44 protein-coding genes and 4 pseudogenes (1 of these 48 only partly in view) are annotated in these 49,386 nt (G+C 54.8%); 36 read left to right on the top strand and 12 right to left on the bottom strand.

Annotated elements, in window-relative coordinates; genetic code table 11:
• Both EQW76_RS17530 and EQW76_RS29825 read right to left on the bottom strand, forming a co-directional pair.
• Positions 1-862, bottom strand: an 862-nt coding sequence (locus EQW76_RS17530) for a mannose-1-phosphate guanylyltransferase/mannose-6-phosphate isomerase (RefSeq protein WP_143123036.1), incomplete at its 3' end; no start/stop codon positions are given.
• A gap of 258 nt (positions 863-1,120) precedes the next feature.
• Positions 1,121-1,314, bottom strand: a pseudogene (locus EQW76_RS29825) (transposase); the annotation flags it as partial.
• 496 nt (positions 1,315-1,810) lie between these two features.
• Between EQW76_RS29825 and EQW76_RS17525 the strand changes: the two are divergent.
• The 24 genes and pseudogenes from EQW76_RS17525 to EQW76_RS17410 all read left to right on the top strand — a co-directional run bounded on the left by EQW76_RS17525 (position 1,811) and on the right by EQW76_RS17410 (position 28,411).
• Positions 1,811-2,941, top strand: a complete 1,131-nt coding sequence (locus EQW76_RS17525) for a glycosyltransferase (RefSeq protein WP_143123035.1) — start codon at positions 1,811-1,813, stop codon at positions 2,939-2,941.
• A 518-nt stretch (positions 2,942-3,459) separates the two neighbouring features.
• The gene (locus EQW76_RS17520) at positions 3,460-4,392 is read left to right on the top strand and encodes a glycosyltransferase family 2 protein (RefSeq protein WP_143123034.1); all 933 of its coding nucleotides are present in this window, start codon (positions 3,460-3,462) and stop codon (positions 4,390-4,392) included.
• Between the two features lie 106 nt (positions 4,393-4,498).
• On the top strand, positions 4,499-5,278 hold the full coding sequence (locus EQW76_RS17515) for a methyltransferase domain-containing protein (RefSeq protein WP_143123033.1): 780 nt from the start codon (positions 4,499-4,501) through the stop codon (positions 5,276-5,278).
• A gap of 516 nt (positions 5,279-5,794) precedes the next feature.
• The gene (locus tag EQW76_RS17510; RefSeq protein ID WP_143123032.1) at positions 5,795-6,223 is read left to right on the top strand and encodes a GtrA family protein; all 429 of its coding nucleotides are present in this window, start codon (positions 5,795-5,797) and stop codon (positions 6,221-6,223) included.
• Complete coding sequence (locus EQW76_RS17505) at positions 6,216-7,178, top strand: NAD-dependent epimerase/dehydratase family protein (RefSeq protein ID WP_143123031.1); 963 nt, start codon at positions 6,216-6,218, stop codon at positions 7,176-7,178. Before EQW76_RS17510 ends, EQW76_RS17505 begins: the two co-directional genes overlap by 8 nt.
• Position 7,179: 1 nt before the next feature.
• Positions 7,180-8,472 carry a nucleotide sugar dehydrogenase gene (locus tag EQW76_RS17500; RefSeq protein ID WP_143123030.1) on the top strand — a complete coding sequence of 431 codons (1,293 nt, stop codon included), beginning with the start codon at positions 7,180-7,182 and terminating at the stop codon, positions 8,470-8,472.
• Positions 8,473-8,485: 13 nt separating this feature from the next.
• Complete coding sequence (locus EQW76_RS17495; protein WP_143123029.1) at positions 8,486-9,361, top strand: SDR family oxidoreductase; 876 nt, start codon at positions 8,486-8,488, stop codon at positions 9,359-9,361.
• 147 nt (positions 9,362-9,508) lie between these two features.
• The gene (locus tag EQW76_RS17490) at positions 9,509-10,513 is read left to right on the top strand and encodes a Gfo/Idh/MocA family oxidoreductase (protein WP_143123028.1); all 1,005 of its coding nucleotides are present in this window, start codon (positions 9,509-9,511) and stop codon (positions 10,511-10,513) included.
• Complete coding sequence (locus EQW76_RS17485) at positions 10,497-11,480, top strand: galactokinase (RefSeq protein WP_143123027.1); 984 nt, start codon at positions 10,497-10,499, stop codon at positions 11,478-11,480. Before EQW76_RS17490 ends, EQW76_RS17485 begins: the two co-directional genes overlap by 17 nt.
• Complete coding sequence (locus EQW76_RS17480; RefSeq protein ID WP_202617240.1) at positions 11,477-12,178, top strand: nucleotidyltransferase family protein; 702 nt, start codon at positions 11,477-11,479, stop codon at positions 12,176-12,178. The genes EQW76_RS17485 and EQW76_RS17480 overlap by 4 nt, the downstream gene beginning before the upstream one ends.
• The gene (locus EQW76_RS17475; protein ID WP_143123026.1) at positions 12,178-12,777 is read left to right on the top strand and encodes an SIS domain-containing protein; all 600 of its coding nucleotides are present in this window, start codon (positions 12,178-12,180) and stop codon (positions 12,775-12,777) included. The genes EQW76_RS17480 and EQW76_RS17475 overlap by 1 nt, the downstream gene beginning before the upstream one ends.
• Positions 12,778-13,308 carry an HAD family hydrolase gene (locus EQW76_RS17470; protein WP_143123025.1) on the top strand — a complete coding sequence of 177 codons (531 nt, stop codon included), beginning with the start codon at positions 12,778-12,780 and terminating at the stop codon, positions 13,306-13,308. It abuts the gene before it with no gap.
• Positions 13,305-14,021 (top strand): transaldolase, encoded by a 717-nt coding sequence (locus EQW76_RS17465; protein ID WP_143123024.1) that lies wholly within the window; start codon positions 13,305-13,307, stop codon positions 14,019-14,021. Before EQW76_RS17470 ends, EQW76_RS17465 begins: the two co-directional genes overlap by 4 nt.
• A 229-nt stretch (positions 14,022-14,250) precedes the next feature.
• Entirely contained in the window at positions 14,251-16,161 is a 1,911-nt protein-coding gene (locus EQW76_RS17460) for a hypothetical protein (RefSeq protein ID WP_143123023.1), read from the top strand.
• Positions 16,162-16,380: 219 nt separating this feature from the next.
• On the top strand, positions 16,381-17,367 hold the full coding sequence (locus tag EQW76_RS17455; protein WP_143123022.1) for a GDP-mannose 4,6-dehydratase: 987 nt from the start codon (positions 16,381-16,383) through the stop codon (positions 17,365-17,367).
• Positions 17,368-17,379: 12 nt separating this feature from the next.
• Positions 17,380-18,333 carry a GDP-mannose 4,6-dehydratase gene (locus EQW76_RS17450; protein WP_143123021.1) on the top strand — a complete coding sequence of 318 codons (954 nt, stop codon included), beginning with the start codon at positions 17,380-17,382 and terminating at the stop codon, positions 18,331-18,333.
• A 21-nt stretch (positions 18,334-18,354) separates the two neighbouring features.
• The gene (locus tag EQW76_RS17445; RefSeq protein WP_143123020.1) at positions 18,355-19,140 is read left to right on the top strand and encodes an ABC transporter permease; all 786 of its coding nucleotides are present in this window, start codon (positions 18,355-18,357) and stop codon (positions 19,138-19,140) included.
• A complete protein-coding gene (locus EQW76_RS17440) occupies positions 19,140-20,381 on the top strand; it encodes an ABC transporter ATP-binding protein (protein WP_143123019.1) in 1,242 nt (413 codons plus the stop codon). Before EQW76_RS17445 ends, EQW76_RS17440 begins: the two co-directional genes overlap by 1 nt.
• Positions 20,381-21,733: an FkbM family methyltransferase gene (locus EQW76_RS17435; protein WP_143123018.1), complete on the top strand. Its 1,353-nt coding sequence runs from the start codon at positions 20,381-20,383 to the stop codon at positions 21,731-21,733. The genes EQW76_RS17440 and EQW76_RS17435 overlap by 1 nt, the downstream gene beginning before the upstream one ends.
• 11 nt (positions 21,734-21,744) lie before the next feature.
• Positions 21,745-24,651 carry a glycosyltransferase gene (locus EQW76_RS17430; protein ID WP_143123017.1) on the top strand — a complete coding sequence of 969 codons (2,907 nt, stop codon included), beginning with the start codon at positions 21,745-21,747 and terminating at the stop codon, positions 24,649-24,651.
• Positions 24,652-24,677: 26 nt separating this feature from the next.
• Complete coding sequence (locus tag EQW76_RS17425; protein ID WP_280176911.1) at positions 24,678-25,754, top strand: glycosyltransferase family 1 protein; 1,077 nt, start codon at positions 24,678-24,680, stop codon at positions 25,752-25,754.
• A gap of 146 nt (positions 25,755-25,900) precedes the next feature.
• Positions 25,901-27,058 (top strand): annotated as a pseudogene (locus EQW76_RS17420) (IS3 family transposase).
• Between the two features lie 37 nt (positions 27,059-27,095).
• Positions 27,096-27,389: a hypothetical protein gene (locus EQW76_RS17415; RefSeq protein WP_143123015.1), complete on the top strand. Its 294-nt coding sequence runs from the start codon at positions 27,096-27,098 to the stop codon at positions 27,387-27,389.
• 71 nt (positions 27,390-27,460) lie between these two features.
• Positions 27,461-28,411, top strand: coding sequence for an acyltransferase (locus EQW76_RS17410; RefSeq protein ID WP_161991081.1), 951 nt, complete (start codon positions 27,461-27,463; stop codon positions 28,409-28,411).
• A 359-nt stretch (positions 28,412-28,770) separates the two neighbouring features.
• Here EQW76_RS17410 and dinB read toward each other — a convergent pair whose 3' ends face one another.
• Positions 28,771-29,859: a DNA polymerase IV gene (gene dinB, locus EQW76_RS17405; protein WP_143123013.1), complete on the bottom strand. Its 1,089-nt coding sequence runs from the start codon at positions 29,857-29,859 to the stop codon at positions 28,771-28,773.
• 153 nt (positions 29,860-30,012) lie between these two features.
• Here dinB and EQW76_RS17400 point away from each other — a divergent pair, with 153 nt between their 5' ends.
• The 7 genes and pseudogenes from EQW76_RS17400 (at position 30,013) to paoC (ending at position 40,183) form a co-directional block, all read left to right on the top strand.
• Positions 30,013-30,321 (top strand): hypothetical protein, encoded by a 309-nt coding sequence (locus EQW76_RS17400; protein ID WP_142831029.1) that lies wholly within the window; start codon positions 30,013-30,015, stop codon positions 30,319-30,321.
• A 360-nt stretch (positions 30,322-30,681) separates the two neighbouring features.
• Complete coding sequence (locus EQW76_RS17395) at positions 30,682-31,437, top strand: ImuA family protein (RefSeq protein ID WP_143123012.1); 756 nt, start codon at positions 30,682-30,684, stop codon at positions 31,435-31,437.
• Complete coding sequence (locus EQW76_RS17390; protein WP_143123011.1) at positions 31,355-32,869, top strand: DNA polymerase Y family protein; 1,515 nt, start codon at positions 31,355-31,357, stop codon at positions 32,867-32,869. Before EQW76_RS17395 ends, EQW76_RS17390 begins: the two co-directional genes overlap by 83 nt.
• On the top strand, positions 32,866-36,165 hold the full coding sequence (locus EQW76_RS17385; protein WP_143123010.1) for an error-prone DNA polymerase: 3,300 nt from the start codon (positions 32,866-32,868) through the stop codon (positions 36,163-36,165). Before EQW76_RS17390 ends, EQW76_RS17385 begins: the two co-directional genes overlap by 4 nt.
• A gap of 228 nt (positions 36,166-36,393) precedes the next feature.
• A complete protein-coding gene (paoA, locus tag EQW76_RS17380) occupies positions 36,394-37,032 on the top strand; it encodes an aldehyde dehydrogenase iron-sulfur subunit PaoA (RefSeq protein WP_143123009.1) in 639 nt (212 codons plus the stop codon).
• On the top strand, positions 37,029-37,979 hold the full coding sequence (locus tag EQW76_RS17375; RefSeq protein ID WP_143123008.1) for a xanthine dehydrogenase family protein subunit M: 951 nt from the start codon (positions 37,029-37,031) through the stop codon (positions 37,977-37,979). The genes paoA and EQW76_RS17375 overlap by 4 nt, the downstream gene beginning before the upstream one ends.
• A gap of 3 nt (positions 37,980-37,982) precedes the next feature.
• Positions 37,983-40,183, top strand: a pseudogene (gene paoC, locus EQW76_RS17370) (aldehyde oxidoreductase molybdenum-binding subunit PaoC).
• Positions 40,184-40,657: 474 nt separating this feature from the next.
• Here paoC and EQW76_RS17365 read toward each other — a convergent pair.
• Together EQW76_RS17365 and EQW76_RS17360 are read right to left on the bottom strand one after the other, a co-directional pair.
• Positions 40,658-41,023: a hypothetical protein gene (locus tag EQW76_RS17365; protein WP_143123007.1), complete on the bottom strand. Its 366-nt coding sequence runs from the start codon at positions 41,021-41,023 to the stop codon at positions 40,658-40,660.
• A gap of 711 nt (positions 41,024-41,734) precedes the next feature.
• Entirely contained in the window at positions 41,735-42,256 is a 522-nt protein-coding gene (locus EQW76_RS17360) for a hypothetical protein (protein WP_143123006.1), read from the bottom strand.
• 234 nt (positions 42,257-42,490) lie between these two features.
• On the opposite strand from EQW76_RS17360, the gene EQW76_RS29425 reads away from it, so the two are divergent.
• The 3 genes from EQW76_RS29425 to EQW76_RS17350 all read left to right on the top strand — a co-directional run bounded on the left by EQW76_RS29425 (position 42,491) and on the right by EQW76_RS17350 (position 43,662).
• Positions 42,491-42,640 (top strand): hypothetical protein, encoded by a 150-nt coding sequence (locus EQW76_RS29425; protein WP_153816514.1) that lies wholly within the window; start codon positions 42,491-42,493, stop codon positions 42,638-42,640.
• Positions 42,641-42,646: 6 nt separating this feature from the next.
• A complete protein-coding gene (locus tag EQW76_RS17355; RefSeq protein ID WP_143123005.1) occupies positions 42,647-43,063 on the top strand; it encodes a hypothetical protein in 417 nt (138 codons plus the stop codon).
• A gap of 296 nt (positions 43,064-43,359) precedes the next feature.
• Positions 43,360-43,662, top strand: a complete 303-nt coding sequence (locus EQW76_RS17350) for a hypothetical protein (RefSeq protein WP_143123004.1) — start codon at positions 43,360-43,362, stop codon at positions 43,660-43,662.
• A gap of 43 nt (positions 43,663-43,705) precedes the next feature.
• Here the strand turns inward: EQW76_RS17350 and EQW76_RS17345 are convergent, their stop codons facing one another.
• The 7 genes and pseudogenes from EQW76_RS17345 to EQW76_RS17320 form a co-directional block, all read right to left on the bottom strand.
• Positions 43,706-44,032: a hypothetical protein gene (locus EQW76_RS17345; RefSeq protein WP_142831040.1), complete on the bottom strand. Its 327-nt coding sequence runs from the start codon at positions 44,030-44,032 to the stop codon at positions 43,706-43,708.
• Positions 44,033-44,746 carry an SOS response-associated peptidase gene (locus EQW76_RS17340; RefSeq protein ID WP_142831041.1) on the bottom strand — a complete coding sequence of 238 codons (714 nt, stop codon included), beginning with the start codon at positions 44,744-44,746 and terminating at the stop codon, positions 44,033-44,035.
• A 309-nt stretch (positions 44,747-45,055) separates the two neighbouring features.
• Positions 45,056-45,232, bottom strand: coding sequence for a hypothetical protein (locus EQW76_RS29420; RefSeq protein ID WP_162854776.1), 177 nt, complete (start codon positions 45,230-45,232; stop codon positions 45,056-45,058).
• Positions 45,233-45,562: 330 nt separating this feature from the next.
• Positions 45,563-46,192: a recombinase family protein gene (locus EQW76_RS17335; protein WP_142831042.1), complete on the bottom strand. Its 630-nt coding sequence runs from the start codon at positions 46,190-46,192 to the stop codon at positions 45,563-45,565.
• Between the two features lie 237 nt (positions 46,193-46,429).
• A complete protein-coding gene (locus EQW76_RS17330; RefSeq protein ID WP_244615401.1) occupies positions 46,430-47,197 on the bottom strand; it encodes a hypothetical protein in 768 nt (255 codons plus the stop codon).
• 241 nt (positions 47,198-47,438) lie between these two features.
• Positions 47,439-47,716, bottom strand: a pseudogene (locus EQW76_RS17325) (IS21 family transposase); the annotation flags it as partial.
• Positions 47,717-47,826: 110 nt separating this feature from the next.
• The gene (locus EQW76_RS17320; RefSeq protein WP_244616977.1) at positions 47,827-48,843 is read right to left on the bottom strand and encodes a 2-keto-3-deoxygluconate permease; all 1,017 of its coding nucleotides are present in this window, start codon (positions 48,841-48,843) and stop codon (positions 47,827-47,829) included.
• Between EQW76_RS17320 and EQW76_RS29820 the strand changes: the two genes are divergently transcribed.
• Positions 48,763-48,930 carry a hypothetical protein gene (locus EQW76_RS29820; protein WP_244616979.1) on the top strand — a complete coding sequence of 56 codons (168 nt, stop codon included), beginning with the start codon at positions 48,763-48,765 and terminating at the stop codon, positions 48,928-48,930. The two genes, EQW76_RS17320 and EQW76_RS29820, sit on opposite strands and share 81 nt — an antisense overlap.
• A gap of 433 nt (positions 48,931-49,363) precedes the next feature.
• On the top strand, positions 49,364-49,386 hold the beginning of the coding sequence (locus EQW76_RS17315) for a DUF427 domain-containing protein (RefSeq protein ID WP_143123003.1). It continues 364 nt past the right edge of the window; the window shows 23 of its 387 coding nt (coding positions 1-23); it begins with the start codon at positions 49,364-49,366; the stop codon falls past the right edge of the window.

Raw genomic sequence — 49,386 nt, 5'->3', positions numbered from 1 at the left:
CCTGCTTGCCGACCTTCCAAACCGAATCCCAGCTGCCGAGGTCCGACCACAGGAAGGACGAGGGGACAACGGCGGCATTCGACGTTTTTTCCATAACGGCATAGTCGATGGATATGTCGGGGCTCTTGGAAAAGGCCTCGCTGTCGAGACGGGTGAAGTCGAGATCGCGAACGCCCTTGGCAAGGGCTTCCTTGGCTGCCTTGACCACGGCCGGTGCAAATTCGTTCAGCTCCGCCAGCAGTGGCGTCACCGGGAAAACGAAGATGCCGGAGTTCCAGTAGAAGCCGCCGGCAGCGAGCATCGCCTCGGCCTTGTCGACGGGTGGCTTCTCGATGAAGCGTTTGACCGCATGGGCGCCAGAGGCCAGCGACTTTCCGACTTCGATATAACCGTAGCCGGTGGCAGGCTCGGTCGGGGTGATGCCGAAGGTGACCAGCTTGCCTTCCGCCGCCGTGGCACGGGCGATGCGGATGCAATCGAAATAGGTGGCGTCTGCCGTGATCTCGTGGTCGGAGGCCAGAACCTGGATGATGGTGTCCTTGCCGAAAAGATCGTTGGCGAGCGTTGCGGCGGCGGCGACGGCGGGGGCCGTGTTGCGGGCAACCGGCTCGAGCAGCACGGCTGCAAGTTCGATGCCGAGCTCGCGGGCTTGCTCGGCCACGAGGAAACGGAACTCCTCATTGGTGACGACGATGGCCGCTTCGTAAAGATCCCTGTCGGAAACGCGCGACAGGGTGTTCTGAAACAGTGTCTGGTCTCCCACGAACTGGATAAACTGCTTTGGCGCCGTGGCGCGCGACAGCGGCCACAATCGACTTCCCTTGCCACCGGCCATGATGACCGGGACGATTTTTGCTGCCATGAATTCGATCCTCGTGTCTTTAATTGTGTACTTCGCGATCGTTTAGCGACGGATTGCGCTCCGTCAGCTAGATGTGAAGGGCAATGCATCTAGCATTTCAGGCTCTTAATTCCTAGCTCACAACCTCTCCAGCTATACCGAAAAGAGGAAAAAAGCTTGATTGAGTTGAGGGGTGCAACGGAGGTCGCAGCTCCCACCATCAAAACGAGTGCGGCTTTGCAGACGCGTCGCTGAAACAATTGATCAGGCCTGTTGTTTCAGCCGCATATTGAGCGTACGGTCGCCATAGCCGTTGCGCCGGCTCTCCCCGCGCTCATAACGTACAGCTCCGATCAGGCCATCGACTTCAGCCTCTATAATCAGTTCAGTACGCTTTCGGCAATAGCGGGAAGAAAATCGGAATCTCCACTCTTCGCGGCAAGCTCGGTAAGGGGTAATCCATCCTCGGTCATCGGGTACTCCGTTCGGTCAGGTTGAAGCTTCGCAACCCCACCTTCTCTGACGTGCCCGGTGCTCACCAAACTCCCGTGAATACCAGCGTGTATTTCCACCGCGATTATCACTCTAAGCACCTCCGAATTTATACCATCCCAGCGGACAGTATCTATTCTAACACTAATCTTGAGCTATGTTGTGTTTCGCGCTGATGCGTCTGACAGAAGTGTTTTTGGGGGTCGAAACCCATGCCTCCATGGCAGCTTTACCAAAACTTCAGGGCAAAGGCCCGGCGCAGTTGCTCCGTTTTGCGAGCGTTTCCGATAGAGGAGGGGGAACGCGTTAAATTTGAATTGATCAGATGAGGCTAGTGGTCTGCAGGCGGAAGCTTACCTTGACAGGGACGACGTTGGTCGTGTTTCAGAAGTGTTGGATAGGGCTAAGGCCCGATATACACGCCGCGCTATCGCGCAAGCCCACATCGGGGCATTATAATTATTAGGGGCCCTGTGAATGCGTATTCTTCATTTCTTCAAGACCTATTATCCGGATTCGTTCGGAGGAGTGGAGCGAACCATCCACGCCATCGCGAAAGGCGCGCTAGCGCAAGGCATACAGTCGGATGTGCTATCGCTTAGCCGCAACCCGCTCGCAAATGCGGTGGAATTCGACGGTCACACAGCGCACAAGGCAAAACTAGATTTCGAGTTCGCCTCTACCGGCTTTTCGCTAGATGTAATTTCGAAGTTCAGAGAACTCTCCGCGAAGGCCGATGTAGTGCACTACCATTTCCCTTGGCCGTTTATGGACCTCGTCCATGTGCTGACTCCGCCGGCAAAAGCGACGATCGTCACCTACCATTCCGATATTGTGAAGCAGAAGTCACTGTTGCAGCTCTACAAGCCGCTAATGCACCGCTTTTTGACGGGTGTCGATCGTATCGTGGCAACCTCTCCCAATTATCTGCAAAGCAGCGAGGTGTTGCAGAGATACCGCAACAAAGTTGAGGTAATTCCCATCGGTCTGGACAATGTTGATTGTCCACGCGCATCCGCGAAAGTGAAAGGCGACTGGAAAAATAGGTTTCCCAGGCCGTTTTTTCTGTTCGTGGGCGTACTTCGCTACTATAAGGGAATACATACTTTGATCGAGGCGGCGAAAGATGTCGACGCCGATATTTTGGTCGCTGGCGATGGACCTATGGACAGAGAGCTGAAAGCCCAGGCGACGCGTGCTGGCTTGTCCAATGTACATTTCCTTGGTCAGATAGGGGATATTGACAAAGCCGCACTTCTGGAGCTGTGCACGGCCTTCGTGTTTCCATCTCATCTGCGTTCAGAAGCCTATGGACTATCACTTGTCGAGGCGGCGATGTTCGGCAAACCTATGATCAGTTGCGAGATTGGTACCGGCACGAGTTTTGTAAATAAAGACGGCGAGACTGGGTTCGTGGTGCCGCCCGCCGATGCGGCGGCACTGGCGCAGGCGATGCGTGCATACCTCCAAAATCCCGATCTTGTCGTGTCTCATGCATTGGGAGCGCTAACGCATTATCGAAATGAACTGGGCTCGAAGAGCATGGTTCAACGTTACTGCAGCTCGTACGAAGATCTAATAGCTTCTTTTCAGGGGCGTCTAAAATAAAGGGCCCAGCGAATTGAAACATTGCCAGACTGCTGGCGGCTAGTTTTTTGCACAACTGGAGCGGACGCTGCCATTGTCGGACAGATAAAAGACTAGCAGTCGCGAAATAACGGTAGCGTTCTGATGTTCAGTTATTCAAAATTTTTCGGTGGCTCCCAGCACTTCTCCACTGTAGTATGGATCGTTCAGATAGCCTGCACCCCAGGATTGTGGTAGAACACTGGAAGAGCGGTGGTCTCGAGCTAATCAAAAGTGTGAGCGTATACCAAGGTTAATGCGCGTCGAAGTCCTTCGACTCGCACTTCGAGAGATAGAAACGCGTGGGCGTTCCGTAATCGACAACAACAATTAAGGTAATGGCCTGACGCCTGTGACCTTGGCTAACTCCATCCGCCGATATTCCGCGGCATGAGACCTTGAGCAATCGCACCAGACAGCTTATCCCAGCTTTGATGACTGCATACTTGATTTCAGATCCTTCTTAGGTCAAACAGGCGTGACTTCATTCGGGGGTATCTATGGCGCCGCACATATCGTTGGTCGTTCCTGTTTATAAAGAGGAGGGGAATATTCGCCCCTTCCTGGCTCGCGCAGAAGCCGTTTTTGAACGGATGGGCAAAACCTATGAGATAATTTTTGCGCTTGATCCTTCTCCCGATCGGACTGAAGAAGTGATTTTAGGCGAAATCGATCGCAACCCAAGAGTGAAATTATTAGTCTTTTCACGGCGCTTCGGTCAGCCTGCGGCTACCATGGCAGGCATATTGAGTAGCTGTGGTGAAACCTGTGCGGTTATCGACGTTGATCTGCAGGATCAGCCGGAATTGATCGAACAAATGTACAACAAGCTATCCGAGGGTTACGAGGTGATATATGCCACCAGACGCAGCCGTCGGGGAGAAACCTGGTTCAAACGATTGATATCCCACTTTGGGTATACAGTTATAAATAAGCTCAGCGATGTGAAAATCCCCCGTAACACAGGCGATTTCCGTATAATGACACGTCGTGTGATCGAGGAGCTTCGGAGCCTTAATGAAACTCATGGCTTTCTGCGCGGTCTCGTGGCTTACGTTGGCTTCAAACAGGGTTTTATCGAATACGACCGGGATGAGCGGTTTGCTGGGCAGGGCAACTACAACCGCTTGACAGGATCTCTCAAAATTGGCCTGAATGGCCTTATCAGCTTTAGCTCCCGTCCCCTTTTCATGATGTCGATTGCAGGGTTTTTCCTTGCTGGGCTTAGCTTTTTGCTTGGTGCATGGTATGTCATGCAGAAAATCATCGGCGTCGAACTCACGCCAGGCCTATCGACTACTATACTGGTCATCAGTTTCTTCTCCGGCACCCAACTTCTTGGTCTGGGATTGATCGGGGAGTACGTCGGCCGCATTTATGATGAAGTGAAGCGTCGCCCGATGTATATCGTTGATCGCAAAACCAACTTTTAGAGGTCACATCGTGTTCCCATTTACACTACCCATCCCTCGGGGACACTCTGCAGAGCCGGTCTGGAACGGTTCTGGGTTTACAATCGGGTCTGAATCGGTGCCCGTTTTGGAGTATAGTGAAAATTTTGAGGGCTGGTCTGACGATTTGACCCAGCTGCACGAAGAGGCCGCCGGTGATCAACATCCAATTGATGTTGCATCTCGTAACCACGCGTTAACCCAGATCGAAACGCACATGCCGAAGTCTGGCGCGGTTATCATGGACATTGGCTGCTCATCGGGATTCCTTCTCAAGGATTTGAGAAACCGATCCGGACAAAATTTTTTAATCGGTGCCGATGTAGTTAAAGCACCACTTCTCAAGCTAGCGGGGGAATTGAAAAGCATTCCGCTAATACGTTTCGACCTTCTGCAATGCCCCCTGCCAGCCCGGTCTGTCGATGCCATCGTAATGTTAAACGTTTTTGAGCATATTGGCGACGACGAATTGGCTATGCAGAAGGCCTTTGAACTTCTTGCACCCGGCGGCGTGTTGGTTGTTGAGGTGCCAGCTGGTCCTTCGCTGTTCGGACCTTACGATGTTCAGCTCAATCATTTTCGCCGTTATACAAGTGCCGAACTCGAGAGCAAATTGAAGGCCGCGGGTTTTGGTATCGTCAGCAAGTCACATCTCGGCTTTATCATCTTTCCAGCATTCGCGTTGGTAAAGCTCAAGGATAAGTTCTTTGCTGCGAGGGCAAAGCCACAAGTTGTGGCCGAGCAGGCCTCCTCTACAAAAAACAGCTGGCTGATGTCCAAATTGATGCGAATTGAGACAAAATACCTCTCACGTCGTTCTTTGCCGTTCGGTATCCGCGTAACCATGACCGCGATGAAGCCAGTGTAGCGGGGCGTGGATGACAGCTGGGAGATGCGGGGGGCGCCGGTTGACTTGCTCTTTTAGTTCGACACCTAGGCGAGGTTGACAGAGCTGGCATCTAAATGCGCGTTTGACTTAATTTGGCGTCATAATATACGGGGTTTGTTTGAGGTACCAATTTCAACACGTGTTGACGAGCGATCAGCTCTAAAAAATTGTAGCGACAGCCTCGCAACCGGTTGACCATGTTGAGAGAAATACATTTTCATAAAATTATCGAGATGAGTGGTATGCAAGACTGGGGGGCAGCGGTACGCGGACGGTCCGGTAATTGCGCTCAAGCTTCTCAATCGTACGTGTCCGAGTGGTGTCACCCGCTAACCGCTGACTGGTTATGTTCAATAAGGAATAAGCCCGGTTGCGCTCCTAATAAAATTTTTATTTAACGCCCACAATTTGAGATCTGAAAACTCTCGACATATTTTACGGTTAAGCTAGAGGTGCATACCGTGAATATGTGCACGTCGGGCTGTCAGCTCCAACATGGTATTGGTTAAAGAGAAGCGGCAATTGAGATTATTTTCTAATGAGCTGGCGCGGTATGTCATTGTTGGTGGCACCACCGCGATGATTTATTTCGGGCTCGTACTCTTACTGGTAGAAGTTTTCGGGCTTGATGGGGTTTTGCCTGTTAGCATTTCTTATATTGCATCGGTGACGTTTCATTTTTTTTCGAGCAAACTTTTTACATTTCGAGTAGCCAATGGAAACATATCGGGGCAGCTGATCAAATACCTAATAATGGTGGCTATAAATTACCTGGTGACAGCCGTTACTGTATTTTTGCTGGTCGACTACCTCCGATATCCTACCTATATTGGAGCAGGATTTGCGGTTGCAATGACGCTGGTCATTGGCTACGCATTGACGAAATTCTGGGTTTTCAAACTAGGCAGGGTTCACGGTGGCTAAGACATACGTTGTAACGGGTTGCGCTGGCTTTATTGGCAGCAATTTGGTTGACCGCCTCTTGCGCGATGGCAACATGGTGATTGGCGTCGATAATTTTTCGACAGGCCAGCGCCGCTTTATTGAGGGCGCGCTTACCAATACTAATTTTAAACTTGCAGAAATAGACCTGCTCGACACCAACGAATTGAATTTGGCGTTCAGAGGCGGCGAGGCGGTATTTCATCTAGCCGCAAATGCTGACGTTCGGTTCGGCACCCAGCACCCGCGCAAGGATTTAGAGCAAAACACCATCGCCACCTACAATGTGCTGGAGGCGATGCGTGCCAACAGTATCCGCAAGATTGCGTTTTCGTCGACGGGTTCGGTTTATGGTGAGGCACCAGTCGTACCAACGCCGGAAGATGGGCCGTTTCCTGTTCAAACCTCGCTTTATGGAGCCTCCAAAGCCGCTGGTGAAGGGCTAATCTCCGCATATTGTGAGGGCTTCAATTTTACGGCATGTATTTTCCGTTTTGTGTCGATCCTTGGCGAACGATATACGCATGGTCATGTGTTTGATTTCTATCAGAAATTGATGGCTGACCCGCAGCGGCTGCCTGTTCTTGGGAATGGTAAGCAACGCAAGTCCTACTTACATGTGCATGACTGCATCGATGCGATGCTTTTGGCGATGGACAGGGCAGATGGCAAGGTCAACATCTTCAATCTTGGCATCGACGGATATTGCGAAGTGAATGATTCAATCGGCTGGATTTGCGAAAGCCTCGGCTTGGATCCAGTACTTGAATATACGGGTGGCGATCGCGGTTGGATCGGCGACAACCCCTTCATATTCCTCGAAACCAAACGCATTCAAGCTTTGGGTTGGAAACCGAAATATTCAATCCGAGAGGGGGTCCTTAAGACGGTAGAATTCCTTAAATCAAACGAATGGGTATTCGAGGCGAGGGACTGACATGCGTATTACGGTGCAAGGTCTTTGGCATCTGGGATCCGTGACTGCCGCGTGTCTCGCGTCGGTCGGCCACGACGTTATTGGTTATGACGACGAGGTTGCGGTCGTAAACAGGCTTTCTAATGGAAAAGCACCGCTTCTGGAGCCTGGTCTCGATGATCTTCTTGCCTATGGTTTGGCGAGCGGCAACTTGTCCTTCACTACCAATAAAGCGATGGCCCTTCCGATTGCTGAAGTTTTATGGGTCGCTTACGATACGCCTGTTGATGAGGATGATTGCGCAGACGTAGATTTCGTAATGGCGCGGGTGACTGCAAGCCTGTCGCTGCTCGCGCCCGACGCCATTGTACTGATTTCATCGCAGATGCCCGTCGGCTCCGTTCATGAATTGGAAAAGCGCGCATTTGATATGGGTCGCCCAGATATCCAATTCGCTTCCTGCCCTGAAAATCTGCGTCTCGGCGGTGCCCTGAAAGTTTTCCTCCAGCCTGACCGCATCGTCATTGGTGTGCGCGACGACGTGACGAAAGCGAAACTGCACGCAGCACTGGTGCCGATCACCGAGAAGCTTGAATGGATGGGGGTGGAATCAGCCGAGATGACGAAGCACGCGATCAACGCGTTCCTCGCAACCTCGGTAACCTTCGCAAACGAGATCGCCTCTATCTGCGAGATGGTTGGTGCCGATGCGAAGGAAGTCGAACGCGGGCTGAAAACGGAGATGCGTATCGGCCCGAAGGCCTATCTTTCGCCTGGCGGACCATTTGCCGGGGGCACTTTAGCACGCGACATCGTTTATCTAGGCGACGTCAGCCGCGGTTCTGAGGTGGAGACGCCCTTATTGTCGTCCGTCAAGGTGAGCAACGATCAGCATAAGAGCTGGGTGCGGCGCAAGATTCTGGGTCTTGCCAAGGGTTCCAGTAATGTCAGCGTCGCTGTTTGGGGTCTGACTTACAAGCCAGGCACCAGTACACTGCGTCGATCGCAATCAGTCGAACTGTGCGATTGGCTTATATCGCAGGGCGCAACGCTTCACGTTCACGATCCTGCCGTTACAGAGCTGCCGCCTCATTGGAAGGGTAAAGTTCAGCGCCATGATGTCGCCCATACTGCCGCCGCCGAAGCTGACATTCTGGTTATAGGAACTGAATGGCCGGAATATCAAGAAGAGTTGAGCAATGTGTCAGCGGCTGCGCTCGCTTCTTTTGTCGTCATAGACGCAAATCGTTTTCTATCTTCCCAGGCGACAGCCCTTGGTGTCAGATATATAGCCGTCGGAAGCCAGCAAATGTAATAGAGGTTTTATCTTGAACGGACAATTGGCTGGCAGAATTGCCATTATTACAGGCGCGAACCAGGGTCTTGGTCTCGAAATTGCCAAGGCGTATGTCGGCGAGGGCGCGAGCCTTATGCTTTGCGCGCGTAATGCGGATATGCTTTCTCAGGTTGAGACCGATCTTAATCTTAACCTTGCACCTGGGCAGAAGATTGTCTCACATGTGGCCGACGTGTCGAAGGAAGCGGATGTAAAAGCCGTGGCAGCGGCCGCCTTTTCGGAACTCGGTGGCTGCGATATTCTCGTCAACAATGCTGGCGTTTACGGACCAAAGGGTAACATAGAGGACGTCGACTGGTCGGAATGGGTCCGCGCCATGGAAGTGAATGTCTTCGGTTCGGTCATGATGACAAGAGCAGTACTGGGCCATTTCAAGGCTCGCGGTTACGGCAAGATCGTTCAGCTATCGGGTGGCGGCGCCACCAATCCGCTACCTCGCATCAGTGCCTACGCAACCTCCAAAGCGGCTATCGTGCGATTTGCTGAGACGCTCGCAGAAGAAGTGCGAGGCACCGGCATAGACGTTAATTGCATTGCCCCAGGGGCGCTTAATACGCGGATGCTCGATGAGATTATAGAAGCGGGCCCTGAAAGAGTTGGTCAGGCCTTTTATGAAAAGTCTCTCAAACAGAAAGAAGCCGGCGGAACGTCGTTACAGGCTGGCGCAAATCTTGCCGTTTTCCTGGCATCGGCGAAAAGTGATGGTATTACTGGTAAACTGATAAGTGCTATCTGGGATAACTGGGAGAATTGGCACGAGCACCGGGAGGAGTTGGCCCGAACTGATGCCTACACCTTGAGGCGTATTGCGGGGCGCGATCGTGGTATTGATTGGGGAGATAAATAGCCCCCACGAAGTACGGCGGACATCCGGGCGACAGTATTTCTTGGGCTTGTACGCATCTCTGGTTACTCCACAATGAAAAGATCGCTTGCATGTGTTGCGCTGTTACGGCTATCGACTTGCGATATGCGACTGAAGGATGGTTCGTGAATGGCAGATAAGCGCTTTGCAGTGGCCATTATTGGCTGCGGGCTGATTGGTCAAAAGCGAGCCAGAGCTTTGGGGCCCCGCGGTAAGTTAATTGCCTGCGCAGACTCGGATGTAGCGCGGGCGAGAAGCCTCGCCGCAGCCGCAGATGGCGCTTTCTTTGAAGATTGGCGGGAACTACTCCGCCTTACTGACGTCGAAGTAGTGATAATCGCCACGCTGCACGATTCACTAGCTGAGATCACTCTTGCGGCAGTTCGGGCTGGCAAGCACGTTTTAGTAGAAAAACCGGCTGCCCGCACTTCGGCAGAACTACTACCTGTGATGTGCGCCGCTCAGGAAGCTGGTGTCAAGGTACATGTCGGGTTTAGCCATCGCTATCACCGCGCTTTGCGTAAAGCGAAAGAGATTGTTGGTAGCGGCGCCCTTGGCGAACTGATGTTCATCCGCGCTCGCTACGGCCACGGTGGCCGGCTTGGTTACGACCGGGAGTGGCGTGCAAACCCCCAGCTTTCAGGCGGCGGTGAGCTTATTGATCAGGGGCCACATCTGATCGATTTGTCGAGGTGGTTTCTTGGAGACTTCACAAGTTCAAGCGGTTTTGCGCACACTTACTATTGGGACATGCCTGTCGATGACAACGGCTTTATGCTGTTAAAAACTGAAGATAAGAAGGCGGCCTTCCTACACGTTTCCTGTACAGAATGGAAAAACCTATTTTCCATGGAAATATATGGCCGCGACGGCAAGCTGGAAATAAGCGGACTTGGTGGTAGCTATGGTGTGGAGAAACTGACCTATTACAAGATGCTGCCGCAGATGGGCCCCCCGGAAACATCTGCTTGGGAATACCCCATGGCGGATAATTCGTGGGAGGTCGAAATAGCGGAATTCTTTGAAGACATCACTTTGAATCGAGCCCCTGAGGCTGGGCTAAATGATGCGTTCGAGGCACTAAAGATTATTGAGAAGATCTATCAGGAGTCCGGTTATGATCATAGCGCGTAGTCCATTGCGCATCACCCTCGGTGGCGGCGGCACGGATCTTCCTTCCTACTATCGAGATCACGAAGGCTTTCTTGTATCCGCAGCGATCGACAAATATGTCTATGTCACAGTCATGCGACCGTTCTCGGAAGGCATTTATCTTAAATATTCACATCTTGAGCATGTCGATAAGATTTCTGACGTAAAGCACCCGATCATCCGAGAGTCTTTGCAGATGATGGGTTTCAACACTCCACAGATTGAAATTACAACATTGGCGGATATTCCGGCGGGAACCGGTCTTGGCTCATCGGGTAGTTTCACGACAGCCCTCCTAAAGGCGCTTTACACCCACCGCAAACGCCATCTCCATCAGGAAGAACTTGCAGAACTTGCCTGTCACATCGAGATTGACCGTTTGGGAGAGCCAATCGGGAAGCAAGATCAGTATATCGCGGCGGTTGGCGGGATTACTTGCTTTACCTTTCACAAAGATGACAAAGTCACAGCCGAGCCGCTCGGGCTATCCATGGATACCATGTTTGCGCTTGAGGACAACCTGCTACTGTTCTTCACCGGTTTTTCGCGTAGTGCCAGCGGCATCCTCAAGGATCAGCAGGTTAAGTCGCAAAAACACGATACAGAGATGCTCAAAAACCTGCACTATGTGAAGGATCTCGGGTATCGCAGCCGTGACGCCCTTGTTAGCGGCAATACAACGCAGTTTGGCGAGTTGATGCATGAGCATTGGGAGCACAAAAAGCGTCGATCTGGTGGAATGAGCAATCCTCAGATCGATGAATGGTATGACCTTGGTATGAAGAACGGTGCTGTCGGCGGTAAGCTTGTCGGCGCGGGCGGTGGCGGCTTTCTCATGTTTCTCGCTCGCGACCGGACCCAGCTACGACGCACTATGGCGGATGCAGGTCTTGAAGAAGTTCGCTTCCGGTTTGATTTCGAAGGCACGAAGGTGGTTTTGAGCTCATGACGATGACAGTTGCAATTCTCGCGGGCGGTCTCGCCACTAGGCTGCGTCCCATTACGGAGACAATCCCTAAGGCGCTCGTCGAGGTCGCTGGCAAGCCTTTCATATTTCATCAGCTATCCTACCTCCATGCTCAGGGGATCCGTAAGGTCGTGCTATGTATAGGTTACCTTGGCGAAATGATCGAAGAATCAGTAGGTGATGGGTCAAAATTTGGCTTGGAAGTCCTCTACGTCGCAGATGGCTCAAAACTGCTGGGGACAGGCGGCGCCTTGCGCAAGGCGCTACCACACCTGGGTGATGCTTTCTTCGTGCTTTACGGCGATTCATTCTTGCCAATCGATTTTACGTTGGTTGAAAAGGCCTATCACCGCAATGCCAAGGCGGCGCTCATGACCGTACTTAAAAATGGCGATCGTTGGGATAAAAGCAACGCTCTTTATGTCGATGGCGCGCTGGTTGAATACAATAAGCGCCAACCATCGCAGGACATGCAACATATCGATTACGGGCTCGGTGTTCTACAGGCGCGATCAATCGCGAATTGGCCTGACGAGGTATTCGACCTCGCCGACCTTTATCACAACCTATCGATCGGGCAGCAATTGGCCGGTTTCGAGGTCTTTGAACGTTTCTACGAAATTGGCTCGCATGCCGGTCTAAAAGAAACGGAAGCTTATTTTACAGAGGGACGAAAATAGTGACATACGCAGCAAAGCATCTCAAGGAAGCATCTGACATCATCGCCCAGCTGGATGTTGATGCGATTGAGCGCATGACAGATCTTCTAGTCACGGTGAAGGCTGAAGGCGGGCGCATCTTCTTCCTCGGCGTAGGTGGAAGCGCCGGCAACGCTTCCCACGCCGTCAATGACTTCCGCAAGATTGTTGGCATCGAAAGCTATGCACCTACGGACAATGTGTCCGAGCTGACAGCGCGTACTAACGACGAGGGTTGGTCGACGATTTTCATCGAGTGGCTAAAGGTAAGTAAACTTAATGCCAAGGATGTGCTTTTCATCCTCTCTGTAGGCGGCGGTAATCTTGAGAAGAACATAAGTCCTAATGTAGTCGAGGCACTCAAACTAGCGAAAAGTGTCGGTGCCAAGATTACCGGCGTCGTTGGTCGTGATGGTGGGTACACCGCGAAGGTCGCCGATGTGTGCGTTGTGGTGCCCACAATCAATCCCGAAACGATTACGCCGCATTCGGAGGCTTTCCAAGCTGTCGTGTGGCATCTGCTTGTTTCTCATCCCAAGCTGAAAGCCAACGAGACGAAATGGGAATCGGCGGGCCGCTAAATGGCAAAGGCTATTTTTCTTGATCGAGATGGCGTCGTAAACCGAGCGGTTGTGCGGAACGGAAGACCTTTTCCACCGGCTAGTCTTGCAGAGATGGAGATTTTGCCGGGGGTTAAAGAATCGCTGACAAGACTGAAAGCTTCAGGCTACTTGTTGATCGTAGTCACGAATCAACCAGATGTAGCGCGCGGCACGGCAACGCGTGAGACGGTGGAGGAGATTAATGATTTCCTTCTCTCTGCATTGCCTATCGACGAGTTTCGCACTTGCTATCACGACGGCGAAGACGCCTGTGACTGCCGCAAGCCGAAGCCGGGCCTCCTTTTGGCGGCGGCGGCCTCTCATCACATAGACCTTGGCGCAAGTTTTATGGTCGGTGACCGCTGGCGCGATACGGAAGCTGGCGATCGGGCGGGCTGCAAAACCATATTGATCGATTATGGCTACAGTGAAAAACAACCACTAACCGTCGACTACCGCGTTTTGTCGCTTAAAGAGGCCGCGGAAATCATATTGGGAGAGAGAACGTGAAAAAAATTGAAGACCTCAACGTCAAAATTTTCGCCGACGGCGCGGACAAAGCGGGGATGCTGGAAATGTATGCCAAGCCCTTCATAAAGGGCTTAACCACAAACCCAACGCTGATGAAGAAGGCGGGCATTACCGACTATGCTGCGTTTTGCAAAGACATTCTAAAGTCAGTAGCGGATAAACCTTTATCTTTCGAAGTGTTTTCTGATGACTTCGCAGAGATGGAAAAGCAGGCGCTCGAAATCGCCAGTTGGGGAGAAAATGTATATGTTAAGATACCAGTCACCAACACTAAGAGGGAAACCTGCTACGCATTGTTAGAGAGACTAGCCGCCAACAAGGTGAAGATGAACGTTACCGCGATCATGTCGTTGACACAAGTGCGGGATGTAGTGGCAGCTCTTGATCCGAATGTCCCGAGTTACGTCTCAGTTTTTGCAGGCCGAATCGCCGACACTGGCCGCGACCCAGTTCCACTAATGGCCGCTGCCGTCGAAATGCTGAAAGTAGCACCGGCAGCTGAGTTAATCTGGGCAAGTCCACGGGAGCTTCTCAATATTTTCCACGCAGATGCCGTCGGATGTCAGATCATCACGGTCACCAATGACATTCTGAAAAAATTGGCGCTGGTCGGTTACGACCTCGACGCATATTCGCTTGATACCGTCGAGATGTTCTACAAGGACGCCGTCGACGCCAACTTTAAGCTGTAAAAGGCGTGCGGACGTGAACACCGGTGCTAGCACCCGAATAGTGGTCAGAACTGCCATTCGGATGCTCCATCATCTTTTCATGGAATTAGCCTATTTTGGTTTGCCTTAGCCAGGATCGGGGTAAGGGTTCTTCGACATGTATAGGCCGGCAATAATCTGGTGCATTTCTATTGTTTCGGTCGCCTTATGCGGCCTCATTGTGTTTTCGATGCCATTTGCGCAAGAGTTCATGTTTAGCTCGGACCAGCTTGCAGTTCCGTCACTGGTCGATGATATCCTCTTTAACCCAAATTTCTCCCTAACATCCTGGATGATCCCGCGCGCGCCGTATGTCTTTCCTGATGCACTTGTCTTCTTTTTATTACGTTTGTTATTCACCGATAATTATCTCGCTGTGGTTGCGCAGTTGTTGCTGCATGTAGCGCTTATATTTCTTGCAGCTCGACTAGTCTTGAAACGTGCGATATTGGAAGTATCGAGGGCCACCTTCGCTTGGTACATTTTTCTCGGCCTCTCGATGTCGATATTGGCCGTCGCGCAATCCGGATTTGCGGGGCAACATTTCGATGCGTCGATGCCGATCCAGTTGTTCCTGCCGATTACCCACGGTACAGCAGCTGCCTGTGCCGTGCTTTCTTTTTGCTTGTACGAGCGTGTGATAGAGTCCCGCTCGCTACTTCTTCGTGCCGTATTTTTGTTCTGGTGCACGCTCGCGATATTTTCGGACAAACTATTCATTGTCTTCTTTGCGTTTCCATATTTTTTCTGCGTGTTGCTGGCGACGCCGAACCTTGAGGGTGTCAAGCGTGCTTTTGCCTTTACGGTCAACGTTGGTCTTGCCTTTGCTCTGGTCATTTATCTCGACAATCTTTTTACACAGCAAACAATCGACCCACTCTCCTTCCCAATCAAAGCGAGACTTGGCGTAATCATCGATCTATTTAAGAGAACCCCAATCGCCTCAATTATTATGTTCAGTCTCTCCATTCCTGCGTTTTACGTGGGAATAAAGCTGTTGCTGTCACTACCTAAGCGCGAGGCGAATTTCATAGATCAACGTAGGGCTCAAGGTTTTATCGTCCTAATGACCGGTGCCGGTCTGTCGGTAGGGCTTTTGCTCTGGCAGACGCCAAATTCAGCCTACTCGCGTTATATGGTTGGCATGCAGATGGGTGGGCTTCTAGCATCCGCGTTGCTTATATCTAGCTGGCGGAGGCGTATTTTGATTTCCTTCCTACTCTGGATGGCCGTCAGCATGGCTGCGATAGTTGTGGCATTAAACCTCCGGCCCGAATCTGCTTTGGGGCCGTTTGCGGAGCGGAAGCGAATAACGGACGGGTTGCGGGAATGTCGTGAACGGTTTGGGCTTCAGGCGGGCTACGCACAATATTGGCAGGCCAGGAAAATATCGGTAATGACAGAATGGGAATTTCAAATAAACCAATTTGAGCCGGACTTTCCGGTTCCATTTTTCTGGGGTAACAATCTTTCGTGGTTCTATTATAGGCTCGCTAGTGGACAGCAGCTGGTGTCCAATTTCATCATCGACGATGCCTTGCCTAAGAGCGAAATCTTTAGAATGTACGGAGTTCCATCCGTCCAGGCGGACTGCGGCGGCCTTCACGTCCTTGTCTATAACGATGCCACCGAACTCCAGCGACGTGTCCAGAAGATTATTACCGATCGCTATGCCTTGAAAGACCTGACGAGAAATTTTCCTCCAGACTTCTCACCTGTTGGTTGGGCACTGGGGGTTTACCAGTTGGCACAAGTTCCCAGGCAGACCGGAGAGCTAGACCAAGATTCAATTGTGGCCAAGTCACCACAGGACAATGCCGGTTTTGTAATGTATGGTCCATACTTAAAATTGCCGTCTGGACGTTATAGTGTAGAGTATTCGTATAGTTGTAGTAATAACGCATCACCAAATACGTTCGAAATTACTGCTGAGCTTGGATCTCGCGCGCTGCAACGGGTGCAGCTCCAAGCTTACGATCCCAGCTGCAATGGCACTCTTCAGCATCTGGCCCTGAAGTTCGATCTTGATAAGGAGACAGCAAACATTGAATTTAGGGCTTTCTTTGGTGGCTCGGGAACCTTTGAATTAGAGGAAGTTCGTCTAGACGCGGGAGAAAAATGATGCGACGCCGTGCAAAAGCCTAGGAAGACGAGATGCTCGAAGCATGTGATGCAGCCCAAGCCCTACGCACTCTATCACATCCGAGCGCTGTCGCTGGTCTGTGGATTTGTATATCGTTGTTGTAATTTCATATCAAACCACCTAAGCCGTCCCTGAGATGCCTGAGGCTCAAAAGGCGGAAGGACTCTTGTCGGTAGATGGATTACTTCGGAGACGAACGTGAAAAAAACAGCATTGGTGACCGGCATCACCGGTCAGGATGGAGCCTATCTTGCAGCACTTCTGCTGGAAAAGGGCTATGAAGTTCATGGCCTTGCACGCCGTTCTAGCAGCTCAGACGTGAACCTCAGTCGCCTTGACTGGCTCGGTATCACTAAGAATGTCAGAATCGTGGACGGCAATTTGCTCGATCTGTCTGGCATTATCCGCACACTTCGTGACATAAAGCCTGATGAGGTTTACAATCTTGGTGCGCAGTCGTTTGTCAAATCTTCTTGGCAACAACCAATTCTCACTGGTCACGTAACTGGCCTCGGTGTCGCCAACATGCTTGAAGCGGTCCGCCTCGAACTGCCCGATGCACGATTTTATCAGGCGTCATCGTCTGAGATGTATGGGTTAATTCAGGAGCCGATGCAGTCTGAGATAACTCCTTTCTACCCACGATCCCCTTATGCCGTTGCGAAGCTGTATGGTCATTGGCTGACTGTGAACTATAGAGAAAGCTTTGGTCTACACGCTTCAAGCGGAATTCTCTTTAACCACGAGTCCCCTCTGCGCGGTATTGAATTCGTAACGCGAAAGGTCACTGACAGCGTTGCACGTATCAAGCTCGGCGCAGCAAGCGAACTACGCCTCGGCAATATCGATGCCAAACGTGATTGGGGTCATTCCAAAGATTATGTTCGTGCAATGTGGATGATGCTGCAGCAGGACGTTGCAGACGACTACGTAATTGCCACTGGCCGAACCACAACTGTACGCGACATGTGCAAGATCGCATTCGAACATGCCGGTCTCAACATAGACGAGCATCTTGTTATAGATTCGGATCTCTTTCGTCCGGCGGAAGTAGATGTACTCCTTGGCAACCCCAAGAAAGCGAGAGACGCATTCGGTTGGGAGGCGACTATTTCCTTAGAAGATATGATCGTCGAGATGGTCGATGCGGATTTGAAGCGTCTGGCTCATTTAAAGACTGCATAGAGGCAATTCCCGATGTCAACGCAGCACAGGATCCTTGTTACCGGCGCATCTGGGTTCGTTGGCACTTGGCTGACGAGGGTCTTGTTGGACTTTTCCGCGGACGCCAATTTGGCGTTGGTGACTGCGGGACGCGGATCTGGGTGCGATATTAACCTAGATGTGACACATAATTCCTCAGTCGTATCGGTACTGCGCGACTTCCGCCCGACTGCGGTTGTCCATCTCGCAGCGATCACGGCTCCACAAGAAGCCCGAAAAAATCCTACTGAAGCATGGAATGTAAATTTTCACGGCACGATCAATTTGGCGTCTGCTGTATTGAGCGAAGTGCCTGAATGTAGGTTTGTGTTCGCCGGCAGTTCAGAGGCGTATGGGCAGGCCTTTGCGGATTCCGCTCTCGTCACTGAAAATAACGCGTTGAAACCGATGACTGTTTATGGGGCAACTAAGGCTGCTGCCGATATCGCTCTGGGACAAATGCATTTCGATGGTTTGCGTTCAATCCGTTTTCGTCCGTTCAACCACACTGGGCCAGGCCAGGCGGAAACTTTTGTTGTTCCAGCTTTTGCAAGCCAGATTGCTCGGATCGAGATTGGCCTCAAACCACCAGTTATTGAAGTGGGAAATCTTGCCGCTCACCGAGATTTCCTCGACGTGCGCGACGTCGTCAACGCTTATGCGCTCGCGGCCTTAGGTAAAGGTCGCAATGTAGAGGGTAAGGTTTTCAATCTGGCCTCAGGTAAAACTGTGGAGATCCGCACTATTCTCGAGATACTCGTGAGGTTGTCAGGCCTTAACATTGAGGTAGTCGCCTCGCCTGATCGAGTTAGGCCAATCGAAATTGAAATGGCACGCGGAGACGCTAGCGCAGCATTGAAATGCTTCGGATGGATGCCCCAGATTAACCTAGAAGAGACCATACAAGCAGTTTTGTCAGACTGGAGAGAGCGCGTCAATGCACAGTAAACATTACCGGGGTCTCTCATCGTGCTGAAGAGCCTCTGGCAGTATCGCTATTTCATATTATCATCAATTCGGGGGGAGCTGAAAGGCCGCTTCGCGCGCTCATATCTAGGGGGTTTGTGGTTTCTATTGCATCCACTTGCGCAGTCACTGATTTTTTCGATTGTTCTAGCTGAGGTAATGCGTGCGCGGATGCCGAACATGGAAAGCCCCGCAGCCTACCCGATCTATTTGCTGTCTGGGATGGCGGCTTGGGGATTGTTCAGTGAAATCCTCAATCGTAGTATCACTGTTTTTATCGAACAGTCGTCGGCCTTGAAAAAAATTGCCTTTCCGCGGCTCTGTCTACCAGTAATTGTTTGGGGGGGAGCAATAATCAATCATCTCTTTCTCCTTCTGGCGATTGCCGTAATATTTCTCTTTTTCGGACATTTCCCAGGTAGAGCTTGGATCTATATCCCCGTCGGAATTGCACTTATTTCCGCCATGGGATTTGGACTGGGTGTTTTTCTTGGGGTACTTAATGTCTTTGCCAGGGATGTTGGGCAAGTGATGACAGTCGTTATGCAATTGTGGTTTTGGTTGACGCCAATCGTATATGTGGAAAATGCGATGCCCGAAAATGTCCAATCCTATATAAAACTTAATCCTATGACGGGGCTCATCGCTATTTATCAAGATGCACTTTTGCTGAACAAGGCACCTGACTTCTCGGCCCTAGTGCCTTCTGTTGTAGTGGTTGCTGTAGCGGTGACCGCGTCTTTTGTTTTGTTCCGCCGGGCCAGTCCAGAATTGGTTGATGCACTCTAATGTCAAATGTCCTTATTGTTTCAAGTGTTAGCAAACGCTACGCTTCATACAAAAGCAATATGCACCGATTTGCCACCTGGTTTGGCGCTAGTATTGAGCCAGTATCGGAGTATTGGGCTACTCGCGACGTGTCATTTGAAGTCAAGGCAGGCGAAGCCCTTGCCCTTATCGGCCAGAACGGTGCGGGAAAAAGCACACTCTTAAAGATGATTACCGGTACTGTGCGCCCGACGTCTGGTGACATTACCGTATACGGCAGAATCAGCGCGATTCTTGAGCTTGGTCTTGGATTCAATCCAGAGTTTAGCGGCCGCCAAAACATCTATAATGCCGGTGGTCTGATGGGTTTTTCGCAAGATGAACTAAGGGCACTCATGCCATCAATCGAAACGTTCGCAGAAATTGGCGACTTCTTCGATCAACCAATCCGTGTGTATTCGAGCGGCATGCAGGCTCGCCTCGCCTTTGCGCTCGCGACGGCAAAGCGCCCGGACGTACTTATTGTCGATGAGGTTTTGTCGGTCGGAGATAGTTATTTTCAGCACAAAAGCTTTGATAAAATCAGGCAGTTTAAAGATCAAGGCAGCTCAATAATATTGGTAACGCATAGCCTCGGCGACGTTCGGGCTCTTTGCGACCGCGTCATTCTCTTGGACAAGGGTAAAGTACTTAGAGACGGGCTACCAGACGAGGTGGTGGATTATTACAATGCAATGATCGCTGACAGAGAAAATGCGAAAGCGTCGGGCGGAATAGAACAAGTCCGTGGAGATAACGGATGGATGAAAACCCGTTCCGGCACCCTTGAAATTTCAATTTCGAAACTCGTACTTTTAGATGAAGATACCCGTGCAGAGGTAAGTGTTGTTAGAGCAGGCCAACGCTTGTTGCTTCGGTTGGAAGCATCGACGAAAGCCATGATACCAAGCCTAGTTCTTGGATATATGTTGCGCGATCGAACCGGTCATTTGGTTTGGGGAACCAACACTTGGCATACAAAGCAGATTATTCATGATTTAGAGGCGGGACAAATCGTTGTTTACGAAACTCATTTCACATGTTCATTAGGCCCCGGCTCCTATTCTTTTTCTCCAGCACTGGTTGCATCGGATACCCACCTTGAAAAAAATTACGAATGGCAAGATAACGCTTTGGTTTTTGACGTCGTAAATACTGATCACGATACTTTCGTAGGGACCAATTTCCTTGATGCGAAATTTGTGATTAGCAGGGTGCAGTGATGTTCGTTTCTTACGCTCAGAACTTTGAAGACGCTATGCTGTGGCGCGCATTGAAACATATCGAAAGCGGCTTCTATATAGATATTGGAGCTCAGGATCCAGTTATTGATTCAGTAAGCCGGGGCTTCTATGAAGTCGGTTGGCGTGGCATACATGTAGAGCCGACCTCCGAATACGCTTCTAGATTGCGCGAGAACCGCCCGGATGAAGCCGTTCTGCAGAACGCAGTTGGCGATGGCATCGGCTCTATTCGGTTTTTTGAGTTTCCGGAAACAGGTCTTAGCACGGGAAATTCACTTGTTGCAGAGCAACATAAATCGCGAGGCTTTCGCTGTCAGGAAATTGAGGTAGACCTGATTTCACTGGATGCGCTCTTTGATCGTAACAAGACTAAACAAATTCATTGGATGAAAATCGATGTCGAGGGAATGGAAGGTACGGTTCTCGCTAGTTGGGCCGAAAACTTGGCTAGACCTTGGATTGTTGTAATAGAATCGACGGAACCTCTTTCAACGGAAAGATCCGAGCCTTCTTGGCAAAGCCAACTTATTGATCGTAATTACGAACTTTGCTATTTTGACGGCCTGAATTGCTATTTCGTCCACCAAGATCACTTAGAACTGAAGGTCGCGTTTGACACTCCGCCTAATGTGTTCGACGACTTTTCGCTATCTGGCACGGCAACTTCACTGATTTCGGCGGTTATGAAGAATCGCCTGGCTGAAGTACAGGCAGAAGCCGCGGTCCGCGAGGTTGGGCTCCTCGAGCAGCTATCTGACTGCCGGGACCGGGAAGTTGAGATTCAACAGGTGCTGTCTGAAAGTCGAAGACAAGCAATGGACCGGGAGCGCGATTTACTTCAAGAGTTGGAGAGTATACGTGAATATAACTCGAGCCTAAAGCATTCACTGTCTGAGAGTCAAAAGAATGCCGAATACTTTCATAATCGCTTGATTTTGATACACGAGAGTTTTAGCTGGCGGATCACAGCGCCGTATCGTGTGACGTCTAGGGCAATTAAAAGGACCTCAGGGCTGATAGGCAAAATAACGCTGCGGCTTCGCAATATCGTGACTCGATTTCCGCGCTCTGCATTTCGTCTAATCGGTGGAATCATCCAAAAGCACCCACGTCTTTATAATCTGACGCGTAGGACGATCAATAGGTATCCTTGGATCCGGATGCTGGCTACACGTTTCTCGGCAATTCAGGTTAAGCCAACTCTCCACCGTCAGGCGTTTCCAAGCGTTGAAAACAATCGTGATACTCACAGGCTCGCGCTGTCGAAAGAAGAGCTTTCAACAATATCCCGCGTGGCTCGCAGCAGAGCTCGCCAGTTCAGCATCCGCTAAGACAGGTAATCATGCGAATCCTTATTGACATGCAGGGCGCCCAGTCGAGCGGTTCGAGAAATAGAGGCATTGGACGCTATACTCAGTCCCTTGTCCGTTCTCTTTTTTTGAATAAAGAAAACGATGATGAGATAATCCTGCTTTTTTCTTCGGCTTTCTGGGAGTGTATTCCAGACGTACTTGCTGAAATGAACCTAGATTTGCGACAGGATCAGGTAAGAGTTTGGCATTGCAATAGCGATGTCAGCGCGCTCGATGGAACTCCGTCGGCACGTATTGCGGCGGAATTGTCTCGCGAAGCGTACATAAGCTCACTGGCCCCAGACGTCATTCTTATTACAAGTATATTTGAAGGCTCTGGCGACGACTTTGTACTGTCAATAGACAGATTTTATGAAAATATCCCCACTGGATTGATCCTGTACGATTTAATTCCGTATTTGTATCGGTCTCTATATTTATCTAATGCCGAAATGGAGTCTTGGTACGAAAGAAAACTTCAAGAAGTCCGAAAAGCAGACGTATTGCTTGCTATCTCTGAATGTTCACGTAAAGATGCCTTAAATTGCCTAGGCTTTGGCGATGAGGAGGTGGTTAATATTTCCTCGGCCGCAGAAGGATTTTGTAAGAAGAATATTGACGCGGATACTGAGGCGCTTTTGCGTGGCAAGTACGACATTCGTGGCGATTTTGTATTGTACACCGGTGGTATTGACCATCGGAAAAATGTCGAAGGTCTGATTGAGGCGTTTGCTGATCTGCCGAGTGAAGTCCTGATGAAGACGCAGTTGGTTATCGTATGCTCGGTACATCAATTTATACGCGAGCGTCTCACTTCATTGGCGTCAAGTAAAGGTCTTCGTTCTGGTTCCGTGATCTTAACTGGGTTCGTTTCCGAAGATGATCTAGTTCACCTTTACAATCTTTGCGATTTATTTGTTTTTCCCTCTTTATATGAGGGATTTGGCTTGCCTGTACTCGAGGCTATGCAATGTGGCGCTGTAGTAATTGGCGCAAATACGTCAAGCATACCTGAGGTGATTGGTTTTGAGCCAGCACTATTTGATGCATCCAATAAGCAGGCAATTGTTTCAAAAATTGTTATGGGGTTAACCGATAAAGCTTTTCGAGAAGCATTTAAAGATCACGCCCTGCAACAGGTCAAACGGTTCAGCTGGGATGAAAGCGGTCGACGTACATTAACAGCTTTGAGAAACGTGTTTGAATCACGGAGGTCCTCAATTGTCTCACGTCCATTGGGGAAGAGCGCGCGTTTGCGCATGGCCTATCTTTCGCCGTTGCCACCAATGAAATCCGGGATTGCGGATTTTAGCGCCGAGCTGCTGCCTGAGCTGGCACGCTTCTATGATATCGACTTGGTGGTCGAAGGCGTCACTGATTTTACTTGGGCTAACGCTAACGCTCGACTAATAACCAGCGATACGTTCTATAAGTGTTCTCATGAATATGATCGGATCCTTTACAATTTTGGTAACTCCGATTTCCATTCACATATGTTCGATCTGGCGCTGGAAGTGCCCGGTGTCGCGGTAATGCACGATTTTTTTCTAAGCGGAATCCACGATTTCATGCAAATCCGCGGGCTACGAAAAAATTCTCTCGTTGACGAAGTTTTTGAATCTCATTCCTATCCTGGGCTGCATTACTTGGAGGCACATAGTGTCGATGAATTAGTCGAAAGGTATCCCTGTAATTTTTCTGTCTTCTCCAGTGCTTTGGGAGTTATAACGCACTCTGATTTCTCTGTGAGTTTGGGCGCTAAGTACTTTGGGAGCAGCTTGCCGGCTACATGGAATACGGCGCCTCTGGCGCGGAGTGCTGTACCGCCAGGCAACCGAGAATTGGCTCGGGAAAAGCTCGGGGTGGCCGCTGGAGAACTACTTCTTTGTTGTTTTGGTATCGTCTTTCCTACCAAATCCAACCACAGACTTGTGAAAGCTTGGGCAAGATTGCAGGATGTCATTTCCCAGCCGGTGAACTTAGTATTTGTTGGTGCATGGAGTGGCGCGTATGGGATGAACATCGACAATGAACTCCGGAAAAATAGCAATAACGGCATAGGACGAATTACAGGGTGGGTGGATCAAGAAACCTATCGTGATTATCTGGCAGCTGCGGATATTGCAGTTCAGTTGAGAGGCATATCGCGTGGCGAAACGTCCGCGAGTGTTTTGGATTGCATGGCTGCTGGTCTTCCAACGGTTGTTAACGCGAATGGTTCAATGGCCGAACTGCCGTCCGGTACTGTCGTTATGGTTTCAGACGACTTCACAGATGACGAGCTACTTAACGCTTTACTAGGGCTGATAGAATCTCCGGATTATAGAACGGATTTGGGACGCGATGCGAGACGTCACATACAAACACATCATTCGCCGAGGCAAGTAGCGGTCCGTTATCGCGATATTATCGAGTCGGTATATGAATCGCCGCTTAACTTGCCTCACCGGCTTGGTCGTGCAATTGCGCGAGACGCGCCAAGTCTCACTGAAGCTAATGTCCTTTCTCTCGCACAAGCAAGTGCTCGTAATTTTCGGCCCCAGGCATGGCAGAGGCAAATCTTAATTTGCCCGTCTCACCAACAGAAGGTCATCTCATCCCAACAATTGAAGGACGCTTTAATGACGCCCTACTTAGGATATCGTGTCGATCTTGTGATGACTACACCTGAGGGCGATTTGTTTTATAATCGCTCGAAGGCGCTGGCTCTCCTTGGGCTTAGGCCCGACATTCTGTCCGATGAACCGATTGACCTGTATGATGTGGACATAATCTTTACAGATGAGCCCGACAGCGCATTCAAAAGAATGATGATCACAACCCCAGGTGTCGTGGTGAAGCCACTAACGGATTTGTTGACTTTTCTTTCCTCATTAAGTCAGGTAATTCTGAGTTGAAAATTGGAGTTGATGCAAGAAATCTTGTGCCCAGCCTTAGTGGGATCGGGCGCTATGTCATGGAAATGTGCCGTGCCCTGGGAGAGCAGGGTCACTCCCTTGTTTTGTATCTACCAGAAGCGCCCCGCACGCAAATACCATTGTTGCTAGGCTGTGAGGTTAAGATCTTTAACTTTGTGGGACCATGGCGTCGCGCGATTTGGAGTATGACGGCTCTTCCAAACGCTGCGAATAATGACGGGCTCGATCTTTTTTGGGGTCCCGCGCACAGGCTACCGAGTGGACTTGCCCGCAGCATTCCGACTATCCTAACTATTCATGATCTCGTTTGGCAAAAAGCTCCAAACACTATGCGGTGGCAGACATGGTTAGGGGAGCGCGCTTTTATGCGAGCATCGCTGAAACGCGCCGATTACGTTGCCGCCGATTCTCAATCCACTGCGGCTGACGTCTCGTATTTTTACCCCGACGCAACTGATCGTACACATGTTATTTACCCTGGTTTGACAGAGCTTCCATTGTGCAGTGAACCGCTTTTTATACAACCTGAGCTGCTTGGTACAAAATCGCACTATGCACTATTCGTGGGCACGTTGGAACCTCGCAAAAACCTTACGCGGCTACTTATAGCTTTCTCTTCAATCGCACCGCATATCGAAGGCCTAAAACTTGTCATCGCGGGCGGTCAAGGATGGAGACAGGGAGATCTATCGGCGCTCATTGCGCGGCTAGGAGTGCAGGAGCGCGTCATTCTCACGGGCCACATATCCGACTCTGAACTAGCGCAGCTTTATGCCTCAGCCGATTTTCTACTTATGCCCTCGCTGTACGAAGGCTTTGGATTCCCGATAATCGAAGCGCAAAGCTTTGGAATCCCGGTTATCACTTCTAATTGCTCGTCGATGCCGGAAGTAGCAGGGGATGCCGCACTTTTGGTCGATCCCGAAAGCACCGCTGATATTGCTGAGAGTATTCGGCGGCTAGCATCTGATGCGGACTTGCGTAGAGTATTGGGCGAAAGAGGAAAGAGCAATTCGGAGCGCTTCTCTTGGAAGAAGGCCGCACATGAGATAGCGTCGGCATTTTATACCAACCGTCAGTGAGTGTGACTCTCTCTGGACTTCCTTCCAGCCGACGGGTGTGAATCGATGGGGCCTGAACTGCCACTGAGAATTTCCTCAAGAATGGATTAAAGTCCGGCCTATTAAGGGACGGACGAATGAAGAAGCAGAGATTTACGGAATAGCAGATTATCGGTGTGCTGAAGGAGCAGGAGGCTGGCGCGAAGGCTGCTGATCTCTGCCGCAAGCACGGGATTTCAGAAGCAACATTTTCGAACTGGAAGGCCAAATATGGCGGCATGGAAGTCTCCGAGGCGAAGCGGCTGAAAGCGCTTGAGGACGAGAATGCCAGGCTAAAGAAGTCGCTGGCGGAGCAGATGCTGGATGCGGTCGCACTCCGCGAGCTTCTTGCAAAGAAATGGTAGGGCCCGCCGCCCAGCGTGACGCTGTCACGCATCTGAAGACCGTCATGGGTCTTTCCGAACGACGGGCCTGCCAGATCATATCCGCCGACCGCAAGACGATCCGCTATCAGTCGAACCGAGCGCCGGAAACCGAGTTGCGAGCGAAGCTGCGCGACCTCGCCGATGAGCGTCGACGTTTTGGATACCGGCGACTGTTCGTCCTGCTTCGGCGGGCCGGAGAGCCCTCCGGGGTCAACCGCATCTATCGCCTTTATCGCGAGGGAGGGCTTTCCGTTCGCAAGCGCAAAGCCCAGCGGCGTGCGGTCGGCACGCGTGCACCGATCCTGGTCGAAGCGAAGGCCAATGCCCGATGGTCTCTGGATTTCGTCCACGACAAGTTCGCCTGCGGAAGGAGGTTGCGCGTGCTCAACGTCATCGATGATGTGACGCGCGAAAGCCTGGCGGCGATTCCTGACACCTCGATCGCCGGTCGTCGCGTCGCTCGCGAACTGACGACCCTCATCGAACGACGCGGCAAGCCAGGGATGATCGTCTCCGACAACGGCACCGAACTCACCTCGAATGCCATCCTTGCCCGGTCGAAAGATCAAAAGGTCGAATGGCACTACATCGCGCCGGGAAGGCCAATGCAGAATGGATATGTCGAGCTTCAACGGACGCATGCGCGACGAGTTGCTCAACGAGAGCCTCTTCTTCGGCCTCGATCATGCCCCCAGCACCATCGCCGAATGGGCGGAGAATTATAACCATTTCCGGCCGCACTCATCGCTCGGATATCAGACCCCGGCAGACTATGCCGGGCTCATCGCCGCAACCGGCTCCAACGCTGCGCAAGATGAAAGCTTCGCGTTTCCGCCGGTTGCTCACACCGCACCATTTGGCGTATTCAAAGCCGCCGAGGCTCTAACCGCCGCTGGATGAAAGTTCAATGGCAGGTCAGGCAAGCAGGAGGTTTGCGATGGGTTCAGCGATTTCCTTGCGATCGGACTTTAACGGCGCCAAAATTTGGCTTCTGGCGCGACAGGCACGCGATGCTGACCAGACGCGTCGTCTTCTTGCCCTCGCATATATCTATGATGGCGGCTCGCGTGCCGATGAAGCTAGGCTCGGCAGCGTTACGGTTCAGATCGTGCGTGACTGGGTAGTACGCATCAATGATCGCGGTCCCAACGGCCTGATGGTAAGCGGTTCAGCTCAGGCGACGGGTACAGCAATCCCCACAAACTCCGATCCGGCCGTAATGGCGTCATAAATATCCTACTATTGAACAACTGTGGCCTGGGGTGTATCGACATCATAAATTATCAAACGGCGAGTGATGCTTTGGGAACCTATCGCTTAATTCTTGCTCTTCTGGTACTGTATTCTCATTCGTTCGGAACCATATTCGGCTGGAATCCTGGGGTTGTCGCCGTAATTTCATTTCTCATGATTAGCGGTTACGTAATGACCGCGCTGATGAGTAAAAACTATCCGACCGCACGTGATATTCCGGCTTTTTATCTTGATCGAGCGGCTAGGCTCTATCCGCAGTATCTTTTCTATCTCTGCTTGACCATCATTCTGGTCGCCACGGTTGGACTACAAAGTGATTTTGTCAGCGACCATAGACCGGCCAGCATCGCCCTAAATTTTGCGATATTGCCGCTCGGTTTTTATATGTTCGGCTTGGAGCATGCTCTTTACCTACCACCAGCATGGAGCCTTGGACTTGAGGTAAGCTTCTATTTGTTTTTCCCATCGTTTTTCCTGGCAAATGAGCGAACGAAATATATGATGGCAGCGGCATCTGTCGCGGTATTTCTTTTAGCATTTTCAGGTTCCATAAACACGGACTGGTTTGGCTATAGATTGCTACCGGGTACGTTCTTCATTTTCGCCATAGGCTCTTGGTTAGCCCGAGGAAACACGCGCGTAGCATTGGGGGCCACGGCATTGTTCGCGACCTTGCTCATTGTTTGTCTAATACCGTCTATTGGAGTGAGATCATACAATGCTGAGGTAGCGCTCGGAGGCATCTTGGGGGTTTTCGCTGTCTCGTCTCTTACTAGACTTAAAAGAAACCGTGTAGACGACTATCTCGGCAACATCAGCTACGGGGTCTTCCTCAACCATTTCATGTTCATCTTCATCTATCAGCGCTACGGGATAGGCTTGAACTTGTTTTTGCCCGTTTTTTCGGTGCTGTTGTCCGCCGCTACGTTCGAGCTTGTCGAAAGCCCCTCGATCAAATGGCGACGTCGCTTGAGACAAACACCTGTAAACGCTTTATAATCTGTAGTTTACTTTGGAAACTGTAAACATCCGAGGAGCGCCGTCTTTATTGAGTAGGATGATCTGTCGTTTTGTCGCTGGGACATTTTCCCTCCTCAAATCAGCTCGTCGTTTTTCGCATGGCTGCGCTGCAACAAAGTCTATTTAATGTGCGGCGAGATCGGCTATCTTTGTGCTCATCGAAGCGATGCTCCTCCTCCTCCCGCAAAGCTTCGAATTCAGGCGGCCCACTCCTCCTCCCAGGGACGTCTGTCGGAACAGCGGCTCTCCTCCTCGTAAGCTGTCTGTTCGGTTCTTTTCGAAAAGCCTGCCGCACCTCCTCCTCCCGCGGCAGGCTTTTTCGTTTTGGGACCATCGAGTCAGAGGCCGAGAGCGAGTTGCGGTTCTGCCACGCGGTCTTCCGTGTTCAGCGATGACAGGGTAACGCCCAGCAGTCGCACCGGACGTTTGAACGGGAACGCCGATGCTAGCAGAATCTCTGCGGCCTCCAGTACCATGTCGATATCCGAGATAGGCCCGGACAGGGTTTTGCTACGGGTCGCCTGGCTGAAATCTGAATATTTGATTTTAACAGTCACCGTCCTTCCCGTGATGGCGTTGGCCTCACAATGGCGCCAGACCTTTTCGGCCAACGGTCTCAGCTCGGCCTTGGCCAGATCGAGATCGTCGATGTCCTCGACGAACGTATCCTCGGCGCCAACAGATTTGCGGATCCGGTCGGGCCTGACCCGGCGTTCGTCGATGCCGCGGGCGATCCCGTAGAAATAGGGGCCGGACTTGCCGAAAGTCTGCTGGAGGAAGGCAAGAGACTTCGATTTGAGGTCAAGGCCGGTCTCGATGCCGTGCCGTTTCATGCGCTCGGCCGTCGCAGGCCCGACACCATGGAATTTCTTGACAGGGAGGGTCTCGACAAAGCCCGGGCCATTCTTCGGGGTTATCACCGCCTGGCCATTCGGCTTGTTCAGGTCGCTTGCCATCTTGGCCAGAAACTTGTTGTAGGAGATGCCGGCAGATGCATTGAGGCCGGTGACAGCCTTGATCTTCGCGCGGATCTCCAGCGCAATGTCGGTGGCAATCTCCATGCCTTTCAGGTTCTCGGTCACGTCGAGATAGGCCTCGTCGAGCGACAGGGGTTCGATCAGGGATGTGTACTCAGCAAAGATGTCCCGGATCTGCTGCGACACCTGCCGATAGACGTCGAAGCGCGGCGGCACGAAGATCAGCGCCGGACATTTCCGCTTGGCTGTCACCGACGGCATGGCCGAGTGGACACCGTAGGTTCGCGCTTCGTAGCTTGCCGCCGCCACGACACCCCGGGCAGCCGATCCGCCAACGGCCAGCGGCCGTCCGCGCAGGTCGGGATTGTCGCGCTGCTCGACCGAGGCATAGAAGGCATCCATGTCGACATGAATGATTTTGCGGGTTGGGGATAACGTCACGTCGTTCATGGCGGCCATCTGGGATTGTCGGCGAAACAAAAAGAGAACATAGCAGTGTTTCGACCGATATCCAAGGCGATTGACGGTGACTTGCCCGCTTGAGGCAACCTGTCGGCCTAAGGGACGTTGAGCCAGGTGACATCAGCAACAGGAGATAGCCGCATGGCCGACGACAGCACCCTGAAGATCCGAGCCACCTTCGCGACCCGGGCCGCAGCCGATCTTGCAGTCGAGCATTTGGTTCAGCAGCACGGCATCGCAAGGCCTGACATCTTCATCCAATCGACCACCAATGAAAACACCGTCGGCACGTCGCCATCGGGCGGAGACCTTTCACACAATGAGGGCGCGCGAGACGATGCGCCGCTTGGCGGCGAAATCGAGGTGTCCGCCAATATCGCCTCCAGCCAAGTTGCGGTTGTCCAGCGCAGTCTGGGCGAGGCGGGTGCCATTCGCGTCTCGGGCCAATAGGCGCCCAAGCCTTTGCATGACCGTGGCGAGTGGCTCTTCGAATGGGGAGGGGCACATCGAACCTTTCCCCGGAAAGATCAACCGCCTCCCGGTCGCATCCATGCCGCGACCGGCCGCGCCCGGCGTTTCGTCCAGGCACGCACCCACCGATTTTTTGCCTGAGGCCAAACACGGCGCAAACGGGGGTACGGCGCTGATTTGGCTCAAGAATCTTCTCCTTTGCTAAAATTGGAGGAGGATATTCCTATTTTATGCCGGCTTGACTCTCGCCGTTCGCCAGAACAGAACGTGAACTTCAATCGATGAAACGGCATGACGTCGTTCTGATGAGCACCACGAACCGAGAGGATTGCGTGAACGATGACGGCTGCAAGAGAGCACGTCATAGCCGATCTGCGCAGCCGCATCGCCTCCCTTTCGCGTGGCTCGGCGACGCCAATGGAAAGCCTGCCCTTCGGTGTCGGCGAGATCGACGCCGTGCTGCCGGGAGGCGGTCTTGCGCGCGGCGCTCTTCACGAGTTTGCAGGCGGTGGCGCCGGGGCCGTCGATGGCGCAGCCGCCGCCCTGTTCGTTGCCGGGATTGCGGCGCGCACCAAAGGCAAGATCGTCTGGTGTCTGACGCGTCCAGACCTGTTCTTCCCGGCGCTCGCCCAAGCGGGCCTCGATGCCAACCGGGTCATCTTCGTCGAGGGCGATCGGCAGGAGGACGTGCTTGCGTCCATGGAGGAGGCCTTGTCCTATGGCGGCCTCGGCGCGGTCGTGGGGGAGCTCGTTCGGCTGCCGATGCTGGAAAGCCGGCGCCTGCAGCTGGCCGCCGAACAGAAGGGGAGCTTGGCCCTCGTCGTTCGCAGATGGCGCCGGCAGACGGAAGCCAACGACTTTGGCCAGCCGACCGCCTCGACCACGCGATGGCGCGTCAGCGTGCTGCCGTCGGTTTCAATGCCTGTACCCGGCGTCGGGCGGGCAACCTGGTTGCTGGAGCTGATGCGATCGCGGGCCGGCGCCTGTGCCGAATTTGTCGTTGGAGCGTGTGATGACCAGGGTCGTATCGATCTACCTTCCGGATCTGTCGACGGATCGCATTCGTCGCGCGGCCGATCCCGCCATTCCGGTTGATCAGGCCATTGCCGTGATTGCAAAAAGCGGATCGAAACGCTGGGTGTCGGCCGCCGACGATCCGGCAAGACGGGCAGGCGTGCGCGTCGGCATGGCGGCCGAAAAGGCCCAGGCCCTGTTCCAGGGATTGCTGACGATCGAGGCCGACCCGCGGGCCGACGCTGCGGCTCTGGAGCGGATCGCGTTGTGGGCATTGACCCAATATTCGCCCATCGTCGCCGTCGATGCCGAAAACGGTATCGTCATGGACACGGAGGGTGCCGACCATCTGAAGGGTGGGGAGCGTGCCATGCTGACGGGCATCGCCAATCGGTTCGCCGCCAGGGGTCTGACGACGCGTGTCGCCATTGCCGACACATGGGGTGCCGCGCACGCCTGCGCACGGGCGATAAAAAGGGAGACGGTCATCATACCCAGAGGCGAGACCCTGCGCGCCGTGGAGCGCTTGCCCGTCTGCCTGTTGCGGCTCCCGGACAAGATCGTCGGGGATCTCAGGACCCTCGGCTTTCGCACGATCGGGGAGCTCTCCGTGACGCCGCGCGCGCCGCTGACGCTTCGCTTCGGGCCCGAGATCGGGCGACGCCTTGACCAGATGTTCGGTCGTGTCCGCGAGCCGATCGAGCCCATCAGGAGCCCTGGGCAGATTGCGGTCGCGCGCTCTTTCCAGGACCCTATCGGTGCGGCAGAGACGATAGACAAATATGTCGGGCGCCTGGTCGTCGAGCTCTGCGCCGAACTTCAAAGACAAGGGCTGGGGGTCCGGCGCGCCGACCTGATCGTCGACACGGTCGACAATGCCCGCCAGGCCATTCGTGCCGGAACGGCAAAGCCCGCAAGGGACGTGGCGTGGCTGACCAAGCTGTTCAAGGACCGCACCGAAAGGATCGATCCCGGTTTCGGCATCGAGAGGCTGACCCTTGTCGCCGTCCTGTCGCAGCCGCTCGAGGAGACCCAGACGGCATCGTCGTTCGTCGAGGACGGTGACGCGGATATCACGCCGCTTGTGGACATCTTCGGCAATCGCGGCCAGCGGGTCTACCGCCTGGCACCGGTCGCCTCCGACGTCCCGGAGCGCAGCGTCCGGCGGATTGCCGCCACCGCTGACGATATCGACGTCTTCTGGTCGCCTCAATGGCCGCGTCCGGTCCGTCTGCTTGCCCATCCGGAAGAGGTCGAGGTGATCGCGCTGCTGCCCGACCATCCGCCGGTGTCGGTGACGTGGCGGGGCAAGCGCCGGCGGGTCAAACGCGCCGACGGGCCCGAGCGCATCTTTGGCGAATGGTGGCAGCGCACGTCCGAATGGGCGGCGGTTCGCGACTACTTCATCGTCGAGGACGACGCCGGCGAGCGTCTCTGGATTTTCCGCTCCGGCGACGGTGTCGATGGCGGGACCGGATCCCACGCATGGTATGTCCACGGAATTTTCGCATGAGATATGCCGAGCTGCAGGTGACCACGCATTTCAGTTTTCTAAGGGGCGCCAGTTCGGCCCACGAGTTGTTTGCGACCGCCAAGGACCTGGGCATCGATGCGATCGGGGTCGTCGATCGCAACTCGCTTGCCGGCATCGTCCGTGCGCTCATAGCCTCGCGCGAAACAGGCGTGCGGCTCGTCGTCGGATGTCGCCTCGATCTGGCGGACGGCATGTCGATCCTGGTCTATCCGACCGACCGCGCCGCCTATGCCCGGCTGACGCGGCTCATCACCCTGGGAAAGGCAAGGGGCGGAAAGAACAACTGCGTTCTGCATCTGGACGACGTCGCGATGTATGCCGATGGCCTGCTCGGTATCCTGGTCCCGGACCTTGCCGACGAGACGTGCGCCGTCCAGCTGCGCAAGATGGGCGACGTCTTTGGGGATGGCGCCTACCTCTCCCTGTCACTGAGGCGCCGCCCCAACGACCAGCTGCGCCTGCATGAGCTGTCCAACATGGCCGAACGCCTCAAGGTCAAGACCGTCGTTACCAATGACGTGCTGTTCCACGAGCCGGGCAGGCGGCAACTGCAGGATATCGTCACCTGCATCCGCAACAACACCACCATCGACGCGGTCGGGTTCGAGCGGGAGCGTCATGCCGACAGGTTCCTCAAGCCGCCGGAAGAGATGGCGCGTCTGTTCCCGCGCTACCCGCAAGCGCTGCGGCGAACCATGGAGATCGTCGAGCGCTGTCGATTTTCGCTGGAGGAACTGACCTACCAGTATCCGCTGGAGGCCATCGCTCCTGGAAAGTCGGCGCAGCTATCCCTCGAGCACTATGTCTGGCAATGCGTGCCGGATCGCTATCCGGAAGGCCTGCCGCCAAAGACGCTGCAGATCGTCCGCCATGAGCTCGATCTTATCCGGACGATGGAATACGCGCCGTATTTCCTGACGGTCTTCTCGATCGTGCGGTTTGCACGAAGCCAGGGCATCCTTTGTCAGGGGCGCGGCTCGGCTGCAAATTCGGCCGTCTGCTACATTCTTGGCGTCACCTCCATCGATCCCGAAACCAACGATCTGCTGTTTGAGCGCTTCGTCAGCCAGGAGCGGGACGAACCGCCGGACATCGATGTCGATTTCGAGCACGAGCGGCGCGAGGAGGTCATCCAGTGGATTTACAGGACCTATGGCCGGGAGAAGGCGGCCCTTTGCGCGACCGTGACACGCTACCGCGCCAAGGGGGCGATCCGCGATGTCGGCAAGGCGCTGGGCCTGCCGGAAGATCTGATCAAGGCGCTGTCGTCCGGCATGTGGTCGTGGTCGCAAGAGGTGAGCGCCCGAAACGTGAAAGAGCTCAATCTCAATCCGGACGATCGCCGGCTGGTGCTGACCCTGCAGCTGGCTCAGCAGTTGATGGGAGCGCCCCGCCACCTCGGACAGCATCCTGGCGGCTTCGTGCTGACGCGTGACCGCCTCGACGATCTCGTCCCCATCGAGCCGGCCAGCATGAAAGACCGGCAGATCATCGAATGGGACAAGGACGATGTCGAAGCCTTGAAGATGATGAAGGTCGACGTCCTGGCGCTCGGCATGCTGACCTGCATGAGCAAGGCCTTCGATCTCATCCGCGAGCACAAGGACGAAGACCTGGATCTGTCGACGATCCGCCAGGAGGATCCGGCGACCTATGCGATGATCCGCAAGGCCGACACGCTCGGGACGTTTCAGATCGAGTCCAGGGCCCAGATGGCGATGCTGCCGCGTCTGAAGCCGAGGACATTTTACGATTTGGTCGTCCAGGTTGCCATCGTGCGCCCGGGGCCGATCCAGGGCGATATGGTCCATCCCTATCTGCGCCGTCGCGAAGGCAAGGAAAAGGTCGAATATCCCACCCCGGAACTGGAAGCCGTGCTCGGCAAAACGCTGGGCGTGCCGCTGTTTCAAGAATCGGCGATGCGGGTCGCGATGGTCTGTGCCGGGTTTACCGGCGGCGAGGCCGACCAATTGCGCAAGAGCATGGCGACCTTCAAGTTCACCGGGGGCGTGTCGAGGTTCAAGGACAAGCTGGTCTCGGGCATGGTGCGAAACGGCTACACCGCCGCGTTCGCCGAAAAGACCTTCAGCCAGCTCGAGGGGTTCGGATCCTATGGCTTTCCGGAATCGCATGCGGCTTCCTTCGCGCTGATCGCCTATGCGTCCAATTTTGTGAAGTGCCACTTCCCGGACGTTTTTTGCGCGGCCCTTTTGAACAGTCAGCCCATGGGCTTTTATGCGCCCGCCCAGATCGTCGGCTGTGCGCGTGTCCATGGCGTCGAGATCCGCCCCGTCTGCATCAACCAGTCCCGCTGGGACTGCACGCTGGAACGGATTGGCGATACGGGTCGCCATGCTGTCCGGCTGGGCATGCGGATCGTGAGAGGCCTGGCTGTCGCCGACGCCGCCCGGATCGTTGCCGCGCGCATGAACGCAGAGTTCGGTTCCGTCGATGACCTGTGGCGCCGGTCTGGCGTGCCCGCCGCCTCGCTGGTCGAGCTTGCGCAGGCCGATGCGTTCCGGCCGGCCCTGAAGCTCGAGAGACGCGATGCGCTCTGGGCGATAAAGGCGCTGCGCGACGAGCCGCTACCCTTGTTTGCCGCTGCCGCTGCACGCGACATGCAGGCCATCGCCGAGCAGCGCGAGCCCGAGGTCGCGCTCAGGCAGATGACCGAAGGCCATAACGTGGTGGAGGACTACGGCCATACCGGGCTCACGCTTCGCGACCACCCAATCGCCTTTCTCAGAAACGATCTGGCAAAGCGCAGCATCGTGACCTGCGAGGAGGCCATGACCGCCCGGGACGGACGATGGGTCATGACGGCGGGCCTGGTGCTGGTGCGGCAAAAACCGGGCTCGGCCAAAGGCGTGATGTTCATCACGATCGAGGACGAGACCGGTCCCGCCAACATCGTCGTCTGGCCGAAGCTGTTCGAAAAGCGGCGTCGAGTGGTGCTGGGAGCCTCGATGATGGCGATCAACGGGCGAATCCAGCGGGAAGGCGATGTCGTCCATCTGGTTGCCCAGCAATTGTTCGACCTGACGGGGGATCTTTCCGGCCTTGCAGACCGGGAGATCGAGTTCAAATTGCCGGCGGGTCGTGGAGACGAGTTTGCCCATGGTTCTGCTGGCGGTGGAGATTCACGCGATCGGGCACCGCCACCGAAACCGCGGGACATTTTTGTACGCCCCTTCCGAATTCCGCATGGCCCGGTCCATGCCGAGCCCGATCCTCAGCCGAGCCAAATCCCCAAAGCCCGCATGGAAGGCAAATGACCCGTCCCGGATCGATCCGGTAAGGTGAAGTGTTGGTGTGCGCCCTTGTCCGCCATGCAGGAACGAGGATATGATGCGGCGCACCATCACAGATATATGATCGGGGACGATAGCGGCATGCGACGACGCCCCCTATTTGTCGCCGCCCGTAGCCCTAGCTTGGAAAGACAAGGGGCGCTGTGTGAGCACTTTTGCGCCCCGATCTTTTCCAACGAAGCGGAGCCGACCATGCCAAGCCCAATCGATCTGGAACTGTCCCGCCGCGACCTCCTCATCTCATCTGCCGCGACCGTGGTGGTGTCCGGGATAGCGGGCAAGGCGGTGGCGACTGAACCGGCGGGGAGCGAAGCGACCTTCACCTCCAAGGTCTCGCTGAGCGTAAACGGAGACCGTCGCGAACTGGACGTCGACAACAGGACGACCCTCCTCGACGCCCTGCGGGAGCATCTTCATCTGACCGGCACGAAGAAAGGCTGCGACCACGGCCAGTGCGGCGCTTGTACCGTCATCGTCGACGGGCGCAGGATCAATTCCTGCCTGACGCTCGCCCTGATGCACGAGGGCGACCAGGTCGTCACGATCGAAGGCCTCGGCAAGCCCGGCGATCTCCATCCCATGCAGGCCGCCTTTGTCAAGCATGACGGGTTCCAGTGCGGCTACTGCACGCCGGGACAAATCTGTTCCTCCGTGGCGATGTTGGAGGAGATCAAGGCGAATGTCCCGAGCCATGTCACGGGCGATCTGACGGCGGACGGAAAGGCGACGCTCGCCGAGATCCGCGAACGCATGAGCGGCAATATCTGTCGCTGCGGCGCTTACTCCAACATCGTCGATGCCATCAGGGACGTTGCGGGGACAGAAGCATGAGACCCTTTACCTTCGAACGCGCCAACTCTGTCGAGGCCGCCGCCAAGGCTGCAGCCAGCAATCCGAACGCCAAGTTCATCGCCGGTGGCACCAATCTTCTCGACCTGATGAAGCTGCAGATCGAGACACCGGGCCACCTGATCGACGTCAACGGTCTCGGTCTCGGTAAAATCGAAGCCACGGGCGAGGGCGGCTTGCGCATCGGGGCGCTTGTGCGCAACACGGACCTTGCCGCCGACCAGACCGTGCGGCGCGACTACGGACTTCTATCCCGCGCGCTGCTGGCCGGTGCCTCCGGGCAATTGCGAAATAAGGCCACGACCGCAGGAAACCTCCTTCAGCGGACACGCTGTCCCTACTTCTATGACACCAACCAGCCCTGCAACAAACGCCAGCCGGGCAGCGGATGCTCGGCCATCGGCGGCGTCACCCGCCAACTGGCGATTGTCGGCGCCAGCGACGCCTGCATCGCCACGCATCCAAGCGACATGGCAATCGCCATGCGCGCCCTGGATGCGGTCGTCGAGACCGTGAAGGAGAGCGGGCAGACCCGCGCCATTCCGATCGCCGATTTCCATCGTCTGCCGGGCGACACGCCCCATATCGAGACCGTGCTCGAGCCTGGCGAGTTCGTCACGGCCGTCACCCTGCCCGCGCCGATCGGGGGTAAGCACATCTACCGCAAGGTTCGCGACCGCGCCTCCTATGCCTTCGCGCTGATCTCCGTCGGAGCGATTATTCAGCCCGATGGGACCGGGCGCGTCGCCGTCGGCGGTGTCGCCCACAAGCCGTGGCGGATGGACGCCGCCGAGGTGCAATTGCCGAAGGGCGCGCGGGCCACCACTGCGGTCCTCCTCGCAGACGCCCGCCCGTCCGACCAGAACCGTTTCAAGGTGAACCTCGTCGAGCGCGCGCTCGGTGCTGTCATCACCGAAGCCAGGGGTTGAGCCATGCAGTTCGATACGCCAGCAACGACCAATCCAATCGACCAGTTGAAGGTGGTGGGCCAGCCGATCCCGCGCATCGACGGCCAGCTCAAGACCACCGGTCGTGCGATCTATGCCTATGAGTGGCACGATCCCGCGATCCGCTATGCCTATGGCTATCCGGTGGGCGCGGCCATCGCCATGGGTCGCATCAAATCGGTGGACGCGGACGCCGCGAAGGCCGCGCCGGGCGTCATCGCCGTCGTCACTGCGCTTGACGTCGGCAAACGCAAGAAAGGCAAATTCAACATCGCCAATCTATTTGGCGGCGAGGAAATCCAGCATTACCATCAGGCGGTCGCGGTCGTGGTTGCCGAGACCTTCGAACAGGCGCGGTCAGCGGCCGCCTTGATCAAGGTCGATTACACCGAAGGGAAGGGTTCCTTCGACCTGAAGGACGCTATGGCCGGCGCGGTCGAACCGAAGGAGTCCAAGGACGAGCAGGATACGGCGGTCGGGGACTTCGAGGGGGCCTTCAAGGCCGCCGCCGTCAGTCTTGATGAACGCTATACGACGCCCGACCAGTCGCATTCGATGATGGAGCCATTCGCTTCGATCGCCGCATGGAGCGGCGATGAGCTGACGGTCTGGACCTCAAGCCAGATGATCAACTGGTGGCGCACCGACCTTGCAACCACTCTCGGTGTCGACAAGGAGAAAATTCACCTTATGTCGCCCTTCATCGGCGGCGGTTTCGGGGGCAAGCTGTTCCTGCGCGCCGATACCGTTCTTGCGGCTTTTGCAGCGAAGGCTGCGAAGCGCCCGGTGAAGGTGACGTTGCCGCGGCCATGATGGCCAACAATGCCACGCATCGTCCGGCGACCATCCAGCGCATCCGGATCGGGGCCGGGCGTGACGGCAAGATCACGGCCATCGGCCATGAAAGCTGGTCCGGAAACCTTAAAGATGGAAAGCCGGAGACGGCCGTGATGCAGTCCCGGCTTCTCTACGCCGGCGCCAATCGTATGACTGCCATGCGGCTGGCAACGCTGGACCTGCCGGAAGGCAACGCCATGCGTGCGCCGGGAGAAGCGCCTGGACTGATGGCGCTCGAGATCGCCATCGACGAGATTGCCGAGAAGGTCGGCATGGACCCGATAAAGTTTCGGATCGTCAACGACACCCAAGTCGACCCGGAAAAACCCGAACGACCCTTTTCGCACCGCAATCTGATCGGCTGCCTGAAACGGGGGGCAGAACGCTTCGGCTGGGATGCCCGCGCAAGGCCGGGATCGAGGCGCGACGGCAATTGGCTGGTCGGCATGGGCGTTGCTGCGGCATTTCGCAACAACCAGACAGTTCCGTCTGGAGCGAGGGTCCGCCTCGACAAGGACGGGATCGTGACGGTCGAAACAGATATGACCGACATCGGCACCGGCAGCTATACGATCATCGCCCAGACTGCCGCCGAGATGATGGGCGTGACGATGGACAAGGTGGGCGTCCATCTCGGTGACAGCCGTTTTCCCGTCTCGGCCGGTTCGGGCGGTCAGTTCGGGGCCAATTCCGCCACGTCCGGCGTCTATGCGGCCTGCATCAAGCTGCGTGAGGCGATTGCCCAGAAGCTCGGGCTGAATGCCAATGACGTCGCCTTCGAAAACGGTATGGTGCGCTCTGGCGACAGATCGGTTTCGCTGGCCGAGGCCGCAGGCTCCGACGGACTTGTCGGGGAAGACACGATGACGTGGGGCGATCTGTCGAAAACGCATCAGCAATCGACGTTCGGCGCGCATTTTGTCGAAGTCGGCGTCGATGTCGCGACGGGGGAGACCCGTATCCGGCGCATGCTCGCCGTCTGTGCTGCGGGCCGCATCCTCAATCCCATCACCGCACGCAGCCAGGTCATCGGCGCAATGACGATGGGCGCAGGCGGCGCGCTGTCGGAAGAACTGGCTGTGGACACCCGCAAAGGGTTCTTCGTCAATCATGATCTGGCCGGCTACGAAGTGCCGGTCCATGCCGACATCCCGCACCAGGAGGTGATCTTCATGGATGAGACGGATCCTATGTCTTCGCCGATGAAGGCTAAGGGCGTTGGCGAGCTTGGTCTCTGTGGCGTGTCCGCTGCCATCGCCACCGCCGTCTACAACGCAACTGGCATCCGGGTCCGGGACTATCCAATCACGCTCGACAGACTGATCGGTGGTCTTCCGGAGGTCGCCTGACATGCTGGTGGTGGTCGACTGGAGCCGTGGAACTGCGGAAGTAGAGGTCCTGAGGGTGAATGTCGCCGAGCTTCAGATGCCGCTGCCTGTAAGCGCGGCACGCACGGATGATCCCGGACAAGCCCTGGGCCTCGCCGAACAGTGGTTCCATGAGGCCGGTGGCGCTGGCAACCCTCCTTGAAATCGGCGGCGGGGCGGCAAAACGATGGTGGTGAGCACGGTGGTCAGATAGGCCAGCCTTAGGCAAGCGTTAAAACCTGGGCGAATGGCCCGCAGCCCAAGGAGAGCCGGCCGTGATCGCTGAGCTGCGAACCACGCGCCAAGCGATTTACCAAGGGTCTCAGCCGGCCGGTTGGAACAGGCTGCAAGCGTTTGCGCATCGACAGCGACGTATGTTCCGCGTGCCTGAATGGCGAGCGGTGAAAAAACGGACCCCGAGCGGACCCGTCTCGGCATTCTTTTCACTGTGGAAACCTAAGGCTGGGACATTGAGGTGTCGTGAAGTCCTATCATTCTGTTCAATTCAAACAGGAGCTGATCGTTTGACATCGGGATTTCGTTAGTCTTTCCAGTTGCTGATATCTCGGATTTCAGAACAACGTTCCGCCCGATTGGTGACGACCGCGCTGCCACGTCAGACATCTCGATGCTGCCTTCTATCCACTGCGAAATGAGGGCGACAAAGACCGGGTCGCGGTCGATCGGCGTCCCCCGAGCACGATACCTGTCGACAACACGCTCATAGGCAGCGCGACGTCTTTCCGTTAGCGAAGGTTCATTTTCCTCGTTCAAACCCATGGCCTTCCCTATGCGATCGTCAACTCGTTCGATAAGTGCCAATAATGGATTTCTCCTAACAGGACATTGCCGACGGCTATCGACGATCACATGCTTTCCGTCTGAACTAAAAAAAGGCGCGCCTCGAGAATTGGTGGCTTCCGAGTGGCGCGTGAATCGTTCCCTAACCTCTCCATCTAGGAGTGGTGCGTATTCTGATACGCCTGGCGAAAGGGTGGTAATGGCAATCGCTGTTCGTCAAGGGCGAGGCATTGTAAACGGCGCAGAATGACCGTGGCAGCGGGCCTGGCGCAAATTCACGATGCATCGACGCGGCTTTCGCCGGGGCACTGAGTGTGAAGATCAGGCAAGCCCACTGCTCCACATTCTCCTACGCGATGGTTAGCTCGGTCTGAAGGTCGATCCCGACGACCGCTCCTCCCGGAGACTTCGAAGGCGGGCCGACTTCGCCTGTGCTTCTCGTCGCCGCCTTTCCTCCTCCGCGAAGGCAATTTCCGTGGATTTCTCGGCAAGCATTCGCTTCTGCTCTTTCGTCAATTGAACCCGGCGCTTCTTCTCTTCCATCGTATGTCTCCGCTCGAATTATGAACCGAGGAAAAATGCAAAAGGCAGATTATGGTTTCGTCCCTTTTCTTTCTGTCCGGAACTGGACGAAACTCCCTGCGCCGCACCTCGGCAGACGTTCCATTGAGCGCCTCCGGTTCAAATGCAGCGAAAGCAGAGTTCACGATAAAATCGTCGTAAGGGTCTATTTTAATGATCGAAGTCTTGTGCCGAAGCTCCCAGGTCTGCTTTCGGACCCGCGTCATTGGAGGAACTGGGATCGAATAGTTGCGCCTTGCGTAGATGATACTTCATCTTCCACAGCACGAGATCGCGCGGTGACCCAAGCGACACAAGCAGCCATGTAAGTGCAACCGAGCCGACCGTCAGCTTCACCAGCGTCAGGTCTATCGAAGAGAACTCGGAAAGTGCTGCGTCGATATGCGCAGTGAGCTCCAGGTCTGGAACGGCCTCATAGGCGAAAAAGAAGTCCGAAGCCGACATTCGTGTCAGGACGTCGCGAAGATGTCCCGACGAGAAAAGCGCCGATGCGGGATCCGGGCCGACGTGATAGGGCTGTGTCTGCTCGTAGCGCCAGCTTAAAGACTGTAACCGCTGTCTTCCGTTCTCAGCTTGCGACGATCGGGTCTGTACCGCCAGCGATGAACTCCCTCGCAGGATGTCGCAGATTACCGTGGTAGCTGACTTCCAATCGGTTTCGTTTTCGAACATCGCGCACCTAGGTGATGGTTGCTGGATAGGGCAACAGTCTGCGTCCGGATTTGTTCCCGAAGCCTTCCGCCCAATCGAGCAGCTGTCTCAGCCCTCGGAGAATTCCGAACTTAGTTAACAACTGCCACCAGCCTCGATGCAATCAACGGGCGAAAACCTGACGGATGGTAATGGACCTTATCTTCGGGAGAGAGTTACAGCGAGAGCATCCAAGGGACACCCCGCTTCTTAATCATGGACAACACTCCATTATATCTTCTTGGCACGATCGAAGCGCTGAACTGGCTCTTCGAGCCGGGATGCGAGGTGATGATCACCGACATGGTGACGGCCGAAGCCATTCGTGAGCCAGGCGAAGGCTGGGATCAGAGACGAAACGCTTGAGCTTACGTGGTTGAGTGGCTGCAAAGCAAGCGAGACAAAATTACGGTTCTCAAAACAGTCGGAGGCCAGCGACACGAACGCGAGATGCTTCTTTGGGAAATGGCTGGGAGGCCGGATGACCTACACCCCGACTGGAGCGACCGCGGGGAACGAAGTGTCTTTTCCGCCGGCCAAGATCTCAAAGCTGCGTTAGCGCAAACGGAGGAAATCGTCGTGATCATGGACGATCGTGACGGTCGTGACGCTGTGAGAGCGATCCGAGCCGATATCGCACTGATGGGCACAAGAACATTCATCCGTTGGATGGAAGAAGACTTTGGCATCGAGTCAGCAGCGACAGCTTGGCAAGTCATACGTATGGCAACGGCGGGCACCGCCGACGAGGGCGAGGAAGAGGACCCTGTCTACATAAGACGGAGATGATTTGCGTCGCCCAGGAACTTCAAGGAAGTGGTGGCATCTGCTACCTAATTCCGCGAAACAGGCCCAATCGGCGCGCCTCGAACTCGAGATGACCGAAACCTCTCTTATGACAGACAAGAACGCGCGCGTGACGCGCTGCGCCAGATCAAGCAACGCAGCGTCCCGATTGCCATGGCCGATTTTGGCACAGGTAACCAAGGCGAAGTGGCTCAGCGCACCGCTGACCGGGAATGCCGGAACATTCCAGTGAACGTGATCCGCTTGTCTGTCATTGGGTCTCACCCTATCGTGCTGCCATGATAACCGATCCGCCACACGATGCCTTCTGGCACGCCCTAGAGCGATTTGCCGATGGCTATACGGAAGGCATGTTCGAGGGGCGACGATGGGGCGTGACCGTCAACCGCTCCGCCGATCGCAAACGCGTCTGGCTCTATGCCGAAGACCTGGCCGGATCCGACATGGTCAGTTTCAATCTCTATCGTCTGAATGACGCAGGGCTGACACTGAAGCCGTGCGAGATGTCATCCGACAAGGTCGTGACCTTCGTGCTCGGCTTTGTCACGGGACCATCGGCATCGACGGCAGCAGTCTCGTAGCGGATCGCGCCCTGAACCTGCCATTCGACCGGCAGCGACCTCTTCAGTTGCAGGAAGCGGCCCACCAGTCGGCATAGGGTGTGTTCTTGGCGAGCTTGCGATTGTAATCCGGCGCGCCATCCTCCCACCAGACGGGCCCTCGCTCTCCAAGGGCGATTTTGGCCTCATCGACCAGACTGCGCGCGGCAGTCGTTGCGTCCTTTTCCCCTTTGGCATCCCGAACGGCCCGACGGGCCGCCATCAGCTCGCCCACAAGTTGGACGCGCCTTGTCTCCTCCAGACAGGGATTGCTTTTGCGCCAGAGCCTGCCCCGCACCACGAAATACCGACCATCCGGCGTGTCTGGATAGGCGCGCTCGTTTTTCGCCATTCAAAGGGGCGCCGGCAACAGGTCTGCGGTTTGGCCGGGATGCCCGCCCAGTCCGCCGACTGCCGTGTATCGCGGCAGGACCGTCATTCTCTCTTCCGGAAGCGGTCGCTGGAGTTTCTTGGCCTCTTTCCAGTCTGCCGTCATCCAGATCTCGCATTCTTCTCGTGTCGTCAAAAGCACGGGCATGGCTTTGGGATGGATCGGTTTGACGATATCGTTGGGGTCGGTCGTCAGAAACGCAAAGATGTCGTGCTCGCCTTCGCGCGGCGCTTTGATCGGACCACGGGCACCGGTCCATCGCGTATGAATGCCTGCAAGGGCGAACACCGGCTGGGCCTCGTTCACGGCGAACCAACGCAAGCACTTCCTGCCCGTTTCTGGATCGGACACCTGTTCATATTCGCTGAACGCGGTTGCGAGAACAAGACAACGGTTTTCAACGCCAAGCCACTGCTGCCAATGCGGGATCCATGTCTTGCGAACATTGGTCACCCCCTTGTCCGGCTTGCCGCCAAGGTGGACGTCCGGGGTTGGCATGCCCCAGACTGACATGACCAGCTCCCGTTTGCCGTCGGGATCGATACGGATGATCGGGCCGGGACGGTCTGGGTGGACGTTGAGGGACGGAGGCAAATTGCCCTCGCGATATCGGGTGACATCGATAAAATCGCGGATGGCTTGCTGGTTGCTCGTCAGATTGTACAGATTGCACATTATGCTACCCCGGTGTCATCCTGAAGATAGTCCAAGAGTTATGTTCGGCAACCAAGGATGAACAAGCGCGATCCTCTCGTTTTGCCGTCAGCAGATAGGCCCTCCCGTGCTGAGCTTAAATGTCCTTGAGCCGCTTTGGTTCGGCGAGGTTCAATCGGCTCGCTTCCAGATCTTTCTCGGCACTACGGTTTCTATTGACCAATCCGACGGTCATTCCGCTCATCACAGCCGCCCCGCATAGACAGTGAAACTGCTGGGTCGCCGTTCTCATCTCGTCGAGAGCGTTCGGCCGAAGGCGGATCCGTACTCCTACTTACGGGTTTGGTCAGGCTTCGGTAGCGAGTTCGCATAATGCGCAGCTTCTCCCGAATAGGGAAAATCGTCACCAACTTGACGGTTGCCGTCATAAATTTTGAAGGCCGGTCCGGCGACCTCAACGATCTTATAGCCGTTCACATATTCGATTTCTGGCGTTTTCCAACCCACGGCAAACTCTCCTGACTGGGCACGCTGATCTCCGCAAATCGACAGGCGCTTGAAGTAGCGTCCACACGCCGCGTTAGGCCAAGCGGGCGTGCACGCCACGACCACAACCTAGGCGCTGTCGCGCTCATTGACAACACCCAATGGGCAGTGGATTTGCCCCCCTAGCGCCTGGCCGGTTGAACGTATTTCGGACGAACATTCCAGGGGAGGCCGGCGGTCACCTCGAATGGTCTCGAGCAGTTGTGCGAGATGCCATCCATGCTCTGCCTGGCTGGCGACGTGACGATTGAGCGTCTGATCTAGCAACCGGACCGGGACCGCAGTTGCGGCCTATTCTGCCTGTTCTTTGGCTTTGATGCGTTTTGCCATGCGCGCGATCGTCGAACTCGAACAGTGGGTCTTGTAGCGGATGCTTTCCCAGCTCTTGCCACCCCGAAGCATCGCCATGATTTCCTCGTTCCTGCGAGTGTTTTCGGGCCTGCCAGGGTATCGTCCTGCAGTCTTTGCATTCGCAATGCCCTGTTGCTGCCGCAACCGCCTATGTTCATGCCTCGTGCGCGCGGTCGTGGCCAGAGCATCCAGAACAGTGCTGTTGATAGCGTGGACTACCAGTCCGTGCATTTCGTCCCGCTCTGTCGACACCATCTTCCAAGAGGTCGGCAGGTCGACAGACACGATCAGCACGTCACGGGCGGTAATCTCGGCACGCAAACGATCCCATACCCCCATGTTTAAGCGCGTGAGACTATCGATTTCGCCGATAAGAAGAATGTCGCCCGGCTCGCAACCTGACAAAAGTCGGAAGAGCTCGGGCCGCTGATGTGACACCCCACTTCCATTCTCGATGGATGTGGATGCTATCTTCCATTTTTTTCGGGATGCAAATTCCGTCAGACGTTTGCAGGCGCGCTTTGCATCCTCATCCGTGGTGCTTGCTTGCAGATAGGCGTGAATGACCATGGGAAGCCGCTCGTGAAACTGTGTCGCGACTGGAAATACAGCTTTTCTCGCCTAAGTAAAAGGTGCTGATCAGCCCGTCCAAGCGTGAATGATGTCTATTCCTGAGGCTTTAAAAGCTCTGGCCTCGTGCTCGATGAAGCCAGATTATGAGCAACAGGTAGACATGGACTTTACACGCAAGGACAGCGCCAGATCCAGACACTGTTATCGATGTCCGGAAAGCATGAAAAGCCACTCTTAGGTGTCTAGCAGCACTTTCTTCTCTGAAATAAACTTCTCGATGTCAGACTTGCCTTTGACCGTCCAGAAAGATGCCTCGGCCTCGTAGTTGTAGCCCATAACTTCAGGGGGCATATCAAAGACTTTGAACGCCTCGTTATAGTCAGGCGCAAACGAGCAGGCGTAATAGGGAATGAGCTGATCGATATGATACGAAGGCTTCAGAAGCAGAGTGGACGTGAGGCTGCGAGCGATGGCCGAAGCCAGGCGGCGAGAGCCAGCGTCCGCGCTGTAGAAAACGGCAGATGCCAGCACTCGGTACCAAGGTCTCTTCTTCTGAGGGCGGAAAATAAAGCCACCGTCGCATAGTCTCGAGGAAGAGGTGAACATATCCCATGGAGACTTGTTCATCACCGCATCAACGTCTATCACCAGAAGCCTCTCAATTCCTCTATCAAGAATTAAGGGAGCAACCAAAAACCGAGCCGCTGTGTAGTAGACTTGGCGATGTTGCAGGCCTGCAGCCAGTTCGCAACGGTCTATCGTCACAGTCAGTCTGACCCATTTGAGGCTTGCCCGCAGCTTTTCCGCAGCCGCAATGACGCTTTTAGGGGGCTCGAGGAGATGGATATGAAGAGCCTGGCGTACGCCCAACTTTTCCATTGATCCAATTAAATCGACTGCGAATAAATTGAAGTAATTGCCGTCGCAGGCTGCAAGGATCACGTCCTTGCCCATCGCAGGGTCGGGTAGGTCGCCGTCCACGGCGTCACTGAATCTCGACAAGCTCCCAGCTCCATAATTCGGCAAGCGGAGCGCCTTCCTAACTATCCTGCGTGCTCTGAACTGAAAAATGGCACCATGACTTTTTTCCAATGACGTAACCAATTGCCTCTGCCTTGCAAATATCGACCTATCTATTCATACGGGTAGGTAGTCCTAGCTTAGGAGAATGTCACCCCTCTCTTCGCAGATGTCAGCCTCAAACCTCGAAGACGGCACGTCGTTGGGGAGGTCAATGGCGCCTGTGCACCGGTGTCGTCGTGTGCTGGCCGTTACCACTCGAGCGCCTTTGGGCTGCCATCCGTTCGCCCTTTTAGAATATCTCGAGTCTGTAGGCAGTGATCCATGCTCCAACCTGCTCACGGGCAAAACGGTAGGGCACGAAGTAAAAGTGCTTGTCGATATCGACATGTTAATCGAGGCCAGCCCGGCGTATCTACCACTCAGCGAAGACATATCGTTCGACCGGAGCGGTCGCAGGACGGGATAGTCAAACTCTTCAAAGGACTGGCGTCTTAGCCGCCAAGGAGTGGTCCCGGGCATCATCGGTGCGTCCAAGTACACTACGCGAGCAAGTTTCCGTCTATAATGACATACAGACAAATGAAACGCCGACATCTGACGCTTATGCTTTAGTCTGCCGGCAAGACGCAAGGCTGGTCTCGGTTACCGACCGGATCAATCCGCGAGTCAAGGTGTTTGGCTGCAACTTCGTCGACGCCGCGGTTTGCAGCTTCCGCATTGTTGCCGAACTTCTTAAACCAGAAGCCGGTTAGAATTGGCACGACGATGGACGTCACGATAATGCAGATCGCAACAAGTGCAGTCGCGCTTGGCGCAGCCGGCGCAAATTGCGGCGCGACGGCGACGATTGCGATCGGGTTGGCTGCGGCAGCACCGGCAGTGGAAGAGGCAGCAAGGCCGGCGGTGCCGTTTCCACCCCCTAAATATTTATCTGCGAGGATAAGCGGGATCCCGGTTAGGACAATGACGGCGAGCGCGAGAGCGATACCGAGGCCGGCTAGTGGCGACAGCAGGGTGTGCAAATCAATGGTGTTGCCCAGAGCAAACGCAAAAAACGGAATCATCAAGACGCTGCCCGGCGCAAACAGCACCCTGAGCTTTGCATCCAGATTGCCCAAAGCGAAACCGACGACAAACGGCAAGATGGCACCGATAAATATCTGCGGCTCAAAGTGTGCGACGCCGGATGCACCGAGAATGATCATGCTCATGAGCGGTCCGGATTCGATGGACGTCAAGACGAAGGCTCCTGCTTCTTCCTTGGTACCGTAGGTCTGCATCAACGAGGCATAAAGACCGCCATTGGTCATATCCATGGCGCAAACAATGGCAAGCACGGACAGTCCCGCAAATATGCCGCTCTGAACACCCTCGGGGGGAAGAATCAGGGATGCGATGAAGGTGACGATCGCCGCGGCAACGAATTTGGTCAGCACAATCGTGCCCGACTTGCGCAAGACCGTTCCGGTCGAGCTTAATTTGATCGATGCCCCCATGCAGAAGAACCAGACCGCCAGAATCGGGATGACACCGGTCATGATGCCTTGCGTAAAGCCCTTGAAATAGCCGGCTGCCTCGGGCGCAAAGGTTTTGCATACCGCGCCCAGCAGCAGGGGTACGAGCATCAGACCGCCGGGTATGCGGTCAACCGCGTCTTTGATCTTCATTTCATCTCCTCCCAGCAGGCGCTGCTCGCCCCGGCCCGATTTTAGTAGCGCGACCTTTCGCGCAGTCTCCTCCCGCGCGATCCGAGTCAATTCGGTAGTACACTACTTTTTGAAGCGCCTCTACCAGTCAGTGAGATCCAACCAGGGTGCGAAGACCATCATTGCATCAAATTCGATCTGAGGTTCGGCGGTTGCAGAATTTTTTCTTTCGGATTCAGCATTATAACGCATCTGTCCCAAGTCTTTGAGCGCTCGCGATTGTCGTCACTTTGCCCTCGTCAAGTTCAAGTGTGGCGTATTGGTAATTTTGGCCACGATGAACGAGAAAAAACGTCGACGCTCTGGCCGCAAAGTGGAAGCGCCGATCGCGCAAGCAAAGCTGAACCTGCGGTCGTCGGCGAATGCTTACAATTTCGGTGAACCCTTGATCGATCTACGGTAGCGCGGCGAGCCTCTATACCGGCTCTCCCACGACGGGGTGCCTCTTCCGAGATCTTCTTT

It is taken from the genome of Rhizobium sp. rho-13.1, assembly GCF_007000305.1.
GTDB lineage: Bacteria > Pseudomonadota > Alphaproteobacteria > Rhizobiales > Rhizobiaceae > Rhizobium > Rhizobium rhododendri.
The sequence above is the reverse complement of the archived record's forward strand: the minus strand, read 5'-3'. Positions and strand labels throughout refer to the sequence as shown.

What these genes read in the sequence shown, in the direction of transcription:
- EQW76_RS17340 (WP_142831041.1), bottom strand. Translation starts at nt 44,746, where the DNA reads ATGTGCAATCTGTACAATCTGACGAGCAACCAGCAAGCCATCCGCGAT.
- EQW76_RS17440 (WP_143123019.1), top strand. Translation starts at nt 19,140, where the DNA reads ATGTCAAATGTCCTTATTGTTTCAAGTGTTAGCAAACGCTACGCTTCA.
- EQW76_RS17450 (WP_143123021.1), top strand. Translation starts at nt 17,380, where the DNA reads ATGTCAACGCAGCACAGGATCCTTGTTACCGGCGCATCTGGGTTCGTT.
- EQW76_RS17415 (WP_143123015.1), top strand. Translation starts at nt 27,096, where the DNA reads ATGGGTTCAGCGATTTCCTTGCGATCGGACTTTAACGGCGCCAAAATT.
- EQW76_RS17470 (WP_143123025.1), top strand. Translation starts at nt 12,778, where the DNA reads ATGGCAAAGGCTATTTTTCTTGATCGAGATGGCGTCGTAAACCGAGCG.
- EQW76_RS17395 (WP_143123012.1), top strand. Translation starts at nt 30,682, where the DNA reads ATGACGGCTGCAAGAGAGCACGTCATAGCCGATCTGCGCAGCCGCATC.
- EQW76_RS17500 (WP_143123030.1), top strand. Translation starts at nt 7,180, where the DNA reads ATGCGTATTACGGTGCAAGGTCTTTGGCATCTGGGATCCGTGACTGCC.
- EQW76_RS17320 (WP_244616977.1), bottom strand. Translation starts at nt 48,843, where the DNA reads ATGCTCGTACCCCTGCTGCTGGGCGCGGTATGCAAAACCTTTGCGCCC.
- EQW76_RS17485 (WP_143123027.1), top strand. Translation starts at nt 10,497, where the DNA reads ATGATCATAGCGCGTAGTCCATTGCGCATCACCCTCGGTGGCGGCGGC.
- EQW76_RS17345 (WP_142831040.1), bottom strand. Translation starts at nt 44,032, where the DNA reads ATGGCGAAAAACGAGCGCGCCTATCCAGACACGCCGGATGGTCGGTAT.
- dinB (WP_143123013.1), bottom strand. Translation starts at nt 29,859, where the DNA reads ATGAACGACGTGACGTTATCCCCAACCCGCAAAATCATTCATGTCGAC.
- EQW76_RS17520 (WP_143123034.1), top strand. Translation starts at nt 3,460, where the DNA reads ATGGCGCCGCACATATCGTTGGTCGTTCCTGTTTATAAAGAGGAGGGG.
- EQW76_RS17385 (WP_143123010.1), top strand. Translation starts at nt 32,866, where the DNA reads ATGAGATATGCCGAGCTGCAGGTGACCACGCATTTCAGTTTTCTAAGG.
- EQW76_RS17335 (WP_142831042.1), bottom strand. Translation starts at nt 46,192, where the DNA reads ATGGTCATTCACGCCTATCTGCAAGCAAGCACCACGGATGAGGATGCA.
- EQW76_RS17360 (WP_143123006.1), bottom strand. Translation starts at nt 42,256, where the DNA reads ATGTTCGAAAACGAAACCGATTGGAAGTCAGCTACCACGGTAATCTGC.
- EQW76_RS17390 (WP_143123011.1), top strand. Translation starts at nt 31,355, where the DNA reads ATGACCAGGGTCGTATCGATCTACCTTCCGGATCTGTCGACGGATCGC.
- EQW76_RS17480 (WP_202617240.1), top strand. Translation starts at nt 11,477, where the DNA reads ATGACGATGACAGTTGCAATTCTCGCGGGCGGTCTCGCCACTAGGCTG.
- EQW76_RS17490 (WP_143123028.1), top strand. Translation starts at nt 9,509, where the DNA reads ATGGCAGATAAGCGCTTTGCAGTGGCCATTATTGGCTGCGGGCTGATT.
- EQW76_RS17400 (WP_142831029.1), top strand. Translation starts at nt 30,013, where the DNA reads ATGGCCGACGACAGCACCCTGAAGATCCGAGCCACCTTCGCGACCCGG.
- EQW76_RS17375 (WP_143123008.1), top strand. Translation starts at nt 37,029, where the DNA reads ATGAGACCCTTTACCTTCGAACGCGCCAACTCTGTCGAGGCCGCCGCC.
- EQW76_RS17435 (WP_143123018.1), top strand. Translation starts at nt 20,381, where the DNA reads ATGTTCGTTTCTTACGCTCAGAACTTTGAAGACGCTATGCTGTGGCGC.
- EQW76_RS17430 (WP_143123017.1), top strand. Translation starts at nt 21,745, where the DNA reads ATGCGAATCCTTATTGACATGCAGGGCGCCCAGTCGAGCGGTTCGAGA.
- EQW76_RS17510 (WP_143123032.1), top strand. Translation starts at nt 5,795, where the DNA reads ATGGTATTGGTTAAAGAGAAGCGGCAATTGAGATTATTTTCTAATGAG.
- EQW76_RS17460 (WP_143123023.1), top strand. Translation starts at nt 14,251, where the DNA reads ATGTTTAGCTCGGACCAGCTTGCAGTTCCGTCACTGGTCGATGATATC.
- EQW76_RS17525 (WP_143123035.1), top strand. Translation starts at nt 1,811, where the DNA reads ATGCGTATTCTTCATTTCTTCAAGACCTATTATCCGGATTCGTTCGGA.
- EQW76_RS29425 (WP_153816514.1), top strand. Translation starts at nt 42,491, where the DNA reads ATGGACAACACTCCATTATATCTTCTTGGCACGATCGAAGCGCTGAAC.
- EQW76_RS17350 (WP_143123004.1), top strand. Translation starts at nt 43,360, where the DNA reads ATGATAACCGATCCGCCACACGATGCCTTCTGGCACGCCCTAGAGCGA.
- paoA (WP_143123009.1), top strand. Translation starts at nt 36,394, where the DNA reads ATGCCAAGCCCAATCGATCTGGAACTGTCCCGCCGCGACCTCCTCATC.